This is a genomic window from Arthrobacter sp. Soil_C_60 (assembly GCF_057656375.1).
Genome location: NZ_JBDGKM010000013.1, coordinates 55,437 through 112,234 on the forward strand (window position 1 = coordinate 55,437; position 56,798 = coordinate 112,234).

Genomic DNA, 56,798 nt, shown 5'->3' on the forward strand with positions numbered 1-56,798 from the left:
CTGACCCGGCACCAGGATTTCGACGTCGTCCTCCTGGACCTCGGTCTCCCCGATGCCGACGGGATCGACGTGCTTCGCCAGCTGCGGCAGGTGAGCCTGGTCCCCGTCGTCGTCCTGACCGCCCGCGACGACGAACGCACGGTCGTGCGTGCACTTCGCAGTGGCGCGGACGATTACCTGGTCAAGCCGGCCCGGATGGCCGAACTGCTGGCAAGGATCGAGGCGATAGGCCGCCGGCTCGCCCGCACCTCCTCAGCACCGGCGCCGGCGGTATCCAAGTTCGGGGATATTGTGGTCGATCTCGGTTCGCGCAGCGTCACTGTCGACGGCACACCGGTCCAGCTGACCACCAAGGAGTTCGAGCTGCTGGCCATGCTGCTCGAGGAACCCGGCGCCGCCGTGAGCCGGCAGCAGCTGATGGACCGCATCTGGGGTGATGCCTTTGTCACCGTCTCTCGCAGCCTGGACGTCCACATGACTGCGTTGCGGTCAAAGCTCGGACGCAGCGGCGTCATCGAGACGATCCGCGGGTTCGGCTACCGGTGGACTGCCTGAGCAATGCGTAGCCGTCTCCTGCTGGTGCTGGCCGTCCTCGCGGCCCTGACCGTGGCGACGTTCGCCGTCCCGCTGGGCGCGTCCGTCGCCGAGGCCCGGACCCGCCAGTTCGTCCTCACCCGCGACGGCGATGTGCAGCGCTTCGCCTCCCTCGCCGAGAACTACGTCACCGGTGAAGGAGCGGGCGCGCTCTTTGACGAGATGGAGGCCTATCACGAGCTGTACGGGGAGGACCTCGCCGTGATTTCAACCCGCGGGGTGCCTGCCCGTTCGCTCGGCGTCGACCTCGATTCCTCGGAAGTATCGCAGGCGGTTTCCCGAGCGTTGCGCAACCAGTCGCCCACGGGTCAGGATGCGTTGAAGCCGTGGAGCCCGGACGAGGCGATCTTCGCCAAACCGGTGGGCACCGACGCCCAGGTCAATGGGGCGGTGCTGCTGGTTGCTTCCACCCGTGCAGCCAAGGCAGACATCGGCCGCGCCTGGCTATACATCCTTCTTGGCGTCGCCGCGGCACTGGCAGCGTTCGGCATCCTCGCCCACTCGGTCAGCAACTGGGTGCTGCGCCCGCTGGAGCGCCTGAGCGGACGCGTGCAACAGCTGACCGAGAGCCTTCCCTTCGCCCGCCGGCGCAGTGACGAACCAGAATCACCGGACCCGGTGTTGCCGCGCCGGGGTCCGCCTGAATTGCGTGAGCTCACCCGGTCTTTCGAGACGATGTCCGACGACGTTCACCGCTCGGCCGAATCGCAACGCCGGCTCGTCGCGGACACGGCCCACCAACTGCGCAACCCGTTGGCCGCCCTGCAACTCCGCCTGGACACCCTGGAACCCGCGGTCTCCGAGGCCGGCCGGCGCAGCTACGATCGGGCCGCGGCGGAATCCCACCGGCTGGCGGGAATTCTGGACGACCTGCTCAAACTCGCGGCCGCGGAGAGTCCCGGCAGCAGGACGGATGGGCCAACGGCCCGATGCTTCCCTTGGACTGTCGCGGCCGATCGGGTCGACTTCTGGCAGGGCAGCGCATCCGGACTCGGAATCAACCTTGAGCTCCAGACTGCCACAGAGGAACTGGAAGACGCCCCTGAGGAGGCCGAGGCCGCCGTCCCAGCGACCGTCCTGGGCCAGATACTCGACGTATTGATCGACAATGCCTGCAAGTACGCATCCGGCGCCAGCCGCATCCGGGTTGCCGTCGAACCTCGGCCCGCTGCCACCGGATACACCCTGATCGGGATTTCGGTGGCAGACAACGGGCCGGGCGTTCCGGCAGAAACACGAAGCAGGCTCACGGAACGCTTCTACCGCGGGACAGAACTGGCGGACAGGCAAGCCGCTGTGCAGGCCGGGCCGCGACCACCCGGGGACACCGGACGCAACAGCGCCGCCCGGGCGGGTACCGGTCTGGGACTGGCCATCGCCGCGGCGCTCACGCAATCCTTCGAGGGCGTCCTGGAGTTCTCCGAAACGCCGGGCGGCGGACTGACCGCCACCGCGGTTTTCCCCCGTTTCACTCCAGCGGAGAGCGGTCAGCGGGAGGTTCCCGATGAGGACTGAGACCATCGGCAGCTTGGCTAAGCCGGGACGCCGCGCCTTCCTCTCCGCCGCTGCGGCCGGAGCCTTCCTCGCCTTGACCGGATGCACAGCGGCCGAAGTCAGGAACTACCAGATCGGAGCCGCCGAGCCCGGCGGATTCTTCTCCGAATTTTCCGCTCTGCTGACCGCTGCCGTCGAGCGTTCCGGTGCCGGATTCCGGCTGCTGCCCCGGACCACGAGCGGGACTGTGCAGAACCTCGAGCTGCTGCGTAATGGCACCGTTCCCTTGGCCCTGGCGCTGGCGGACGCTGCCCGCGCGGACCCGGCTGGGCTGTACGCGGTCGGCCGCGTATACCAGAATTACCTCCAGTTCGCCGTCCCGGCCAACTCCAGCGTCCGGAACCTGAATGATCTCAAAGGACGGCGCATCAGCCTCGGCCCCGACGACAGCGGAACGCAGTTTGCCGGACGCCGCATCCTCTCGGCCGGCAATCTAACGCCGGACGACGTCGATATCCATCCACTCGCGCTGGCCGAAATTACCGATGCACTGGCCGACGGGACCGTCGACGCGGCGCTGTTTGCCGGTGGGTTTCCAGTGGGCGCCATCAGCGCCGGAACAGCTGCCGGTGGCTCTGAGATCCGCCTCCTCGAGCTCCGTGAAGAACTCACTGTGTTGCAGGACAGATACGGCGCCGTGTACAAGCCAGCCCGGATCCCGGCGGGAATCTACGGCTCCGATACCGAGGTGGACACCATCGGCGTCGCCAGCCTGCTGTTGGCCCGCCACGATCTGGCTAACGACGTCGTCGGCAGCCTCGTAGAGATCCTGGTTTCGCAGGCCGCCGAGCTTGTGCCCGCAGAAAGCGTCGGCGCACAATACCTCGATGCCCGGTCCCTGATCTATACCTCCGGGCTTCCGCTGCACCCCGGCGCTGCCGCAGCCTACCGCAGCCTGCACGGGTAGCCGGCGGCCCCTACCTCAAGCTGTAGAGATCGAGCGTTGTCTGTCCCGACCGGATTTCCTCGAAAATAACCACCTCGCTACGGACTCGTTGGTCGGCCCCATCAAGAACGGTCTCAATGTGGTTTTCCGGGATGACCACCAGGCCGTCCGCGTCGCCAACTATGAGGTCCCCGGTTCTGACGGAGACGCTACCAAGGTGAATCTCAACGCCTAAAGCACCTTTGAAGAGTTTCCGCGTTCCCCGGATGGAGTTGCTCCGTGAGAACACCGGAAAGCCAAGTTCGTGCATCTCGTCGACATCACGGACTCCTCCGTCGATCACCAAGCCCGTGATTCCGCGATGCCGCGCCGCGACCGCCAAGACTTCGCCCCAGTGCCCGAATTGCGCGCCACCCATATCGGCAACGATCACATGGCCCGCCGGTGCGGCATTGACCGCATGGTGAAGTGCAAGGTTGTCACCACCGGCACCTTGGACGGTAAAGGCAGGTGCCGCAATCTTGGCGCCTTGCCAGGCAGCGCGTATCTCGGGATCGACGGCGATGTCTGCTTCCTTGCGGCTCAAGTCTCCTGAACCGGCGTACGCTTTGAGCTCCTTTTGCGCCGCTTCATAGAGCGTTGCCGAAGAATGGCCGCGGGCGATCTTCGCCTGACCTGACTGCTTGGATGTGGCGATCACGCTCGGGCTCCGTTCGATGGGGTCCCTCGGTCCGGGTTTGCAGCCTCCGCAGTCTGCAGTGAGTGGTAGCCATGGGCAGCGCGAGCTTCAACGAGCGTCGCACCGCCTCTAGCTGCGGCCAGGATTCGGTCCTCGATGGAATTGATCTTTGCAGCCAGCTCGCCCACTTGCGCTGCACTTTCCGCCGGCACGGAGACGACGCCGTCCTCGTCCCCGCACACGATGTCGCCAGGGCGGATCATGACGCCGTCGATAACAACGGGCGTGCCGACTGCAGCGAGCCGCACTCGGTCTTTACCTGTCCGCATGAATCTTCCGGCGCTCCAGATGGGATAGCCGGTGATGGCTGCTTCAGCGGTATCGCGGCAGACGCCGCTGATGACGGTACCGGCCATGCCTCTTTCCGAAGCGATCCGCGTCATGATTCCGCCCCAGACCGTGCAATCCGTCCGGCCCTCGTTGTCGATGACGATGATGCTTCCCACAGGCACCTCATCCAGGAAATCACCGACAGTGCCTCCGCTGTCATCGACCGGCTCATAGGAGACCGTGTAGGCAGGCCCGCAGCCATATTGCCCTTCCCGAAGCGCACCGACTCCGTGGAGGGAGCCGGTGAGCTTAAGCCGGTCGAGTGCGTCAGAGATGGCGGCTGTCGGCAGCTTGCAGAGCAGTTCGGAAGCCTTCTGCAATTCTTCTGATTGGGTTGTCATGGAACTGGTTTCCTTACGCATGTTGTTTCAAGGGCGCCCGTGGAAGCTGCAACTACTTCTGCAGCGGGAATTACATGAGGCGAGTTCTCGGACGCCCTTGATAGGCACAGTATGGTGCCGGGTTGGGAGAAGCCGTGAGCTCTAGCCGTTCCCACCACTGGGAATTGCGTCCTCGCTCTGACGCAAGGCAGATCGTTGCCCTTCAGCTGAGCTTGTCTTGTCATCGATCTCGTTGCTTGAAAATGAACGCTTCATCAGTACAAGGGCGATCAGCGTCAATCCCGCGAACGCGGTGACGTACCAGAAAAAGGCATTCTCATGGCCGGCTGCCTTTAATCCGAGGGCCACCGATTCTGTAGTTCCACCAAGGACAGCGCCTACGATCGCATACGGCAAGCCGACGCCAATGGCCCGGACATGGGTCGGGAACATCTCGGCTTTGACGATGGCACCGCACGCCGTGTAGCCGCTGAGGATGGCCAGTGCACAGACCATAAGCGCGAAAGCCACCCATGGGTTGGTGGTGCGCCCCAGCAGCGTCAGGATTGGGATGGTTCCCAGGACTGCTCCCAGAGAGAACACGAGCAGGACCTTGCGACGCCCAATCCTGTCGGACAATGCGCCCATCAGAGGCTGCATCACCAAGAAAACCAGGAGCGCCCAGAAGTTGATGGCAGCGGCGTCGGCCTTGGAGATTCCGGAGGTGTTCACCATGTACTTCAGCAAGTAAGTAGTGAACGTATAGAAGGCGATCGTGCCGCCGGCCGTGAGCAGCATGATCGCTGCCACCTGGCGCGGGTAGTGGCGCAACAATGTCCTTAGTCCGGTTGGTTCCGCAGTCCATTGCTCCGACTTACGGGCGGTGAAATGTTCCGATTCATCCATGGAGCGGCGCAAGTAGAAGACGATCAGGCCGAACGCAGCTCCGAGGAAGAACGGGATCCTCCATCCCCAAGATTCTAGAGCTTCGGGACTCAGCGTTGACTGCAGGACAATCAAAGTGAGGAGGGCCAGGATCTGGCCGAGGATGATGGATGAGTACTGGAAGCTGGAGTAGAAGCCGCGACGGCCAGGCGTTGCGACCTCGGAGAGATAAGTGGCGCTCGAACCGTATTCCCCTCCCACCGACAAGCCCTGTAGCAACCGGGCGAATAACAGAAGGGCCGGAGCGGCTATGCCGATAACGTCGTAACCCGGAATCAGCCCCACCATAAGGGAACCGCAGCTCATAAGGGTCACTGATACGGTCAGCCCGGCACGGCGTCCTTTGGTGTCTGTGTAGAGGCCGAGGAGCCAGCTACCCAGTGGCCTCATAAGGAAGCCGACGGCGAAGACCGCCGCAGTAGCAAGCAGTTGCACAGTTGGATCGCTGCCGGGAAAAAATACGTCGGCAAAGTAGAGGCTGAATGATGCGTAAATAAACCAGTCGTACCACTCAACGAGGTTCCCAAGGGAGCCCTTGATGACGTTGGAGACAACACGGGATTTCGGTTTGGTAGCTATTTTGGACATGGTTCACCGATTTTCGTCTGTCGGCTTTCGCCGTAAGGATGCGGGCTCGATCAGCCCAGGACGAACGGGTTCCGGTTTGGTGCACCGGTGTTGATCCAGATTGTCTTCGTTTCGAGGTATTCCTCGACGGCTTCGCGCCCGTTTTCGCGGCCGATGCCCGAATCTTTGACGCCTCCGAAGGGCGCCATGAAGCTGACCGTGCGGTACGTGTTGACCCAGACCATGCCGCTGTGGATGGACTCACTCATGCGGAACGCCCGCTGGATGTCCTGAGTCCAGACGCCAGCTCCGAGGCCGTAGTTGGTGCTGTTGGCTAGCCGGATGGCTTCGGCTTCGTCTATGAAAGGCATCACTGCCAGAACGGGACCGAAGACTTCCTCCTGCGCAATGCGCATTGTCGGAGCGACATCCGTGAAAATCGTTGGCTCGACAAACCATCCATCGCTGGGCGCTGCTGCCGGACGTCCCCCGCCCAGGACCGTCTTCGCTCCCTCAGCGATAGCGACGTCGATGTGTTCAAGGACTTTCGCCAGTTGCGGGCGTGTGGTGACCGGTCCGACATCGGTTGAGGAGTCCTGAGGATCGCCCAGACGGGCATGACGCGCGGTTTCAACGATGCGCGCCACGAACTCGTCGTGGATGGACTCCTCCACCAAGAGGCGCGAACCTGCGATGCATGTTTGACCCGTCGCTGCGAAAATTCCGGAAATGACGCCGTTGGCAGCGGCGTCCAGATCCGCATCTGCAAAGACGACGTTCGGGGATTTACCGCCGAGCTCGAGCGTGAAGCCCTTGAGCCCGCGCGCTGCCTGGGCGCCGATGGCCCTGCCTGTTGAATCGGATCCGGTGAACCCGATCCGCCTGACCAAAGGATGGTCGACAAGAGGTGATCCAACGTTGGGGCCGAAGCCGGTTACAACGTTGACAACGCCGGGAGGAATTCCTGCTTCCTCAAGAACTCGGACGAATTCAAGGGTGGAGGCGGAGGTGAACTCGGACGGCTTGATAACGGCAGTGCAGCCCGTGGCGAGGGCTGGCGCCAGCTTCCACGCCAGCAACAGGAGCGGAGAATTCCAAGGGGTGATGATGCCGACGACGCCAACGGGTTCCTTCCTGGTGAAGGCGAAGTACCCTTTCTTGTCCAAGGGGAGAACGGCTCCCTCGATCTTGTCGGCCAGCCCACCATAGTAGCGAAACCACTCGGGGATGTAGTCGAGCTGGCCGCGCATTTCGGCGAGCAGCTTGCCGTTGTCGCGGACCTCGGTATCCGCCAGCTCGCTTGCCCGTTCCGCGAGGAGGTTGGCTGCGCGGACCAGCAGGGCACCTCGTTCCGTAGGGGTCATTTGTCCCCATGCCCCCTCGGTGAAGGCCTGGTGTGCCGCGCGCACGGCGAGATCAACGTCCGCTGCACTTCCTTGGGCGATCCGCGCCCAGGTTCGCCCCGTCCAGGGATCCTCCGTATCGAACCACTGTCCGTCGTCAGGCACATGGGGCTGCCCGTTGATATGCATCGGGTAGTCAGGGTAGATGTCGTCCATCGACGTAGTGGCAGGTGCCAGCTGAGGCCCTGTCACAGCGGATCCATGCCGAGATACGACCGGAACGAGTTCTTCACGGCGACTCCGTCTCGGGTGGGCAGGACACGCGGCGCCTCGCCCGGGGCGATCAGGACCTGTGCGAAGAGCGTCCCGGACTTGGAATTGATGTGTTTCGACAGATCCTCGACAGCATCTTCCTCCGTGATCCGCAGGACATTGCCAATACCGAATCCCGCCGCTATGGCGGTCAGGTCCGCACCGAGAGAGGAATGACTCTGCTGCATGCCCGTTTCCCCGAAGTGGCCATTGTCAAGCACGACGACGGTCAGGTTCGCCGGCGCTTTGACGGCGACGGTACCGAGGGCACCGATGCCCATGAGCTGCTCGCCGTCTCCGGTGACGACGACAACAGGTTTATTTGACTGGGCGAGGGCGAGACCCAGGCCGGTCGGCACGGCGCCGCCCATTGCTCCCCAGAGGTAAAAGACGCCCTGCCGCTGAGGTTCCGCTGCGTAGACATCGTACGTGGGAGATCCGAGACCGGTGACAATAAGCGCATCCGGCACCGCGGCCAGAAGTTTTGCGACGAATGAACGCCGATCGATCCGAGCGCCTGAGATGTGGTTCACTTGCTGTCCTTCTTCCAGTTCTTGCGGCCGATAAGGCGCTGTCCGATCAACACAGCAACGCGTTCGCCCGCCAGAAAGGCGGCGTCACATGCGGCACCGACTGTTTCATGTACGTCTTCCGGGGTGTCGACGCGAAGCACAGTGACTCCCATCAGCTTCAATGCATCCTCGGTCGCCCTGCCCATGGGCCCCTGCCAGGGATTGAATTCCGCATATTCGCCCCGCATTGTAACGAGCGTCAGGAGGGGGAAACGGCAAATGTCAGCCAGCGACAGCATGTTGATGCAATTTCCGACGCCGCTGCTTTGCATCAGTAGCGCAGCACGGTCGCCACCAAGCCAGGCCCCTGCGGCAACGGCAACGCCCTCTTCTTCGGTGGTGAGCACGATATCGACGATTTCTGGATCGGCGATGGCTTGTTCGATGGCGTGCATATGCCCTGCGTCGGGAACATACGCTACTTGCCTGACTCCGCTCTCGCGGAGAGCGTCCCAAATGTCTTGCTGCCACGTTGGTGAACCTGTGGTTTGCACGGGTTGGTCTCCTTTGTTGTGATTGCTCTCACCATTATTTGCAGTGATAGCGAAGGAGATCCAATAGTCTTTTTTGATAGCGGAATCAGTCGCTGTAATAAGGCCTAGCAGGACCTTAAGTGCCCGTTTCGGTTAGTTGGGAAGCAGTCTCGCTGATGGCCAGCGACCGGACTCGACCTGCTCGGTCACCAGCGCCGCCAAGCAGTCGAGGACGGCGCCCGTAGCCGGGGAGGAGCTGACGCTGTCACGCGCAGTCGCCAGTACGATCGATCGTTGAACTTCGGGCTCGCAGAGCGGTGCCGCTTCAAGCCGGCCCGCGGCAATGTCCTCCACAAGGCAGCACGCAGGCAGCACGGTCCACATTCCAGCTTCCCGGGCAAGGCGTTTTTGTGCTTCCATCGAATTGGTTTCCACGGCAGCTGCCAATGGGGTTGGCAAGGCTGACGTTGCTTCGTTCAATAGCGTGCGGATACCTTGGCCGGAGGCCGGCAGGACAAGCCTGTGGCCGAGCAGCGTGCGCACAGGCACGGCGCCTTCGCGGGCCAGGCCAGTTCCTGCTCCGGCAACCGCCCATAGTGATTCCGCTACGAGCGGGCGCATATTGAGGGATGTGCTTCCCGGCGGGTGATAAAGGAGTGCGACGTCCAATTCGCCGGTGTCGAGCAGTTGCTGCAAGTCACCCGAGTAGCCGACACGGAGTCGGAGCCTAATGTCCGGGAAGGACTCCTCGAGCCGCGCCACTAGCGGCACGGTCAAGAGTTCGGCGGTGCTGGACAGCAGACCGACGGTTACCAATCCGCTAACACTTCCGGGGCGTGCCCCGACTTCAGCTTTCGCTCGCTCCAACTCAAGGAGGACGCGCCGGGCGTAGGCGACCATGGTTTCCCCGGCGCTGGTAAGTTGCATGCCTTGAGGGGTGCGCTCAAACAGCGCCACGTCAAGTTCTTGTTCCAGGAGCCGGATCTGACGGGTCACTGCCGGCTGGACCAAGTGCAGGATTTCAGCAGCGCGTGTCACGCTGCGGGTTTCGGACACCGTCACCAGTGCCGTCAGCTGCTTCAGATCCATTAAGCCGTCCGGTTGAGCGAGTTCTCCACGATCGTGGTACTAGGATTCTATGCAGTCGGCGGCGCGACAGTTACGCGGGCTGCACCTCTTGGGCCGGCGTTTCGTCGGCCATCCGCGAGTCAAAGTGCTCGGCCAGCAGTTCGCCGGCATGCATGATGTGCTCTTCCATCGCGGTGCGTGCCGCCGCGGCGTCGTTGGCGCGGATGCTTTCGAGCAGGCGGGCGTGGTCCTCCACGGTGGCCTGGGGCCATCCGGGGATGTTGGAGTAGAACTGGCGAGGTACGTAGCGTGTGACCAGGCCGAGGACCCAGATGATCTTGCGGGAGTCCGCGAGCAGGTTGATTTCGCGGTGGAAGGCGTGGTTCTTTTCCTCCAGCAGCGCGACGTTGTTGCGGGCTGCCGCGGCGATCAGTTCGTGGTGCAGCGCTTCAAGTTCGGCTTTCTCCGCCGAGGTGGCCTTTTCCGCAGCCCGTGCGGCGAGTTCGCCCCCGATGAGGGCTTGGGTGCGGAAGAGGTCGCGGATGTCTTGGCCTGTCAGGGCGGCAACCAGGAATCCCTTGCGCGGGAGCAGTTCGAGGAAGCCTTCCACCCGCAGCGACTGCAGCGCTTCGCGCGCCGGGGTCGTCGAAATGTCCAGGGCTTCACCGATGGTTTCGGGCCGAACCTGGGTGCCCGGGCGCAGCTCGCCGGACATGATCAGCCCGCGGACATAGGCCGAGGCCTGGTCGCTCAGCTGTGGCGGCCGGGTGGCTCGCGTTTTGTGCTCGCTCATGATTCCGCCGTTTCTTCCGCTCCCATAAATACCTACGATACTGTCTCCAGCAGCTCCCCCGCCGCCGGCACTGGCGCGTCTCCCCTCATGGCCGGATGCCGAGTTCGGCCAGGATCTTTTCTGTGTGTTCGCCGATTTCCGGGATCCGGTCCATCCGCACGGCTGCTTCCCGGGAGTTCACCGGCGGCAGCATGCTGCGCAGCGGGCCTACCGGGGAGTCGACGTCGCGCCAGCGGTTGCGTTCGGCCAGTTGCGGGTGGGCGGAGAGTTCCTGCATGGTCCGCAGTTTGGCGTTGGCGATACCGGCTTCATCCAGCCGGGCTAGCACTTCGTCGGCAGGCAGCGCCGCGAGGACGGCGTTAATGGCTTCGTGCAGTTCGGGACGATTGCGCACCCGCGAGGAGTTCCCGTCGAACCGCGCGTCTTCGAACAGCTCCGGCCGGTGCAGGACGTCCGAGCAGAACACCTTCCACTCGCGTTCGTTCTGGATACCGAAGAACACCGTTCCGTCCGCCGCGGGAAACGGGCCGTAGGGCGCGATGGACGCGTGTTCGGCGCCGCTGCGGCGAGGCTGTTCCCCACCGTATTCCGCGTAGAAGTACGGCTGCGCCACCCATTCGGCGAGGGCTTCGAGCATGGACACTTCCAGCACGTCGCCGCGTCCCGTCGTCGCGCGTTGGAGCAGCGAGGTCAGGATTCCCGAGTACGTATACATGCCGGCGCAGATGTCTGCAATGGAGACACCGACCTTTGCGGGATTCTCCGGTGTGCCGGTGACGCTGAGCATGCCGGACTCGCATTGCACCAGCAGGTCGTAGGCCTTCTTGGTGGCGTACGAGCCGCCGCGGCCGTAGCCGGAGATGGAGGCGTGGATCAGCCGCGGGTTCAGGGCGAGGGCTTCGTCCGGCCCCAGACCGAGGCGTTCGACAGCTCCCGGTGCGAGGTTCTGCACCAGGACGTCCGCCTGTTCGACGAGCTTGCGCAGCACGGCGAGGCCGGACTCGGATTTCAGGTCCAGCACGATGGACTCTTTGCTGCGGTTGAGCCAGACGAAGTAGCTGGCCATGCCGTCGACCTTGTCGTCGTAGCCGCGGGCAAAATCGCCGGTATCGCGCTCGACCTTGATGACCCGGGCCCCGAGGTCCGCCAGTTGCCGGGTGGCGAAGGGCGCGGCAACGGCCTGTTCGAGGGAGACAACGGTAATTCCTTGCAGTGGCAAAGTCGCCATGATTAGTCCTGTCCTGTTGGTTCTGTTCCGGCGCGTTCCATAATGCGGCGGGCCCGGTCGATGACGGGCCGGTCAACCATCTGGCCGTCCACCTGCACCGCTCCCCCGTCCGAGGCGAGGATCTTGCGGGCCCAGGCGATCTCTTCCGACGACGGTGTGAAGGCCGCCGCCACCGAGGCCAGCTGGGCCGGGTGGATGCATAGCTTGCCGCCGAAGCCGAAGCCCCGGCCCAGTTTTGCCGATGCGGCAACAGCGGCGGTATCGCGGATGTCGGTGGACGGCGAGTCCAGCGGCGGGGCGATCCCGGCGGCGCGGGATGCCACGACAAGCTGGGAGCGGGCATGGTCCAGTACGCGGTCGCCGCCGTCGGCGTCAATGTCCAGGGCGAAGTCGATGGCGCCGAAGGCCAGACGCTTCACCCCGGGCACCCGGGCAAGTTCGACGGCGTTGACGAGCCCCAGTGCGGATTCCACCAGGGCGACCAACGGAACGTCGGCGGGCAGTCTCGCGGTCAGTTCCGCCACCTGCGCCGGGTCTTCGGCCTTGGGCAGCATGAGGCCCAGCAGCCCGTGGTCCGGTTGCGAGGACAGTTCGAGCAGCGCCCGGATGTCGTCGTCGTACTCTGCTGTGTCCTGGGCATTGACCCGGACCAGGGCACGTACGCCATCGCTGCCATCGGCGCCTGAAGCGGTGAGCGCTGCAACGGCTCCATCCCGGGCGTGCGCCTTGTCCGCCGCCGCCACGGCGTCTTCCAAGTCGATGATGACGACGTCGGCGCCGGAAGCCGCGGCCTTGGCGAAACGCTCGGGCCGGTCGCCCGGAACGAACAGCGCAGTCACCGCGCCGCGGACCGTGGCCGCCGCCGTGCCCGCCTGTCCCGTGCTGACCTGCCTTGCGCCTGACAGTGCCGCTTGAACAGGGGTCATCGTGCGCCCTCCACGTCGGGCAGCGAGGACTCGTCCGGGCGGGAGGATTCCACGCTCGGCAGGAAACCCTGCCGGTAGACCATGAACGTGCGCCGGTAACTGATCACGATGGCACCGTCCTGGTTGAATCCCTCCGTAGCTACGGTGACCAGCCCCAGGTTCGGGCGGGACTTGGATTCGCGGACAGCCAGGACCTTCGAGCGGGAGTAGATGGTGTCGCCTTCATAGACCGGGTTCGGCATCCGCACCTCATCCCAGCCCATATTCGCGAACACGTTCATGGACAGATCAATGGTGGACTGGCCGGTCACGAGCGCCAAGGTAAAAGTGGAGTTGACCAGGGGGCGGCCGAATTCGGTCCCGGCGGCGAAGTTGCTGTCGACGTGGGTCTTCGCAACATTCTGGGTCATCAACGTGAAGCTCTGGTTGTCCGACTCGGTGACGGTCTTGCCGAACGGGTGATAGTAAAGGTCACCGACCCTGAAGTCCTCAAAGAGCCTGCCGGTCCAGCCTTCCACAACCCGCATGCCCGCTGCCCCGGCCTGCATATCCATCTGGTTCATCATGTTCCCTCCATTGCGCGAAAGCTTTGCTGTTCGCCGACCAATATATTCTGTATTGACTCTAAGCTTCCCTTGTTTGGCTGGAAATTTCAAGGCTTACGTCGGTCTTCATGGTTGCCGTCAACCCCTTGTATCGCTTCAATATATTCTGTATCGTCGTGTATCAATAACAAACGCCCGCCAGACATCAAGGAGTCACCATGAGCTCGCAGATCGCCGAAACCCCAACCAATGCCGCCAGCAAGCAGCTGGATGAACTGCGGGCACGCACCCGCGAATTGTGCGCCCGCTTCCCCGACGAGTACTGGCGCGAGACCGACCGGGAGCGGCGCTATCCTCAGGAATTCGTCGACAGCCTAACCGAGGCCGGCCTTCTCTCCGCACTGATCCCCACCGAGTACGGCGGCTTGGGTCTCGGACTGACGCAGGCCAGTGTCATCATGGAGGAAATCAACCGCTCGGGCGGGCACTCCGCCGCCTGCCATGCGCAGATGTACACGATGGGCGCGCTGCTGCGCCACGGCAAGGACTCGCAGAAGGACGCCTACCTGCCGGAGATCGCCGCCGGGCGCCTGCGCCTGCAGGCCTTCTCCATCACCGAGGAGAAAGCCGGCTCGGACACCACCAGCATCGAAACCGCTGCCGTGCGTGACGGCGACGACTTCGTGATCACCGGACACAAGAACTGGACCAGCCGCATCCTCGACACGGACCTGGCCTTCGTGCTGGCCCGCACATCAGAGAAAGGCAAGGACAAGACCCACGGCCTGACCCTCTTCCTGGTCGACCTGCGCCAGGTCCGCGCCGAGCAGCCCGAGACCCTCGAGGTCATCCCCGTGCGCACCATGTTCAACTACGCCACCAACCAGGTCTTCTACAAGGGCATGCGCGTGCCCGCATCAGCGGTCCTCGGCGAGGTCGGCAACGGCTTCCGCTACGTCATCGACGGCTGGAATGCTGAGCGCATCCTGCTAGCCTCCGAAGCCATCGGCGACGGCTACTGGTTCACCCAGCGCTCCACCGACTACGCCAACACCCGCGAAGTCTTCGGCCGCAAGATCGGCTCAAACCAGGGCGTGCAGTTCCCCATCGTCGACGCCTACATGAAGATCCGCGCCGCAGACATGATGCGCTTCGAGGCAGCCCGCTTGTTCGACGCCGGCGAACCCTGCGGCGCGGAAGCCAACATGGCCAAGCACCTTGCCTCCGAAGCCAGCTGGGCCGCCGCCAACGCCGCCGTCGACACCCACGGCGGCTACGGCTTCGTCGACGAGTACGACGTCGAACGCAAGTTCCGCGAGACCCGCATGTTCCAGGTGGCCCCGGTCAACAACAATATGATCAAAGCCTTCGTGGGAACTAAGGTATTGGGACTGCCACGGTCCTACTAGGACGCCTGCTCAGTTCTGCTAAGTCGCCGACGTTGAGGGATGATCATGCCAACATTCATCTGCCCTGATGGCCTTGCCGTTGCCTATCGAACCAGCGGCCAGGGCGCACCTCTCCTGTTGTTGAGCGGCCAGGGGAACGGGATGGGCTGGTGGGATCCGATTGTCGCCGATTTCGAGTCCGACCATCTGGTCATCCGTTTCGACTACCTGGGAACCGGCGGCAGCGACGCGCCGGCGTCCGGCTATTCCCTTGGCAGGTTCGCCGACGATGCCGTGGCGCTGCTGGACCATCTGGGGATCGAATCAAGCGCCGTCTACGGCACCTCCATGGGTGGAAAGGTGGCGCAGCAACTGACGCTGCGCCACCCTGCCCGTGTGAAATCCCTCGTGATCGGCTGTTCCTCCACCGGAGGACCGAACATGCTCCGGATGTCCACAGAGATCGGCTCCCGCATCGCAGATCCGGCGACCAAGGAAGCAGTCCTGACCGACCTCATGTACTCACCCGCATGGACGGCCTCGCACCCCGGCCCCTATGCCACCCTGGGCGAAGCAAGCACGCCCCAGGCGCGACTGGGCCACCGGCGGGCAAGCAACGGTCACGACGCGTGGGACCAGCTGGGCGCCATCACGGTTCCCACCTTGGTCCTGCACGGCAGCGATGACCTGATGGTTCCACCGGGCAACGCCGATCTCCTGGCCGGACGGATCCCCAACGCCCAGGTACGCATCATTTCCGGCGGACGCCACGCGTACTTCGAAGAGTGCCGCGAGATCGCCAGCCCGATCGTCCTGGACTTCCTGGCAGGAGCATTGTCCGTGCCTTCGGGCGACTCGAAATAAGCACTATTGGACTGCCCTCAGGGCAGCGTCTAGCGTAAGTCTTATGTCAGGGGAACCCGCAGGAAAAGCAACAGCGAAGTCGAACAACAATCCGCTGCTTGTGCTGAGGAAAATCACGTCCATTCTCGATGCCTTCTCCCTGACGCGGCCGGTGCTCACGCTGGCCGATATCCGCGAGGCCACGGGCATGCCAACGTCCACCGTGCAGCGGTTGGTCACCAACCTGACGTCCCAGGGCTTCCTCGACCGCGAGGAAGATGCCTACCGGATCGGCCTCAAAATGGCGTACTGGGCGGCGCCGGCGACGCGCGGCAAGGCCGTGCTGGACGTCATCGGTCCGCTGCTGAAGGACCTGCGCGACACGACGGGCGAGACCGCCTGCTTCTTCCGCGCCGAGCAGCACTACCGCGTCTGCGTAGCATTGGCGGAAACCCGGCACGCCCTCCGGCGGGAAATGCACCTGGGCAAGATCCTGCCGCTGCACGCGGGTTCGGCCGGGCGCGTGCTGCTCGCTTGGGATCCGGAACTGCTGGCCGAACTGGTCAAGGACCCGCTGCCGCCGCTCACCGAATCCACGATCACCAGTTCCGAAGACCTCGAGACTGTCGTGAAGCAGACCCGGACCGACGGTTTCGCCATCACCACCGAAGAGCGCGAGTCCGGGGCATCCGGCTTGTCCGCCCCGGTCTTCGACTCCGCAGCCGGCCTGGTGGGCGCCGTGACGATCAGCGGCCCGACCATGCGGATGCCCCGGCAGGTCTGCGAGGACTGGGTCGAGACCCTCCTGCAGACTGCCGAACGCATGACGCGGCTCATCGGCGGGCGCTTCCCCGGTGAGCCAAAGGCCTAGCTCTGCAGCATTCCGGCGCCAGGTAGCTGGCCGCCGTCGGACACCGAATTAACGACGACGGCGATGTCCGCGCCTGCTTGGCGCATCGCGGCAGCGTCCGAGGCAACCAGCACGTCGGCGAAGTTCTCCCGGTAGTCACCCAGGTCTTCAGAGACGGAGCCAACGACGGCGAAGACCGGCAGGCTTCGGCCGGTCTTACGCACGCGGTGCAGGATGGCCGAAATGATCTTGCCTTCCGACGTCTGCGAATCGAGCCGCCCCTCGCCGACCACCACGGCGGTAGCCTGCTCCAGCTCCCGGTCGAACCCCACGGCACCAAGCACCGCGTCGGCGCCGGAGACCAGTTCCGCGCCGAAATGTGCCCACACGCCGCCGGCAAAACCACCGGCCGCACCGCTGCGCGGGACCCGGGTCGGGTCACGCGGGAACTCCTTTGTCTGCCGCGCCAACCGTTCCTCAAGCACTTTCACGGTGGCGGGGTCCGCGCCCTTCTGTGGCCCGAAGACCCGCGCCGCATCCACGAACGTGGTTGTGACATCGGAGAGCACGGTCAGCTGGGCGCCGCGAAGTCCGCCGGCTTCCTGAATCGCCCGGACCGCGCCGGCGCCGCCGTCGGTAGTTGCCGATCCGCCCGCTGCGACCAGGATCGTCTGCGCACCGAGGCGCGCAGCCTCGGCGATCATCATTCCGGTGCCATAGGTACTGGCAGACACGGGGTCGCGAGCACCGTCGTGCGCCAAAGTGATTCCGCTGGCCTGGGCCAGTTCGACGACGGCGCTGCCCCCATCCGCCGTGATCCCGATTTCCGCGCGGGCCGGGCTCCCCCAGGGGTTCTGCACCTCCACAGGCACGGGCCGGGCACCAAGCCCGCGGCAGAGCGCCTCGAAGGAACCCTCACCGCCGTCGGCCACCGGCAGCTGGACGGCATGGCCGCCGGCATCGGCAACACCTGCGGCCACTGCCGCGGCGACTTCGGCCGCGGTGTACGTTCCTTTGAAGCTGTCCGGCGCGATCAGGATGCTCATGCCCACGCCCCGGGATTGACTGCGTGCGGCGGGATCCGGCCCTCGGCCATGGCGACCGCGTTCAGGGCGCTCAGCCGAGCCATCTCGCTGCGCACCGGGACCGTGGCACTGCCGACATGCGGCAGCAGGACCGTGTTGGGCAGCTCGGCCAGGCCCGGGGCCAGCCGGGGCTCGTTCTCGAAGACGTCCAGGCCGGCGCCGGCAATCTGCCCGTTCCGCAAGGCTTCCACCAGCGCGGCTTCGTCCACAATCGGCCCGCGGGCCGTGTTGATCAGGATGGCGCCGGGCTTCATCCGTTCCAGCACGTCGGCATCCACCAGATGCCGGGTCTGCTCATTGAGCGGGACGTGGACGGAGAGGAAGTCGCTGCGCTCCACCAGCTCGGTCCACGGCACCTGCCGGACCTTGCCGGCGAATTCGCCCAGCTCCTCGTCGCTGACCGGCCTGTCCCCCGGCGGCCGCGGCGCGAAGATCACTTCCATGCCGAAGCCCAGTGCCCGGCGGGCGGTGGCACGGGCAATCCGGCCGAACCCGGCCAGACCCAGCACACGGCCGGACACATCGTGGCCCAGCATCAGCTCGGGCTCCCAGCCGTGGAACTTCCCCTCGCGCACCAACCGGTCCGCCTCCACTACCCGCCGGGCAGTCCCGAGGATCAGCAGCAGGGCGATATCCGCCGTCGCGTCCGTGAGCACGCCCGGCGTATTACCCACCATGATGCCGTTGGCCGTGGCGGCGTCCACGTCAATGTTGTTGTAGCCCACCGCATAGTTGGAGACACCGCGCAGCCGCGCCCGTGACAACAGCGGCGCGTCCACCTGGTCACGCAATTGCGTCAGCACGACGTCGTAATCGCCGGAGGCGCAGAGCTCGGCCAGCGTTTCATAGTCCGGCGGCTCGGGCAGGACGGTGACCTGCCCGGCTGCCTCAAGCAGCTCCAGTCCGGGCGAGGGAACGGCTGTGGTGACGAGGAACCGGGCACCCATTCAGAGCCCCCTGTCGCATACGGGTTCGCGGTCCGAGGCAATGACCCATTCGAAGGCTTCCGCCTTGGAGCGGGCGCCCTGGGCCGACTTGGAGCGGTTGGGCTCGCCCAGTTCCGCCAGCAGTTTTTCGGACAGGTCCACCAGTCCGGCGAAGGTGGCCGGTGTGAGCCCCTCGGGCCGGGTGGCGAAGAGGATGTCCTCGGTGGAGGTGTTGCCGCTGGCACCCGGGGCGAAGGGGCAGCCGCCCAGCCCGCCCAGGGCCCCGTCCACCAAGGTGGCGCCGGCCGCGATGGCCGCCAGCGTGTTGGCCACGCCGAGGCCCCAGGTGTCATGGCCGTGGTAAACGATGCGCCGTGCCGGGGACTCGTCGCGGACGCGGGAGATGAGGCTGGCCACCTGCGCCGGGACCGCCTGGCCCAGGGTGTCGCAAATAACGACGTCGCAGGTGCCTTCCGCCCGCGGGTCATTGGCGATGGCGAGCACCCGTTTCTCCGGCACGACCCCCTCGAACGGGCAGGTAAAGGAGGTGGCGATGCAGAGCTGGATCTGCCCGTTGACGGCGCGGGCATGTGCCACGGCCTCGGGCAGTGCGGCGAGGCTGGCGTCGGTGCTGCGGCCAATGTTGGCCTGGTTATGGGAGTCCGACGCCGAAAGGCAGTACTGGAAGTTCCGCGCTCCGGCCGCCGCGGCCTTGGCCACGTGTCCGGGCGTCGCCACCCAGATCCAGCACTTCTGAAGCTCCTCCGCCGTTAGCGCCTGCACCACTTCAAGCGTGTTGGCCATGGTCGGCACCAGATCTGCGCGCGCCATGGAGCCGAGCTCGATGGACGGTACGCCCAGCCGCAGCAGTTCGCGGACGGTCTCGACCTTGCGTTCGGTGGAGAGCATCTTGCCGGTCAGCTGCAGCCCGTCGCGCAGCGTGACGTCCCGCAGTTCCGCGCGGGGTTCCAAGGTGAAACTCATGCCTGCAGTGCCTCCTCGCGGCTCGAGGCCGCATTGATTTGTTCGGTGTCCATGCCCAGCAGTCCGCCGAGGACTTCGTCAGTATTCTCGCCCAGATCCGGACCAAGGTTGCGGATGGGCAGCGACTGCCCGCCGATCACCGGCACGATCCCCGGGAAGCCGACGTCGGAAAGCACTTCCTCGCCGGTGGATACGTCGAACTTCTGGATCATGTTCCGCGCCGCGTACTGGTCATCGGCGACGATGTCTTCCGCGGTGTAGATGGGGCCGGCCGGCACCCCGGCGGCGTCCAGCGCGGCGAGGGCGTCCGCGGCCGGGAGTCCGGCGGCCCATTCGCCGATCGCCGCGTCTAGTTCCTCGCGCCGTGCCCAGCGGAGGGCGTTGGACTGTAAGTCAGGGTCAGCCCCCAGGTCAGGGCGGCCGATGGTTTCCATGTACCGCAGGAAGATGCCGTCGCCGTTGCCGGCCACTACGATGCTGGCGCCGTCCGCGCAGACGTAGGCGTTGGACGGGGCGATGCCTTCCATTCGGCCGCCGGTGCGTTCGCGGCGCACGCCGTACGCCTCATAATCCGGCACGAGCGATTCCATCATCGAGAACATCGCCTCGTTCAACGCGACGTCGATAATCCGCTCCGGCAACGCAACAGCGGAACCCGAGTTCCGCCGTCGTGCTTCGCGCTGGAAAAGGCTCATCATGGAGCCGAAGGCGGCGTACAGGCCGGCGATCGAATCGCCGATCGAGACTCCCACGCGGACCGGGGCGCGGTCCGGATCCCCCACCAGGTTGCGGAAGCCGCTGTAGGCCTCGGCCACCGCGGCGAAGCCGGGGCGTTCGGACAGCGGGCCGGTCTGGCCGAAGGCGGAGACGCGCGTGATGATCAGCTCCGGGTTGGCCTCGTTGAGCACCTCGGGCCCCAGCCCCCACTTCTCCAGGGTGCCCGGCCGGAAGTTCTCCAGCAGGATGTCCGACTTCGCGGCCAGCTCCAGCACCGCCTGGCGGCCCGCGTCGGTGCGCAGATCCAGCACCACCGATTTCTTGTTGCGGTTGATGGTCCGGTACAGCATGGACGTGTCGCCCTTGTGCAGGCGCCAGTTCCGCAGCTCGTCGCCGGTGCCCGGGCGCTCCACTTTGATCACCTCGGCGCCGAAATCGGCCAGCAGCCGTCCGGCGGTGGGGGCGGCAATGTAATTGCCCAGTTCAAGAACGCGCACGCCGTCCAGCGGGGCGATGGGTGTCTGTGTCATAACTCTTTCCTCGATAGTGCAGTACGTCTGGCGGCCGGGATCCGGCCTAGAAGAGCAGGCTCATGGGCATGATCAGCAAAATTGCGACGACGGACGCCACCGACACGCCGACCGTCACCGACTTCAGAGCGCCCCGGACGCTCTGGCCGAGCAGCGACTGCAGCAGCCAGAAAGTGTTGCTGGTGACGTGCACCATGAATAGCGAGCCGGCGCCGGCGGCGAGGGCGATCAGGACGGGATCGATGCCGATGGCCGGGGCGATCGGGGCCAGCAGGCCCGCGGCGGTGATGGCCGAGAGGGTCACGGAGCCGACGGCGATGTGCAGGAGGGCGGCAATGCCCCAGACCACGAGCAGCGGAGCCACCGTGCTGGCGGAGAAGAAGCCGCCGAGGATGTCGCCCAGTCCCGCGGCGCCTACGGTTGCCGCGAGCGAACCGCCGACACCGGTGAGGATGAGGATCTGCCCGCTTTCCTTGAAGCCCGTGGCGATGGCGGTTTCCACCCGCTTCTGGCCCACCGTGTACCGACCCACGATGCCGGTGCCGATCAGGCCGATCAGCAGGGCGATGACGGGCTCGCCCAGCAGCTGCAGCCAGGCCATCTCGATCTTCAGGATTTCCAGGATCGCGCCGGCTCCGATGAGCAGCAGCGAGACCAGCAGCGGGGCGAACAGCACCAGCAGCGGAGCTTCGCGTTCCTTGTCCGCCTCGGCGACGGCAACCGAAGCGCCGGCCGGAACAGGTTCAACTGCGGAGCCGTCTCCGTTGGAGCGGCCCGAGGTGCCCGGAGCGCCCGACCCGTTGCCGGTGCTGCCGCTTCCGGCACCGGTAGCTGTACAAGCCGCGACCGTCTCGGTCCCCGCGACGGCGGTATCGTCGTCGTCCTCGTCGAGATAGATGTGGTCCTCATCCTTCTCTTCGTTCCAGAAGCCCCTGCGGAACAGGAACGTCATGATGGCGATCGAGATGATGATGGTGGGGACGATCAGGATCAGTCCGAAGATCATCATCTTGCCCAGCGGCACGCTCAGCAGGCCGGCAAGGGCCAGCGCCGCGACGCCCGGAACCATGAAGACAATGCCGCATTCGAGCGCGATGGCCATGGCCGTAGCCATCCGCGCCGTGCCCAGTTTGCCGATCCTCGGCGCCAGCTTGCGGGCCAGCGGAGCGGAAATCACCAGCAGCACGTCTAGGAAGATGGACTGCAGCGCCGTACCGAGGGCCAGACCCATCGTGTAGGGCAGCCGCTTGGGTCCGAAGACGTGCAACAGGTGCTCCACCAGGCGCCGGATTGCCCCGGTCTCGTTCAGGATCGAGCCCATCAGCACGCCGAAGGCAATCAGCAGGCCGACCTCGACCATGATTTCGCCGAAGCCGCCGGTGATCGTCTCTACTGTCTTGGTCACGCCGAGCCCGGCCGAGAGCCCCAGGTAAACGGAGCCGATGATCAGGGAAATGACGGGGTTGACCTTGAACCTGACAATCAGCACCACGGTGGCAAGCACAGCCACCGCAGTGTTGATCAAGATAGCCATATCGGACATGGGAAGAATCCATTCAGTCGAGCCTTCAGCACTGGAGGCTGCGTACGAGTTTAGCTGTGACGGGAAGCACAGCACTTATCCCATATTATGGGTTATGACTCACATTGCAAGACTTACGTCATAGAATTACGACGGCGCGCGGGGGCTGCGAATCGAATCCCACCTGCGTGCCGCCGTCGTTGTTCGTTATCAGGAGCCCCGGTTACCTGCCGCATCCCGGCGCGACCCAAGAAGGTGAAGCTACTGAACGAAATCTGTAACCAGCGGTACTAGCGCTGTGCCAGAACTTCCGGATCCTCGGCAGCCAGGGCGCTCACCGTCTCGTCATAGAGGGGTGCCGGGCCTTCGTTGTTTACCTGACCGGCAGACGGCGTCCGATGCGACTCAGCTCCGGCGATCCGCGGCGGGGCAACCGGAGCGGCAGGAACGGCGGGAGGGGCAGCCTGCATCATTTCTTCAGCCGACCAATCGCCGTCGTACTCGTGGGAGTAGTAGCCGTGCGCAGCGGCTTCGGCTTCGGCAATGGCCTCTTCCTCGGCCCGCTGCTGGGCGACTTCGGCGCGCTTCTGGTACATGTGAACGGTCAGGTGGGTGATGGCCAGCAGCACCACCGGCGGCATCGCGGCCACCAGCGCGGAGACGATCGGCGGAATGCCCGACGCCATCTTGTCCACGGTGAGGATCGCGTGCACGGAGTTGGCGGCGGTGGAGACGATCGCGCCAAAGAAGAGGAGCGACCAGGGGTAGATCATGGCGCGGCGGCCGTGGCCATTCAGCGCGACGATGGCCACCGTGGAGGCGACGATCATGCCATCCACGATGATCGGCCAGATCCAGGCCAGGCGCGGTTCGATGCCGGAGCGCTGCGCCAGATCGGTCAGGGCGGCGAAGGAGAGCACAAAGGCACCGATCGCGATCAAAACCGTGGCGCCGACGGCGGTCCTCAGGACGGCCTTGTGCGGCTCGTTGGGAATCTTGTTGGCCATGTCCGTGGCTGCCTTCTGCTTGAACCGTGCCGGCGGACCGACAGGGACACTGAGGGCCCCGGAAGATTCTACTGTGGCAACACTACGGTGCGGTGCATTTCAGCGAACGACGTCGGGTGCCCGGCTCTTTGTGAGCCAGGCACCCGCCGTCGTTGTTCGATGATTTGGGCTAGGAGAGCTTGGACGCCACCAGCGAGGTCAGGTCCACGAGGCGGTTGGAGTAGGCCCACTCGTTGTCGTACCAGGCGACAACCTTGACCTGGTTGCCGATGACCTTGGTCAGGCCGGAGTCGAAGATGGCCGAGGCCGGATCGGTGACGATGTCCGAGGAGACAATCGGTTCATCGGTGTAGGTCAGGATGCCGGCCCACTGCTCTTCGGCCGCGGCGGCCTGGTAGGCGGCGTTGACTTCCTCGGCGGTGACCTCGCGGCCAACGGTGACGGTCAGGTCAGTGGCGGAGCCGGTGGGAACGGGGACGCGGATGGCAAAACCGTCCAGCTTGCCCTTCAGCTCCGGCAGCACCAGGCCGATGGCCTTGGCGGCGCCGGTGGAGGTGGGCACCATGTTCAGCGCGGCGGCGCGGGCCCGGCGCAGGTCCTTGTGCGGTCCGTCCTGCAGGTTCTGGTCCGCGGTGTAGGCGTGGATGGTGGTCATCAGGCCGTGCTCGATGCCGAAGTTGTCGTTCAGCACCTTGGCCAGCGGGCCCAGGCAGTTGGTGGTGCAGGACGCGTTGGAAATGATGTTGTGCTCGGCGTCGTCGTACAATCCGTCATTGACGCCCATGACCACGGTGAGATCCTCGCCGGTGGCCGGGGCGGAGATCAGGACCTTGCGGGCGCCGGCAACCAGGTGCTTCTCGGCGTCCGCGGCGTTGGTGAAGAAGCCGGTAGATTCGATCACGATGTCCACGCCCAGTTCGCGCCAGGGCAGGTTGCCCGGATCGCGCTCGGCCAGCACCTTGACGGTCTTGCCGTCGACCACCAGGTTGCCGTTCTCCACCCGGACCTCGGCGGCGAGCCGGCCGGTAACCGAGTCGTACTTGAGTAGGTGTGCCAGTGTTTCAGGGCTGGTCAGGTCATTGACCGCTACGATCTCGAGGTCCGCGCCCAGCTTCCCCTGCTGCAGAGCGGCGCGGAAGAAATTACGGCCGATGCGTCCAAAACCGTTGATTCCAATTCGAGTGGTCATGGGAGGTCTCCTTCAAGCGCGCTGCGCCATTTATTTAGTGTCTAAATTTAAACTCCATTACTATTGTCTGAAACAACCGGCCCGACGTCAAGAGGAACTTTCGTGGACAAGACAGCCAGCACCCCGCAGGCCTTGCGGCGGACCAACCTCAAGGCGGTCCTGGAGGTCATGCGCGACGCCGGCGCGATGACGGGAACGGATCTGATCGAGGCCACCGGGCTGACCCGGGCCACCGTGATCGCGGTCTGCGACGACCTGATCCGCCGTGGTTGGGTGCGCGAGCTGGAGGGCGACCGGAGCTCCCGCACACAGAAGGGCCGCCCGGCACGACGCTTCGAGTTCAACGCTTCCGCAGGCTGCGTGCTGGGACTCGACGTCGGCATGGCCACGGTCACCGTCCTGGTTGCCGGGCTCACCGGGCAGATGCTCGGCCGGGCCGCGGAGCGCTTCCGCAAGACCGCCGATGACGCCGAACGGCGTGCCACCATTGCCCGCACCGCCGATCGCGCCTTGGCGGAGGCGGGCCTGCCGCACTCGGCCGTGCTCGCCGTCGGGATCGGGCTGTCCACTGCAGTGGACCGGCATGGCAACATCACCAAGGGCCTGCAGCTGAGTGAGCATTTCGACATCGGACTGCAGACGGAGCTGTGGCAAGGGCACGGCTGGCCGGTCCTGCTGGAGAACGATGCGAACCTGGCCGCCCTCGGCGAGCACTGGTGCGGCGTCGGCGCCGGAGTCGACGATCTTGCCGTGATGCTGGCCGGCGAACGCCTCGGCACTGGCCTGATCGAATCCGGCCGGCTGCTCCACGGCAGCAACGGCGGCGCCGGAGAAGTGGGCACGCTTGAACTGGTCGACGGTGTCGGCAGCCAGGACGGCATCGCCCGGCTCGCCAGGCACTGGGGCACCGCAGCGCTGGCCGAGGGCAAGCCCACGCTGATCCGGGACCTGGTGGGCCCGCACACCACACGTGTCTCCGCGAGGTTTGTGTTCGAGGCAGCGGCCAAAGATGACCCCGTCGCACAGGAGATCCTGGAACGCATCGGCCGCCGCATGGCCCGCGTCATCTCCCTGCTCGGCACCTTCCTCAACCCGGAGCTGGTAGTTATCGGAGGGGCCGTCTCCGCCTCGGCGACCGCCCTGTTGCCGACCATCAACACGGAACTTCCGCGGCTGACCGGAACCCCGCCGCGTGTCGCCGTCTCCGAGCTGGGCGACGCGATTGTCGCGACGGGCGCCGTCCGGCTCGCCCTGGCTTACGTGGAAGACAATGCGCTGGCGCTCACGCCCGCCGGCGCCGGGCAGGGCGCCGGCTTGTAAGACATTTGCCCGCGGCAACGGCTTTTTTCGTGCAGAACGTCTGCTGACAGACCTCAGCTCTGGCAGATCTGCAGGCGGTCGATTAGGTTCGAATTTGGCCATTGGTTTTTCCCAACCAATGGCCTCGCGCTGCCCGGCCCCAACCGGCGGCGCGATCATTCGCCTAACCTTTGGAGGACATGCAGTGACGCACTACCCCAAGCCCCATCCCGGTTCCCGGCCCAAGCGGTACCGCGCTCTCGCAGCCGCCGCAGCCATCGCCGTCGTACTCCCCTTTGGCTCGCTGGCCCCGGCGGCGGCCGACGCGAACTTCCCCTCGCCCGAGGGGCAGACCAACATTTCGAGCATCCTCACCTACGCGGACGTGGTGGCCGAGCTGCAGAAGCTCGAGCAGACCAGCCGCTACGACGTGAACGCCTTCACGCTGGAAGAAGCCGGCATGCAGGTCAGCACGTCGGAGCAGGGCCGCGACCTGTACGTGGCCACGGTGGGCAGCGGCGAGGAACATGTGTGGGTGCAGGGCCGGATCCACGGCAACGAACCCTACGGCACGGACTCGATCCTGACGCTGCTCAAGGACCTGGGCAGCAACGGTTCCGCGGACTACTCCCTGCTGCGCGAGAAGTTCACCTTCCACTTCATCCCGATGTACAACCCGGACGGGTCGGAGGCGAACATCCGCCACACGGTCCTTTGGGACCAGGAGTCGGACGCGCCGGAACTGGACGCGGACGGCAAACAGCAGCGGATCGACCTGAACCGGGACTGGACCGCGGACGGTTTCGTGGCGGACGAGTCGCTGGCGTTCTACGAGTACTGGGCCAAGGTCAAGCCGGACTTCGGGATCGACATCCACCACCAGGGCCTGAAAAAGGAGTGGGGAACCGGCGATGACGTCACGCTCTCGCTCGGCATTTCGCTGGCGCCCGGTGGGCCCACGCTGCCCGGGATCGAGAACGGCGCGTACGACGTACTGACCCGCCAGATGCACGTCTATGTCTACGACCAGCTGGCCAAGTACGGCTCCATCAATATGGACCGCTACCAGGTGGGCAACGGTCTGGAAATCGACATCAAGGGCGGGGTGGTTTCGGCCATGATGCTCGGCCTCAACTACCAGAACCTCAACCCGCAGGGCCACTCCAACCCGGTGGTGTTCTTCGAGACCTCCGGCAACACCTCGGACGGCAGCCTCGGCCAGAAGGCGCGCGGCAAGTCCGTCCGGCAGAACGTGCTGGCAATGAAGGAACTGCTGCTGGGCCTGGCCACCGGCGAAGTGCAGCAGGCCGACGCCGACCGCTGGGAAGACATCCCGCACCAGCCGGTCAGCGGCTACCAGACGGACTACGACGGAGTCGTCCCGGTTCGGTAGGTCCGCTCGCATCGCGTAACGACGGCGGACGGCCGGCTTGGGTGCCGGACGTCCGCCGTCCATTGTGCTCTGATGCGCCAGGCTCTACGGTGAATGAACCGCATTCCAAACCGCAGGAGCGGGCATGGGCAACATCCGCGAATGGAGGGGGCGGACGCCATTTCAGTTTCCGGCCGCCTTCACCCTCGCCTGTGCGGTCGTTTGCGTCCTCGCCTTCGGAGTGTGCTTGGCAGCCTTCGGAATTCGCCCTGTAGCCAATGTTGCCAGCGCGGCAGCCTTCGGCACCGGGGAAACGCAACCGGCATTCCCTGGGCAGGACCGCGGTTCGAGGGACCATGCCTTTGCGGCGGTAGACGCCTATTTGCAGGAACAGATCGACGCCATCGGAATTCCGGCAGTCTCTATCTCCATCATCAAAGACGGCCGGCAAGTACACCAGGCGGCGTTCGGCAGCGCCGATAATTCGGGGCGACCAATGACCGCGCAGACACCGGTACTTCTGGCATCGACCAGCAAATCCTTGACCGCCATCGCCGTGATGCAGCAGGTGGAGGCCGGCCGGTTGGAGCTGGACGAACCTGTGCGGACGTACCTGCCATGGTTCAGCATGAGCGACAGCCGCGCGGCGGCAATCACCGTCCGCCATCTGCTTCACCAGTCCAGCGGGCTGTCCACGGCTGACGGCTCGGCTTTCGGCGCCTCGGACACTCAGGATCCTGACGCGCTGGAACAGGGCGTGCGGGATCTGTCGGGCGCCAGCCTGGCTCACGCTCCGGGAGAAACGTTCACCTATTCCAATGCCAACTACAACATCCTCGGCCTCCTGGTGCAGACGGTTTCCGGCCAGCCGTTCGGGGACTACATGAGGGATCAGGTGTTCGCACCTCTGGACATGACCAGCAGCCACACCACTCGGGCAGCCGCGCGAGCGGACAGCTTGGCCGCGGGGTACTCGCTGTGGTTCGGCGCCTGGTGGCGGCAGACCGACGTGCCTGCAGCAACCACCGGAATGCCTTCGACCACCATGTACTCATCGGCTCAGGATCTCGGCCACGAGTTGATCGCTCTGACAGACGGCGGCGTGTACCTGGACCGCCGGATCCTCCGGCCGGAAAGCGTCGAGACGCTGCTAACGCCCCGTGTCCGTGTGGATGGGTCGAAGAGATACGCTATGGCGTGGTTTGCCCGACCGCTGCTGGAATCGACAGCGCCCGACGCATCGCCCCCGGAAGCCGGCGACCTGCCGTTGCTACTGGAGCATCAAGGTGAATGGGGCAACACGCACTCCTATTTAGCCATAATTCCCTCCTCCGATCTCGGCCTCGCCCTGCTCATCAACGGGAACGACACCTCCGCGCCGTCTCGACTCCAGGCGCTGGACAGCAACGTCCTGCGGATTCTCCACGGGCAACCTCCCGAACCCCTGACCGCCCAGGAGGACTGGCTGCAGCAGTACGGTTGGGCCGTCGCCCTGGCACTGCTGCTCGCTGAACTGGCGAGCCTTGCACTGGTACTCCACTTTCTGGCACAGAAACACACAGGCTCCACCCGCAACGCGGCCCCGCGCCGAGGGATGATTATCATCTGGACTGTCGGGGCAATGGCCCTCGATGCCTTCCTCATCTGGTTGGCTTTCGTTTACGCACCAGCCCGGTTCGAAACCTATCTCGCCGTCGTCATCCACCAGTTTCCCGACGTCGGCGCCACGCTCGTACCAGCGCTGACATTGGCCATAGTCTGCCCGCTCCCCAGGACCGTCTGGCTGCTCTCCCGGTTGCGGAAGCCTCGCCCCATCTATTGACCACGCAGCCCACCGGATTTACAGTTAAGGAACTTATTAATTAAGGAGTTGCTTACGTGCCTGCAGCGGACGAGCTGAGTGTTGTTTTCGCGGCGCTCGCCGACCCTACGAGGAGGGCCATCCTGTCGCGGCTGCGCCATGGGTCAACCACGGTGGGTGAACTCGCCGAGCCTTTCTCGATGAGCCGACCAGCTATTTCGCAGCACCTTCGCGTGCTGGAGAACGCAGGGCTTATCGAACGCACCACGAGCGCACAATGGCGCACTTGCACCCTGCGCCCTGAACCCCTCGACGACGCATCGGTCTGGATCGACCATCACCGCGGTCTCTGGAACGAGCGTTTCGATCTGCTGGACGAGCGGCTCCGCGAACTGAAGGAGAGGTCATCCGATGGTTGACCAGACCACAACCCAGGAAAAGCAGTTCACAATTACCCGTGTCTTCGACGCGCCCCGCGAGGTCATTTGGCGTGCGTGGACGAACCCGGATGAAGCCGCGCATTGGTGGCATCCGCGGGAAGTCAGAACGCCGAGTGAGTCCGTGCGCGTAGACCTTCGCGTCGGCGGCAGCTACGAGTACATCATGATCGCCCCTGACAACAGCGAGTACCCGACCGCCGGGGAGTACCTGGAAGTCGTTGAACCAGAGCGTCTGGTCTTCACCTGGGGCAGTCCTGGCGACGATCGGGAGCAAGCCCCGCTCATCACCGTCACTCTCACTGAGCTCGACGGCGATCGGACCGAGATGACGTTCCACTTGCGCGGCATCGAAGGCAAGCCCGGTGACGGCTTTGTCTACGATGGCTGGAACGAGGCGTTCGACGCTCTGGTCGAGCACCTCGACTGACCGGAGCCTGCCGGGCATCTCAGTTCAGTTGATTGATGGGCTCGCCCTTGGAGAAGGCGAGGATGTCGTCGAGCATCTGCGTATAGCCGAGCCGGTGCGCGCGCTGGGTCACGAACCCGATATGCGGACTCAGGATCAGGTTCGGCGTGGACCGAAGCGGGCTGTCGGCCGGGAGCGGTTCCACGTCGAACACGTCGAGCGCGGCCGCCGCGATCCGTCCCCCGCTGAGCGCGCGGACCAGCGCCGCCTCGTCCACCAGCGGGCCGCGGGAAGTGTTGACCAGCCTGCCCTCGGGGCCGAGCAGCTCCAGCTCGGCGGCGCCGACAATCCCGCGCACGGCGTCCGAGAGCCGCAGGTGGATACTGACGATGTCGCTTCGGCGGAACAGTTCCGACTTGGTAACCAGTTCGACGCCGTGTTCGGCCGCGCGCTCTTCGGTCAGGTGCGGGCTCCACGCGATGACCTTCATGCCGAAGACCTCGGCGTAGCGGGCCATCAGCGAGCCGAGTTTGCCCAGACCCAGCACGCCCAGGGTGGCCCCCGCCAGGTCGATCCCGAGTCCGGCTTGCCATTTGCCGTTGCGGATGTCGCGATCGTTTTGCGGGATGTCCCGAGCCACGGCCATGATCAGCGCCCAGGCCAGTTCGGCCGTCGCGTTGGTGGACTGACGGGTGCCGCACACGGCGATGCCGAGCCGCTTGGCCGCTTCCAGATCGATCGACGCGTTGGCCATGCCTGTGGTGGTGATCAGGCGCAGCCGCGGCAGCCGCTCCAGCAGTTCCGCCGTCATGGGCGTCCGCTCACGCATGACAACAACGACGTCGGCATCGCGCAACCTTTCGGCGAGCGCCTGATTCTCGAGGTGGTCAATGAACCGCTCCACACTCGCCTCCGGCGGGAGCTGATCCCAGGGGGCGCTGGCCAGAGCCACATCTTGATAGTCATCCAGAATCACGATCTTCACGCTGCCCAGCGTAGCGCCTGGACCTCCCGGAGGCGCGGCTGAGCAAATTAGACTGGGCGGGTCCGGCATTTCACCGCCTGCCCTGACAGCTGGGAGTCCACCATGCGTGCCTTTATTGCGACTACGCCTGCTGCCGCGGCCGTCGCGCTGCTGGGCCTTGCCTTGCTCACCGGTTGCGCCGCCGGGCAGGAAACGGATGGCACATCCGGCGCCCCGCCGTCGTCGTCTGTTGTTGCCAGCAGTCCGGCCCGCGCGTCAGGGGAAGCATCGCCGTCACCCAGCGCGTCGACTTCCACCGCTCCCCCGGCTCCCGCGGGCCAGGAACTCGCCCGCCTGAATCAGGAGCTGCAGCGTGCCGCCGCCGACAACGACGCCGGGCAGATTGCCGAGCTGCTGGACCGCGGGGCGGAGCTGGAACACCGCAACGCGGAAGGCCGCACGCCGCTGGTCACCGCTACCAAGGCGAACAACATCGACGCCGCCCGCGCGCTCATCGAGGCCGGCGCCGACGTGAACGCTAAGGACAAAATCGACGACTCTGCCTATCTGTACGCCGGCGCCGAGGGCTTCGACGAGATCCTGCAGCTGACGCTGGAGCACGGCGCGGACCTGTCCAGCACCAACCGCTTCGGCGGAACGGCACTCATTCCCGCCTGCGAACACGCGCACACCTCGACGGTCCGGATCCTCATAAACGCAGGCGTCGACGTCGACCATGTGAACACTCCCGGCTGGACATGCCTGCTCGAAGCCGTGGTTTTCGGCACCGGCAGCGAGGCGTACCAGAACATCGTCCGGCAGGTCATCGCCGCCGGCGCGGACCTCAACATTCCCGACGCCAACGGGGTGACGGCAGTGCAGCATGCACAGGCATTGGGCCAGACGGAGGTCGCTGCGCTGCTTCGGGAAGCGGGCGCGCGCTAACCACATCGGGCAGCTGCGTTCACAGGCTTTTTCCCGCAGAAAAACGCTCGACATGTGACCAAATGGTCACCTATTATTAATACGTGGACGCGGTGTTTAAAGCCCTCGCAGATCCAACTCGCAGAGCCCTGTTGGACGAACTCTTCCGCGAGGACGGGCAGACGCTCAGCGCCCTTGAAGCGCAGTTCGACATCACGCGCTTCGGTGTCATGAAGCACCTGAAACAGCTCGAAGAAGCGGGCCTGGTGGTCACGCGGCGCAGAGGCCGCGAAAAGCTCCATTTCCTGAATCCGGTGCCGATCCGCCTCATCCACGACCGGTGGGTGGGCAAGTATGCAGAACCGTGGGCCGCTGGCCTCAGCGAGCTTAAGACACGATTGGAAACTCCGATGGAAAAGATTTTCGAGATCTATATCCGCACCACGCCGGCACGGCTGTGGGAAGCGATCACGGACAGCGAGACCAGAAGCAAGTACATCTTCGGCAACCGGATCGAAACCGACTGGCAGGTTGGCTCGACCTACCGGATGACCAACCCGAAAGCCGACGGCCCGCTGAGCGAAGGCGAAATCCTGGAGATTGACCCGCCGCGCCGTCTCGTGCAGAGCATGCGCGCACTCTGGGGCGAGGATGTCGAAGCCGAAGGGACCTCCCGGATCACCTGGGAAATCGAGCAGGTGGCGGATTCCTGCCGGCTGACCGTCACGCACGACCAGCTGCGCGAGGGCGCCAACGACCAGCTTTACGGCGGCTGGCCCATGATCCTCTCCGGGCTGAAGACCTGGCTGGAAACCGGCGAAGTACTCACCACCCCGGGATCGCTTATGTACACCTGACCCGCCGAAGGCTCTGGCCCTTCAGTGCTGGATCCGCCCGTCAGCTGTCCATCCCGGCGGCAAGAAGTTCCTGCAGACCGTCCCGGAACTTGACCTTGCCGCCGTGGGCCGGATGGCGCACTTTGGGAACGGACAGACCGCTGGCGCTGACGCTGCGGAATCCCACGTTTCCTACAGCCACAACGGACTCCACCGCGAACAGCCGCGCCAGCTCCTGCCAGAACGGACGCCCGGCCACTGCTTCGGCGGCCGACGGCGTGCGGTTCGAAAACGGCCGGCCGGGCTGGTGGGAGTGCAGCGGGTAGGCGCTCCAGAGCAGCGGCAGGAAATCCAGGCCGGCGAGCACGTCCCACATCACCGTCGCCGTCGGTTCGGCCGCCACGGAGGCCGCCTCAGCCGGCAGGACGTACCCCCTGTCCGGCCCGAAGAGCTTGAAGTAGCCGTCGCAGCTCTGCAGAATGTCGCGGTTGGTGAACGGCACTCCTGTCATCCGCATGCCCCGGTAGCCGGGCGCCTCCCCCACCAGCAGGACCTTGGGCCGGCGTTCCAGCATCTCCTGCAGATACAGCTCCAGGTTGCGCCGCCGGACTGCGTTCTCGGGCCTGGAGTGGTCGAAGAAGTTGCAACTGCTCGCCCCGACTGGCAATCGGGCAAGCTTTTCGATGAAGACCTGGATTTCCTCTACGCCGCTGGCCAAATTCCTCAAGTCCTCCCGCCCGTTGCAACGCGCCCAGCCACCCACGCGAGCACGCCGTCGTTCGTTGTTCCGACTCCTCAACCATAGTGTCCGGCGGTGGTCATCTGGCCAGCCCGGCTCCAGTATGGGAGTCTGAAGCATGGTCGACGTCACCACCGGAATACTCATCGCCGCCCCGCGTAAGACGGTTGCCGAATACGCGGCTGATCCGGACAACGCCCCGGAGTGGTACCAGAACATAGCCTCGGCGCGTTGGGAAACGCCACGTCCGCTCTCGGTGGGAACCCGCATCTCTTTCGACGCCGCCTTCCTCGGCCGCCACCTCTCCTACACTTACGAGATCGTCGAGTTCCGCCCGCTCGAAAAACTGGTGATGCGCACAGCCCAGGGACCCTTCCCGATGCAGACCACCTACACCTGGACCGATGCGGACGGTGCCAGCACGCGGATGACGTTGCGCAACAACGGCGAACCGGCAGGCTTCTCCCGTCTGGCCGCACCTTTCATGGGGATGATGATGAGGAAGGCCAACCGCAAGGATCTGGCCCGGATCAAGTCGATTCTCGAAGCACGTCCCGCATCCGCCTGACCGCAAGGCATCATCGCCGTCATGCGCGCAACCCAGCGGTCCGTCATGCCTGCTGCGAGTCCCCTGCCACGCTGGCTGAGGTGATCTCGGCCAGATAGGCAACGGCCTTGTCAAACAATCCCGCCGGGTTAAGCGGCACGCCAGTTGGCGGCCGAGGCCGTGGCTCGGAAAAGGCCAGGCCCGATCGATCCCGCAGATCCAGGCTGACAAAAGGAGATGCCGCTATGCTCCTGCTATGGCGGGGAATAGCGGGCCGATCGACAACGAGGTTTATAACAGGCTGGGTGCTTCCTGGTGGGATGAAGAGAACCCGCTCAACCTTCTGCACGGCAGCCATACTCCCGCACGGATGGGCTACTTCCGTGAAGTCCTGCAGCGCGAACTAGGCGGTGAGGACGGCGGCTTGGCCACCGCCGGTTTTCCGCCGGATGATGCTGCCGTTGCCCAACCGATTGGCGCGGGGCTGAAGGCGCTCGATGTGGGCTGTGGCGCCGGCCTGCTGGCCGAGGAATTTGCCCGGCTGGGGTTCGACGTTGTCGGTGTGGATCCGTCCGCCGTCGCAGTCGAAGCGGCCAGGGCGCATGCGGAAAAGAGCGGGCTTCGGATTCGATACCAAGTGGGTGCCGGCGAACAACTGCCGGTAGGGGACCGGGCGTTCGACGTCGTTTACTGCTGCGATGTGCTCGAGCATGTTGCCGACCTGCCGCAAGTGCTGGCGGAGACCGCCCGGGTGATGAAGCCGGGCGGCCTGTACTTGTTCGACACGATCAACCGGACGGCTACAAGCAGGTTCCTGGCCATCAAGCTCGTGCAGGAGTGGCCGCTAACCCGGATCCTCGACTCGGAGCTCCACGTTTGGGAGAAGTTCATCAAACCAAACGAGCTGGCTTCCCTATTAATAGGGAACGGGCTGGAACCGGCCGGTTTGTCGGGTCTGGCCCCGCGCGCGAACCCGCTGGCCATGCTGTGCGGTTTCGTTCAGGCCCGGCGGGGAAGCATCACGTACGGCGAGCTCAGCCGCAGGCTGGATTTCGGGCAGGTGAGGCGGACATCCCTCTCGTATATGGGGTACGCAGTGAAGCGCCGGGGCAGGCGGCTTACGGCCGAGCCCAAGGCCGGCGAATGAGGCTGCAGGAACTGGCCGACCGGATCGAGTGGATTGCCGCTGTGGCCGCGGCAAGCGCGGAACGAGCCGTGGCCGGGGACCGGCCCGACCCTCGCGAGCGGACCATTATTGGCATCGCCGGTGAACCGGGCGCGGGCAAAAGCACGCTCGCAGAAAACCTGCTGGCCCTGCTCAACACAGGCACTGCCGATCCGGAACAGCAGCGGTTCGCGCACGTCCCCATGGACGGCTTCCACCTCGCGGACGCCGAGCTGGAACGGCTGGGGCTGCTGCATCGGAAGGGCGCGCCGGAGACCTTCGACGTGTATGGCTATGCCGAGCTACTCCGGCGGGTTCGGCGCGACCGGCGCAACACCGTCTATGCGCCGGGGTTCGAACGGACCCTCGAGCAACCACTGGCAGGCTTGGTTCCGGTCTTCCCAGCAGCACACACGGTACTAACCGAGGGCAACTACCTGCTCCTGGATGAACCAGGCTGGCGGCAAGTCCGTAACCAGTGCGCGGAGGTCTGGTACGTCGAGCAGGATGACCGGCTGCGCGTCAGGCAACTGGTTGAGCGGCACATCGCCTTCGGCAAATCGCCGGAAGCCGCCGATGCCTGGGTACGCGAGGTGGACGAGCCGAACGCCAGGCTGATCCGCGCCAGCCGCGAGCGGGCAGACCTGTTTTTCAAGCTGCAATAGGCCTGGCCGGTACCCGATCTGTCACTTATCCACAGCGGTTCCCAAACCGTCTCAGCCAGTGGGTAGGGTCGGAGCCATGAAACATCACCTGGATTGGCTCGTTCCGTTACTGCTTGTACCGATCAGCTATTTCGCAGGAATGCTGCTTCATTTCTGGATTGACTCAGCCAGAGGCGACGATTTACTGACGATCCTCTTCGAACTACTGACGTTGCTTGTTGCCGCGGTGGGTCCAATAGTTGCTAGCTGTTACCTGGTTCGCGCGCTGTACCGCCGGTTCCGTGCCTGGCGCCGGAGCAAGGGCCACTTCACCAAGGCCGAACGGCACCGCCGCGACGTCGAGAACGGCTACGCGTTCGGTTACCACAAAGCCCAGGTACTGGCGCGGGGTCTGGCCGCAGGGGCTGCTCCTCCTCATATCAACCTGTGGAATGTTCCGCTGTTCGCAGGCGAAGTCGCCTACTACCAGTGCAATGCCACGTATGCCCGGTACTACGGCCTGGATGGCTCGTACACGCATGTTTCCGGCTTCTACTGGGGCCGTCCGGCCTTCGTCCTCGGCGGCCTTGCCGCCCAGGGACTCCTCAACTCGTCACGCCGCAAGGCTGCCGCCGCGGCATCGATGGATTGCTAGCGCGAGCAGCAGTTCATTCCCGTCATCGTCACCTCGCACCGCTTCATTTGCTGCGTCAACGGACGGTGGGCTTCCTTTGACCATGGTGCTGTGAACGCCTGGTATCCCGAACCGGACAATTCCAGTCTGGTGCTCCATTACCAGGGCCTGCCGCCTGTCCTGTTTGCGGGCTCGGAAAGCCCGGTGTTATCCGTCCTGACGACGTATGTGCTCAGCGGTCAAAACGGCGTGGTGAATAATCCTGGTCTGCAGACCTTGCACCGGGGCGAATTGCGCGAATGGGACGCGGTGGCCAGCGGGCAGAGCTGACGCAGGGTGGTGAACCGGCAGCACCCGGCTGCCGATTTCCTGCCAGCCCCGTCATGCGAAGTCATGTGCCGTCATGCTGCTGACGCACAGAGTCACTGCGGTTCAGAAATATTTCCTGCCCTCGCACGCGCCGGTAGATTCCTCGGTACGTCCCCAAAGGACGGTAACTGCCACGAGGCGACGCAAGCTTCGTTGAACACTAGCCGGTGAGTGCAGTCCCCGAATGTTCGGGTGCCTCCGGCGAGCCGTTTAACGGGCCGGACGGAAGAACCCGAGAACATGACATTACGCCAAGCCCCCTGGGCACCCACGGCCCTTGCCGCCGTCGTTGTCCTGGCCCTTACCGGTTGCGGCGGCGCCGCGAGCGCCCAGCCCGATGAGGCCGACACCTTTGTTTTCGCCACCGGCAAGGACATCTCCTGCCTGGACCCCCACGTCAACGGCGACATGCCGCAGGCGTCGCTCGCGGCCAACTACCTTGATTCGCTGGTCTCACAGGACAAGGAAGGCAAGATCCAACCGTGGCTGGCCGAGTCCTGGGAGGTCTCCGCTGACGGGCTGACCTATACCTTCACGGTCCGCGACGACGTGTACTTCACCGACGGCACCAAGTTCACGGCCGAGGCGGTCAAGGCGAATCTGGACCACATGGTGGATCCGGACACGCAGTCCGGCACCGCGGGCGGCTACCTCAAGCCCTACGAGAGCACCGAGGTCATCAACGAGACCACGGCACGGGTCACCCTGAACCGGCCGTACGCGGCTTTCCTGGAAGTGCTGGCCCAACCGTTCCTCGGCATCGAGTCCCCCACTGCGCTCAAGCGGCCGCAGGCGGAGAACTGCATCTCGCCGGTGGGCACCGGCCCCTACAAGGTCGTGGACTACATTCCGCAGTCCAAGGTCTCCCTGGTGCGCAACGAGGACTACAACTCGGCCCCGCCGTTCGCCCAGCATGAGGGCCCGGCGCACATCAAAAACCTGGAATGGCTGATCGTGCCGGAAGATTCCACCCGGTACGGACTGCTGCGCGCAGGGCAGGTGGACGCGCTGGATCTGATGCCATCGGTGCACTTCGCCGAGGCGGAGGCGGACAAGAAGGTGCAGCTGGTGTTGCAGGACCGGCCGGGCAACCCGACCAACCTGATGCTCAACACCACGCGTGCCCCGTTCGACGACATCAAGGTGCGCAAGGCCTTCCTGCACAGCGTGTACGTGGAAGCCGGCATCAACAGTGTCTACTTCGGAACGGTGACCAAGGCGGGCGGACCGCTGGCCAGCACCACCGGTTTCTACTCGCCCGACTTCGAGGACGCATACCTCCCGGACCCCGCAGGCGCGGACCGGCTGCTGGACGAGGCCGGCTGGACCGGGCGGGACGAGCAGGGCTACCGGATCAAGGACGGCAAACGGCTGACCGTGGTCCTGCCCTACACCCCGGCTGCGTGGCCCACAGCGCACGCGGCCCTGGTCACGCAGATCCAGGCCAGCGCCAAGCAGCGCGGCTTCGACGTGCGGATTGAGAACCAGGACTTCGCGTCGTCGTCGGAGAAGTACAACAACTTCGAATACGACCTGCGCGCCGGCTACTGGAACACCAACACGGCGGACGTGCTGCGGATCGTTTTCTCCACTGAGTACATGAAGTCCGCGGGCTTCGTCCCCAACGGCTCCGGCTTCAGCAATAAGGAGTTCGACCGGATCGTCAACGAGGCCCTGGCCACCGATGATCCGGACATCCGCGCCGACCTGTACTTCCGGGCCCAGCAGATTGTCAGCGAGAATGCCCTCCAGCTTCCGCTCTACAACCAGACCAGCCAGCTGGCCTTGCGCCAGGACCGGTTCGCCAGCCTGACGCTGGAACCGAGCCTGTCCCTCCCCTATATCTACGACGTCACGGCGGTGAACGCATCATGAGCACGGCAACGCAAGCCCGCACTTCGCATACCCAAATTCCACGAACGACGGCGACCGCCGGCTCCACTGGGCAGGTGATCCTCAGGCGCGCGGCCGGCAGCCTGTTTGTCCTCTGGGCCGCGGTAACGCTGACGTTCTTTGTCCTGCGGCTGGTTCCCGGCGATCCGGTCACCACCATCCTGGGCGGGCACAGCGCCGCCCCGTCCGCCGCAACCGTGGCCGCGGTCGAGGCGCAGTACGGGCTGGACCAGCCGGTCCTCATCCAGTACGTCAATTACCTGGCGGGACTCGCCACCGGCAACTTCGGCACCTCGTACGTGTTCAAGGTTCCGGTACTGGACATCCTCGGCCCGCAGATCCTGCCCACCTTCCAGCTGGCCGGCCTGGCGCTGGTCTTCGCCTGGGCCATCGCGCTGGCGTTCACCCTGCTGACCGTGGGACGCGGCCGGGTGCTGGATGGCGTCGGCCGCGGCATCGAGGTCTTCTTCGCCGCGCTGCCGCCGTTCTGGGTAGGCATCATGCTGGCCGTGGTCTTCGCCGTCATCCTGGGCTGGTTCCCGGTGGCCGGCGACGACGGCTTCAAGTCCCTGGTGCTCCCGGCCCTGGCGCTGGGCATTCCGCTGGCTGGCTTCATCGCCCAGGTCACCCGCTCCTCCTTCGAGGACGCGTTGGCGCAGCCGTTTGTGCTCTCCGCACGGACCCGCGGCCTGTCCGATCTGGCCGTCCGCGTGGGCCACGCCCTGCGGCACGCCATCCTGCCGGGACTGACGCTCTCCGCCTGGGCGGTCGGCTCGCTGGTCAGCTCGGCCGTGGTCGCGGAGATCATCTTCGCCCGCCCCGGCCTGGGCCGCTCCCTGGTGGACGCCATCATCAACCGGGACCTGCCCATCACCCTGGCCGTGGTGTTCATCATCGCCACGGTCTACATCCTCGTGAACCTGGTGGTCGACGTGCTGTACCGCGTGATCGATCCCCGCACCAATGACAAGGGGGCCGGCGCATGAGCGTGGCACTTGAACCCACTACCACCCGGACGCCACTGCTCGGCGGCGACCAGCCCGGCAAGCCTGACAACGGACGCGGCCGGGCCCGCACCACCGCGGTGCTGCGCGGCCTCCGCGGCACCCCGATCGGCGTGTGGATCGCTGCCGCGGTCCTGGCCTTCCTGGTGCTGGCCGCCGTCGTTCCTTCGCTGTTGACGGTCAAGGATCCCTACATCATCGACCCGGCCGGCGCCTTCACCGCACCGAATGCGGAGCATCTCTTCGGTACCGACCAGAACGGGCGCGACGTCTTCTCCCGGGTCATCGCCGGCACCGGGCAGTCGCTGCTGCTGGGACTGGCCGCCACCGCCATCGGACTGGTGCTCGGCGGGCTACTCGGCATCACCGCCGGGGTCTTCGGCAAGTGGCTGGACTCGGCAATCTGCCGCTTCGTGGAGATCCTCTTCGCCTTCCCCGGTCTGCTGCTGGCGCTGATTGTCATCGCCGTTTCGGGCACCGGCGTGGTCACCGCCGCGATCGCCGTCGGCGTGGGCACGGCCCCAGGTTACGCCCGCATGCTCCGCACGCAGACGCTGCAGGTCATCGCCGCGCCCTATGTGGAGACCGCGCGCTCGCTCGGCCGCTCCCGCCGGCACATCCTGTGGCACACCATCGTTCCCAACGTCATCCGGCCGCTGTTCGTGCTGGCCACCCTGGGCGTGGGCCAGGCGATCGTCTGGGCATCCTCGCTGAGCTTCCTCGGCCTGGGCGCGCAGCCGCCGGCGGCCGAGTGGGGCGCGATGCTGGCGGACGGGCGCAACTACATCCAGATCGCTTGGTGGATCGCCGCCTTCCCCGGCATCTTCATCACCCTCGCCGCGCTGACCACCACCGTGGTGGGGCGTCACCTGCAGCAGCGGCTCGAAGCAGAGGTTTAGGACCATGACTGATTACCGCACAAACAACGACGGCGGGGGCGCGGCTTCCGCAGTAACCGCCGGTTCCGCAGGCGAAGCCAACTCGCTGCTCAACATCGAAGGCCTGAACGTCTCCTTCGCCACGCCGCGAGGCACGGTGGACGTAGTCAAGGACGTCTCGCTGGCGCTGGCACCGGGCAAGGCGCTGGCCCTGGTCGGCGAATCCGGCTCCGGCAAGACGGTCACCGCCCGGACATTGGTAGGCCTGAACGCGGCCAATGCCAAGGTCACCGCCGGACGGCTGGACGTGCTGGGCAGAAACGCCTTGAAGCTGTCCGAGCGGCAGTGGCGCGGGCTGCGCGGCAAGGACATCGGCTACGTGCTGCAGGACGCACTGGTCTCGCTGGATCCGCTACGCACTGTAGGCCAGGAGATCGACGAGGCGCTGCGTGCCCACGGTGTCCGGGGCAAGGCCGCACGGCTGGAGCGCGTGCACCAGGCACTGCGAGATGCAGGCATCCCTGATCCGGAAGTACGCGCCAAGCAGCGTTCCGGCGAGCTCTCCGGCGGTTTGCGCCAGCGGGCGCTGATCGCGCAGGCCACCGTGCTCAATCCGCAGCTGGTGATCGCCGACGAGCCGACCACCGCGCTGGACGCCACGGTCCAGGCGCAGATCCTGGAGCTGCTGGCGGGGCTGAAGGAACAGGGCCGCGGGCTGGTTTTCATCTCGCATGACCTGGCCGTAGTCTCCCACCTGGCGGACGAGATCGCAGTGATGCAGGGTGGGCGGATTGTCGAGTCCGGCCGCGCGTCCGAAGTGCTGTCCAATCCACGGCACGAATACACGCGGGCGCTGATCGACGCCATCCCCTCCGGCGCGGCCAAGGGCCGCAGGCTCTCCGCCGGCGCTCCCGTCGCCGTTGCCTCCCTTTCCGGAAGTCCGGGCAGGACCACGGAGTTCTCCGAAACGGCGCCGGCCATCGTGGCCCGCGACCTGGTCAAGTCCTATCCCAGCCCCGGCGGAACCCGCCGTACCGTGGTGGACGGGGTGTCCTTCACGCTGGAGCGCGGCAAAACCCTGGGCATCGTGGGCGAATCCGGCTCCGGCAAGTCCACCACCGCGCGCATTGCCCTGGGGCTGACCCAGCCGGACGCGGGCAGCGTGACCCTCGGCGGGTTCGCCTGGTCCGGCACCGGCGCGGACCAGGTCTCCGAGGAACAACGACACCGGCACCGCCCGGACATCCAGCTGGTCAACCAGGATCCGCTGAGCTCCTTCGACCCCCGCTTCAGCGTCGGCCGGGTAATCACCGACGCGCTGGAGGCGGGCTCCGTCGGCACGTCCGGCGACCGCACCGAGCGGGCGGTGACGCTGCTCGACCAGGTGGGGCTGCCGCCGTCGTTATTCAACCGGCGTCCGCTCACGCTTTCCGGCGGGCAGCGCCAGCGCGTAGCCATCGCCCGGGCGCTCGCGCTCCAGCCGCGGGTGTTGCTGCTGGACGAGCCGGTCTCCGCCCTGGACGTCTCCATCCAGGCGCAGGTGCTGGACCTGTTGGCGGACCTGCAGTCACAGCTGGGGCTGAGCTACCTGTTCATCAGCCATGACCTCGGCGTGATCCACCACGTCAGCGACGATGTCCTGGTCATGAAGGACGGCAAGGTGGTCGAAGCCGGCACCGCCGCGGACATTTTCACCGACCCGCAGACCGACTACACCCGGCAGCTGCTGGCCGCCGTGCCGGACCTGCCCGCCCGCGAACTCGCTACCAAGGAGGCATCATGAGCAAAGAGATCCACTTCAACGGTTTCGAGATGAACACCGTCAGCCATATCAACCACGGGCTGTGGGTGCATCCAGACAACCGCCGGCACGAGTACACGGACATCGAGTACTGGACCGAAACCGCGCAGCTGCTGGAACGCGGCCTGTTCGACGCCATCTTCCTGGCCGACGTGGTCGGGACCTACGACGTGTACCGCGGCAGCCGCGGCCCCGCCGTCGAGCGTGGACTGCAGGTGCCTAACAACGATCCGTACTTGCTGGTTCCGGCGATGGCGGCCGTGACCCGGAATCTCGGTTTCGCGGTCACGTTCTCCACCACCTACGAGCCGCCGTTCGGCAACGCGCGGCGGCTGAGCACGCTGGACCATCTGACCAAGGGACGGGTGGCGTGGAATGTGGTCACCGGGTACCTGCCGGATGCCGCGCGCAACTTCGGCCTGCCCGCGCACATCAAGCACGATGACCGGTACGACATCGCGGAGGAATACCTCGATGTCTCCTACAAGCTGTGGGAGGGTTCGTGGGATGACGGCGCAGTGGTCCGCGACCGGGAGCGGCGGGTCTACACCGAGACCGACGGCGTGCACGAGATCGGCCATGCCGGCCGGTTCTTCACCGTGGACGGGCCGCACCTGTCCGAACCCTCGCTGCAGCGCACGCCGGTGATCTACCAGGCCGGATCCTCCGAGCGCGGCAAGGACTTCGCTGCCCGGCACGCCGAAGCCGTCTTCGTCAGCTCGCGGACCGTGCAGCGGGTGGCCGCGGACGTGCGGGACCTGCGCGAGCGGGCCGAGGCCGCCGGACGCGGACGCAACGCGGTCAAGGCGCTGGCCTCGCTGAACATCGTGCTTGGCGAGACCGAGGCCGAAGTGGCGCGCAAGGTCGAAGAGGTAGTGCGGCTGCGCGACGTCGAGGGCCATCTGGTGCACTTCGGCGGCTCCTCCGGAATCGACGTTGCCTCGCTGGAGACGGACGAGTACCTGCAGTATGTGGGCCGCGACCATGCCCAGTCCATGGAGGCCGAGTTCGCCACCGGCGCGGACCGCAAGCGCGCGCACGAACTGATCGACACGCTCTCCGACCCGCGCAACGACGAATTCTTCATCGCCGGCACGCCGGAGCAGGTGGCGGACCGGATCGAGGAGATCGTGGACGCCACGGACGTGGACGGCTTCAACATTGTCCAGTTCCTCTCCCCCGGAACGTTCACCGACGTCGTCGAACTCCTGGTTCCGGAACTGCAGAAGCGCGGCCGTTACCGCACGGCGTACTCGGCGTCCGAGCGCACGCTGCGTGAACGGCTGTTCCCGGGCAACGGCCCGCTGCTGCCCGCCACCCATCCCGGCGCCGCCTACCGGGGCGCGTTCCGCCGTGAGGAGATCACTGTATGAGCACCATCCAGATGACTGCACCGCTCCGCTCTTCGGGAGCAGCGCCGTCTTCCGCCGCTCCCGTCGACTCTGTACCGGCAGGTGCGGCCCCGACGTACGCCGAGCTGGCGGCCAAGTACCGGCCGGTCTTCGAGTCCATCGCGGCCGGGGCCGCCGGGCGGGAAACGGACCGGGTACTGCTGCACGAGCAGATCGGCGAATTGGCGGCGGCCGGTTTCGGCGCGGTCCGGGTGCCGCGGGAGTTCGGCGGCGACGGGGCCACCGCGGTGCAGTTCTTCCGGCTGCTGGTCGAGCTGGCCGCCGCGGAGTCCAACCTCGCCCAGGCCCTGCGCTCGCACATCGCCTTTGTGGAGAGCCGGCTCTACGCGAACGACGCCGGGTGGTTGCGTCGGGTGGGTGAAGGCCAGATCCTGGGCAACGCCTGGACCGAAACCGGCCCGGTAGCTGTGGGCGGCGTGGGCACCACCATCGAGCCCGACGGTGAGAACTTCCGCGTCAACGGCACCAAGTACTACACCACGGGGAGCCTCTATGCGGACTGGATCCAGACCGGTGCCCGGACCGCGGACGGCCGGGACATCATCGCCCTGGTCCGTGCGGATGCGCCGGGCGTCACGATCCACGACGACTGGGACGGTTTCGGGCAGCGCCTGACCGCCTCCGGAACCACCGTTTTCGACAATGTAGCCGTCCCCGCCTCCGATGTCCTGGTGGAAACAGAGCAGGCGCCGTACGCCACCGGCGTCTACCAGCTCATCCACGTCGCCACGCTGGCCGGCATCACCCAGCGCGTGGTTCGCGACGTTTCCGAAGCGGTCCGCGAGCGCACCCGCGTGTTCAGCCATGGCAATGGCGTCCGGCCCAGCGAGGACATCCAGATCCAGCAGATCGTCGGCGAGATTTCGGCGCAGGCGTTCGCGGCAGAGGCGGCCACCCTTCGCGTGGCCGAGCTCCTGCAGGACGCCTTCGACCTCCGACCCGCGAGCGGTGCCGCGCCGGCAGCAGCTGACGCCTCGGGATTCGAGGAAGCCGTTTTGCAAGTGGAGTTCGGTTCGTCCCAGGCCCAGATCGTGGTGACCGACCTCGCGCAGCGCGCGTCGTCGTCGTTGTTTGATGCCTTGGGCGCATCAGCCACGAAGTCCGAACTGCAGCTGGACCGCCACTGGCGCAACGCCCGGGTCATCTCCTCCCACAATCCGGTGGTCTACAAGTCCCGCGTGGTGGGCGACTGGAAGATCAACGGCTCCGTCCCCGAGTTCGTCTGGCGTTCCGGAACCGCCTGACGAGTCCGAGAATCAGAACAAGTTGGCGGGGGTGTACGCCGGGCTATAGAACCCGGTAGGCACCCCCGCCGTCGTTGTTTCCAGTGGTTCCCGGATTACCCAGGCAAGCACTATCCGGCCGCTCCTGCGCGGCTACTTGGCAAAAAACCTGCGAACCAATTTGGGAACCGCCATTGCAGGCACTTACTAAGCATGCTTAGTATGAATTTACACCGTAAGGCAGGTGGGCGGAGAAAGCTCGCCAACTCCAGGGCGGCATCGAGGCCGAGGACACCATCCAGCTGCCGCCGCGGGATACCAAGGCGAGCGATAAGAAACTCGAGAAGGAAAGGGAGGACATCAACGACGGACGTGAGCTCAGAGAACGGCACGGCAGGAGTCCTGATCGGGACTGACGGCAACTAGTTCGCATCAAGCATTGGAGTACAAACTATGACAACGCAGAACTGGCAGGAACCGGCGGCGCCCGGCACAGAGAATCTAGCGATTCAGAACAGCCAAACGGCCACCGGCTACGCATCAACCGGCAGCTCATCCACAACGACGGCGGCCAAAGACGAAGCGAAGAACGTCGCCAAAGAGGGGGCCAGTGCCGGCAAACAGGTTGCAGGCACCGCGGTTGAAGAGACCAAGGCCGTGGCCCAGGAGGCCGGCACGCATGCCAAGAACCTCGTAAACGAACTGGCTTCGAATTTGAAAGACCAGGCCGGAACGCAGCAGCAGAGGGTCGCCGAGGGACTGCGGTCGCTGAGCGATGAACTGCGCTCGATGTCCCAGGCCTCGGAAAGTTCCGGCACCGCGGCGAACCTGGTTGGCCAGGCAGCCCAAAGGACAAGCGATGTGGCCGGCTGGTTTGAAGCACGCGACCCGGGTTCGCTGCTGCAGGAAGTCAAGGGTTTTGCCCGCAACCGGCCGGGCGCCTTCCTGGCGATCGCCGCTGGGGTAGGCCTGTTGGCAGGCCGGCTGACCCGTGGCATTACCGGGGCGCAATCGGATTCAGCGTCCGGCCTGCACACCGGGGCTCCAACCCGAAGTCCGCGAAGCACGCCTGCTCCACCGGCAGCTGAACCTGCACGCGCTCCCGCAGACGGCGGCTTCGGCACGCCGGCACCGGTGACCGGAGATCCCTTCAGCGATCCTTGGGACAACGAGCCCACCCTTCGTCCCGGAACCCCGCCCCTCAGCACCGACCCTGAACGGAGGCATGCGCTCTAATGACACAATCGAACTCCGCCGGCTCACACACCTACGAGATTCCGCCCACGGAAGCCGAGATCAGGGCACAGAACTCGTCTCTGGGTGACATTCTGAGCGAAGTCAGCCGGGACGTTTCAACCCTCATGCGCCAGGAAGTCGAACTGGCCAAAGCGGAACTCAAGGAATCAGGAACCAAGGCAGGCAAGGGCGCAGGCATGTTTGCCGGCGCGGGCGTGGCAGGGCACTTTGTCCTGGTTTTCCTCTCCCTCGCACTGATGTACGCCCTTGGCACCTTGATCGGCCTTGCATGGTCGGCAGTGATCGTCGCGGTGATCTGGGCGATTGTTGCGGCCGTTCTCGCCGCCAAGGGCAAGAAGGAAATGAAGACGGTTCGCGGCATGCCGCAGACCGCGGAAACCATCAAGGAAATTCCCCCGACGTTTAAACCAGGTGAGGAGACCCCATGAGCCAGTCACCGGAAGAAATCCGCGAAGAAATTGAACGGACCCGTGCCGAACTCGGCACCGACGTCGACGCGCTGGCGGAGAAGGTCAGCCCCTCCGGGATGGCGCACCGGCAAGGACAGAAAGTCCGGGACAAGATGAACCATGTGAAGACCAGCATCATGGGCGCGGCCGACAACACCACCGAGTCGGCAAAATCCGGGATGCACCAGGCCGGAGAATCCGTTTCCCATACTGCCCAGCACGCCGGCGAAACGGTCCAGAACGCTCCGCATCAGGTCGCCGAGAAGACCCGCGGCAACCCCATGGCGGCCGGCCTCATTGCCTTTGGTGCCGGCATGCTGATTTCCTCGCTGATACCCGCAAGCCAGAAGGAACACGAAGCGGCTACTGCCTTGAAGGAGAAGGCAGGACCACTGAGAACCGAGCTCACCGATGCCGCCAAGCAGGTAGCGCAGGATCTAAAGGGTCCGGCCCAGGAAGCAATGGAGTCCGCCAAAAGCTCGGCTCAGGATGCTGCCGCCAGGATGAAGGACGAGAGCGCGGGCGCCGCCGCCGACATTAAGGAGCGAGCCCAGAACGCCAAGTCGAACGTCCAGGACAGCCACTCGGGCTCGCCAGCAGGTGCAGGTTCTACGCTCCCTACCGGCCTTTAAGACAACGTTAGTGCGGGCGGCAGGGACATTCCCGGCCGCCCGCTCTAGCCTGCCGCCATCAGTGGCTGGAACTAACGTAGCCGCGTTCCTTGTCCACCAGGTTGGCCAGCGGCTCCCCGGCGGTCCAGCGGGTCAGGTTCTGCAGGAACTGGTCCGCCAGGGCCTCGCGCCAGCCGATCACGTCCCCGCACATGTGCGCCGAAATGTGGACGTTTTCCAACTGCCAGAACGGATGCCCGGCCGGAAGCGGCTCTTCCTCGAACACGTCCAGCGAAGCGGCCGCAATCTTCCCCTCGCGCAACGCCTCGACCAGTGCCGCCTCATCCACCAGCGCGCCGCGGCCGACGTTGACCAGATGCGCGCTGGGCTTCATCGCCGCCAGGACTTCGGCGTTCATCATGTGGCGGGTCTGTTCGGTCAGCGGCGCGATCAGCACTACATGGTCCGCCCATCCGACATGTTCCGCCAGGTCCTCGCTCGGCACTACCATGCCGAAGTCGCCGTCGTTATCCCTTGCGGTCCTTCCCACGCCGCGGACCTCAAGGCCGACGGCGCGCAGTAGCCGGGCGGTGGCGCGGCCGATCCCGCCGGTGCCCACTACCAGTGCGTGCGAACCGCCGGTCGGGGTGAGCTCGCGGTGCTGCCACACGGATTCCTGCTGCAGGCGCTTACTCAGGTGCAGCTGCTTGTCGTGGGCGAGGATGGAGGCCAGCGCGAACTCGGCGATGGGCTGGTCGAACGTGCCGTGAGCGTTGGTAACCAGCACCTCGGAGGCCCGCAGCTCGTCGAACATCATGGCGTCCACGCCGGCCGCCGCCACGTGCACCCACTTCAGCGCGTCCGCATTCGGCCAGGCCTCGCCCAGCGCGGAGGAGAAGAAGTCCCAGAGGAACAGCACGTCCGCCCCGCGGGCGGCTTCCGGAAGGCCAGCCGCATCGGTAATAACGACGTCGGCACGCGCCTTGATCTCGTCAAGATTGTAGGGGCGGGGCTGGCCCTCCGCAGCGAGAATGACAACGCGGGGACGGGAGCTGGAATCACGGTAAGTCACGTCTCCACGCTACGCGATAAGAGGATTGTTGACAATAAACAGGTGTGACCTGCACCATAGGTGGCATGACCTCTCTTAGCCCCGCGCTCAAGCAAGCAACGCCCATCGTCGTCGACCACGCCCTCGGCTCGTGGATCCATGCCACCGACGGCAAGGACTATCTGGATTTCACTACCGGCATCGGCGTGACCAGCACCGGCCACTGCCACCCAAAGGTTGTGGAAGCCGCGCGCGAACAGGTCGGCAAGATCATCCACGCCCAGTACACCACCGTGATGCACAAGCCGCTGCTGGCGCTGACCGAGAAGCTCGGCGAAGTCCTCCCCGCGGGGCTGGACTCCGTGTTCTATGCAAACTCCGGCTCCGAAGCCGTCGAGGCCGCCATCCGGCTGGCCCGTATGGCCACCGGCCGGCCCAACATCGTGGTCTTCCAGGGCGGCTTCCATGGCCGGACTGTCGCCGCCGCCTCGCTGACCACGGCCGGAACCAAGTTCTCCGCCGGCTTCGCGCCGCTGATGGCCGGCGTCCACATGTCCGCCTTCCCCTATGCCTACCGCTACGGCTGGGACGAAGCCACCGCCGTCGCCTTCGCGCTGCAGGAACTGGACTACCTGCTGCAGACCCGCACCGCCCCCAATGACACCGCCGCGTTCCTGATCGAACCGGCGCTGGGCGACGGCGGCTACCTGCCCACTCCCCCGGCCTTCATGGAGGGCCTGCGCGAGCGCGCCGACCGGCACGGCATCCAGCTGATCTTCGACGAGGTGCAGGCCGGCGTGGGCCGGATGGGCAAGTTCTGGGGCCACCAGTACTCCACCGCCACCCCGGACATCCTCATCACAGCCAAGGGCATCGCCTCGGGCTTCCCGATCTCCGCCATCGCGGCTTCCACCGAGACCATGTCCAAGGCCTGGCCCGGCTCGCAGGGCGGCACCTACGGCGGCAATGCAGTTTCCGCCGCGGCCGGTGTGGCCACGCTCGAAGTGGTCGAAGAGGAAGGCCTGGTGGAGAACTCCCGCATCCGCGGCGAGCAACTGCAGGCCGGCCTGAAGGAGATCCAGAACCGCTTCCCGGTGATCGGCAATGTCCGCGGCCTGGGCCTGATGCAGGGCATCGAGTTCACCGCCGAGGACGGCACCCCGGATGCCAAGACCGCCGCCGCGGTCCAGCAAGCCACCACCGCGCAGGGCCTGCTGTCCCTGACCTGCGGCCCGGCCGGCAACGTGGTCCGGCTGATCCCCGCCCTGGTAGTCACCGCCGACGAAATCAGCACCGGACTGGAGCGCTTCGAGGCCGCCGTGGGCGCCGTCGTCGGTGCCGTTCCCGCCGGAGCAGGAACCGGAGCCTGATCCCCCGATGACCGAAGCAGTTCTTCCCGCAACCGGGCAGGCGGACGCGCGCCTGCCCGGCATTCCGGCGCCGGACCGGCAGCCGGCGGTGCTGGCGCGCCTTGCCGCGGCCGGTGTGGCCGCGGACAGTTCGCCGCGCCGGCTCGCCGAGTACTCCTATGACGCGTCCAACTACCGCGTACCTCCGCTGGCCGTGGTGTTCCCGCGCAGTGCGGACGACGTCGCCGCCGCGGTGGCCGCGTGCCGCGAAACCGGTACGCCGCTGATCGGGCGCGGCGGGGGAACCTCGATGGCCGGCAACGCCATCGGCCCCGGCGTGGTGCTGGACTTCTCGCGCCACATGAACCGGATCCACAACATCGACGTGGCCGCGGGCACCGTCGACGTCGATCCCGGCATGGTGCTCGCCGTCCTCTCCCGCGAAGTGGAGAAGGCCACGGGCGGCAAATTCACGTTTGCCCCGGACCCGTCGTCGAAAACCCGCGCCACCGTGGGCGGGGCGCTGGGCAACGATGCCTGCGGAAACCACTCCGTACGCTACGGGCGGACCTCTGACCACGTGGTGGAGCTCGACGTCGTTACCTCCGACGGTGCCCGGCTCACCGCCACTGCCACCGGGCTGCGCGCCACGGACCCCTCGGACAAGGCGTCGGCGGCCCGAGCAGCCGCACTGACCGGGTCGCTGCAGGAGCTCGCGCACAGCCATCTGGCCGACTTCCGCATGGAGCTGGGCCGGATCCAGCGCCAGGTCTCCGGCTACCACCTGGCCAACCTGCTGCCCGAAAACGGCTTCAGCGTGGCTCGGGCACTGGTCGGTTCCGAGGGTACCTGCGCCATCGTGACCCGTGCACGGATGAAGCTGGTGCCCAAGCCGGCGAGCGCACTGCTGGTCTGCCTCGGGTATGCCGACGTGGTCGAGGCAGCCCGCGACCTGGAAACGATTCTTGGGTTTTCCCCGGCGGCGGTGGAAGGCATTGACGAAGCCATCGTCGACACTATGCGATTCCGCCGCGGCGAAGACGCCGTCCTCGGGCTGCCCGACGGCAAGGCCTGGCTGTATGTGGACCTGGACGGCGAAGATCCGGACGAGGTCGCCGCGGAAGCGGACCGGCTGCTGGCCCGGCTCAAGGAGAACGGCCGCCTGGTCGACGGCCGGGCAGTGCCCGACACCACGGCCCGCGCTTCGCTCTGGCGTGTCCGCGAGGACGGCGCCGGTCTCTCCTCCCGGCTCTCCACCGGCGGCGAATCCTGGCCCGGGTGGGAAGATTCCGCCGTCGCGCCTTTGAAGCTGGCCGACTACCTGGCGGACTTCCGCGATCTGCTGGCCGAGTTCGGCCTGCAGGGCGTGATGTATGGGCACTTCGGTGCCGGCTGCATGCACATCCGCATCACCTACGACTTGCGCACGGAGGAAGGCCGCGAGGTATTCCGCCGCTTCTCGCGCAGGGCTGCGGAACTGGTGGTCCTGCATGGCGGCTCGCTCTCCGGCGAACATGGCGACGGCCGCGCGCGTTCGCAGCTGCTCCCGGTGATGTACTCGCCGCGTATGCTCGACGCGTTCAGCGCGTACCGCCGCATCTGGGATCCGGCCGGCATCCTCAACCCGGGATCGCTGACGGACCCGGATCCGATCGATGCGCACCTCGCGCTTGAGGGCGTCCCGCAGCGGCAGTGGCGCACCAGCTTCGACCTGCGCCCGATCGGCAGCGGCGGCGGCTCAACGGCCGAAACCGACAGCCCGTCCGACGCCGGCGGCAGCGGCACGGATCCTTGGGTGCACGCGGTCCAGGGCTGCATCGGTGTGGGCAAGTGCCGCACCGATTCCGGTGGCGTCATGTGCCCGAGCTACCGCGCCACCCGGGACGAGAAGGACTCCACCCGCGGCCGCGCCCGCGTCCTGCAGGACATGGTCCGCGGCGCCCGCACCGTCGAGGAAGGCTGGAAGTCCGAAGAGGTCCGTGAAGTGCTGGACCTGTGCCTGTCCTGCAAGGCCTGCTCCAGCGACTGCCCCGTCGGCGTGGACATGGCCACCTACAAGTCAGAGTTTTTTGACCACTACTACAAGGGGCGGCTGCGCCCGCTCTCGCACTTCTCGCTCGGCTGGCTGCCGCGCTGGCTCAAAATCACCGGCCGCATTGCACCGCTGGTCAACGCAGTGCTGGCCACTCCGCTGGGCAAACTGGCCGCGGCGCTGGGCGGGCTCACCACCCGCCGCGCCCTGCCGAAGTTCGCCGGCTCGCTCGACTGGCAGCGCGAAGTTGCCGCCGCAGGCGTCCTTCCTCCGTGGAATTACGACGGCGGGGCGCGGCGCCGCTCGTCCGTCACCGCGGCTTCAGCAGGTTCGGCGGGTTCGGCGACGGCTGAGCGTCAGGTTGTGGAGGCCGAGTCCGGCGTCGTGCTCTTCGTCGACACCTTTACCCGCGGCTTCCGTCCCGATGTGGCCGGCGCCGCAGCACGGGTGCTGACCGGCGCCGGGGAACGCACCGAGTGCTCGGCGGACGCGTGCTGCGGGCTGACCTGGATTTCCACCGGACAGCTCGATACCGCCAAGAAGCTGCTGGGCAAGGCCGCCGAAGCGCTCGACGACGGCACGGATCGCCCGATCGTCGTCGTCGAACCCAGCTGCGCCGCGGCCCTGCACAAGGATCTGCCGGAGCTAGTGCACACCGAGCAGGCCCGCCGGGTGGCGGCCCGGGTGCGCAGTTTCGCCGCGCACGTCAACGAGCTCGCCGAAGCCGGTTCGCTGCCTGCACCCGCCCGGGACCTGCCGGCGGAAGTGGTGCTGCAGACGCACTGCCACGAATACTCCGTCTTCGGCGCCGGGACCCAGCGCCGGGCGCTGGCCGCCGTCGGCTTTACCGGGGTGACCGATGCCTCCGGCTGCTGCGGGGTGGCCGGAAACTTCGGCTTCGAAAAGGAGCACTACGACGTGAGCATGCAGGTCGCCGAGCATTCGCTGGCCCCGGCACTGCGAAACACCGACGCCGCCACCGTGGTGCTTACCGACGGCTTCTCCTGCGCCATGCAGGTCAACCAGCTCGACAAGTCCAGACCCGGGCGCCATCTGGCGCAGCTCCTGGACCCCGGCAAGCCGTCCACCGGCCCCAAGACCGATCCCACTACCGACCTCGACTCTGCACCAATCAACAAAAAGGAGCTCCCATGACCACTGAGACCACTTCCCCCGGCCGCACCTCCCAGCAGGCGCGCGACGCCGTTTCCCGCGTCAGCACGGGCGTATTTATCGACGGCGAATGGACTGAATCCGCCTCCGGCGCCCGCTTCAACGTCATCAATCCCGCCACCGAAGAAGTCATCGCCACCGTCGCCGACGGCGGCCCGGAAGATGCCCAGCGGGCCATCGAGACCGCCGGCCGCGTGCAGAAGCAGTGGGCGAAGACCGCGCCCCGCGAGCGCAGCGAAATCCTGCGACGCGCCTACGACCTGATCATGGCCCGGCAGGACGAACTGGCCCTGATCATGACCACCGAAATGGGCAAACCCCTCGCCGAGGCCAAGGGCGAGGTTGCCTACGCAGCAGAGTTCTTCCGCTGGTTTTCCGAAGAGGCCGTCCGGATCGGCGGCGATGTCACCACCACCGGCGACGGCAAGAACCGCATCCTGGTTTCCAAGGAACCGGTGGGCCCCTGCGTGCTGGTTACCCCGTGGAACTTCCCGCTGGCCATGGGCACCCGCAAGATCGGCCCCGCCATCGCCGCCGGCTGCACCATGGTGTTCAAGCCGGCCAACCTGACCCCGCTGTCCTCGCTGGCACTGGTGGACATCCTGGTCGAGGCCGGGCTGCCCAAGGGCGTGGTCAACGTTGTCTGCACCACCAAGGCTTCCTCGGTGGTCTCCCCCTGGATGGCCAGCGGCATCGCCCGCAAGGTCTCCTTCACCGGTTCCACCGAGGTGGGTGTGAAGCTGCTGCAGCAGGCCTCCGAGCACGTCATGCGTTCCTCCATGGAGCTCGGCGGCAACGCACCGTTCATCGTCTTCGAGGACGCGGACCTGGACCGCGCAGTCGAGGGCGCTGTCGCTGCGAAGATGCGCAACATGGGCGAGGCCTGCACCGCGGCCAACCGGATGTTCGTCCAGCGTTCCGTCGCCGACGAGTTCGCACGCCGGCTCGCCGCCCGTCTTGGCGCACTCGCGGTGGGTGACGGCGCAGAGTCTGGCACCGACGTCGGGCCCCTTGTAGAAGAGAAGGCTCTGGTCAAGGTCCAGGAACTGGTGGACGATGCCGTGGCCAAGGGCGCCACGGTGGTCTGCGGCGGCTCCCGGCCCGAGCGTCCGGGCTACTTCTACACGCCCACCGTGCTCTCCGACGTCAGCCCGGCCTCGGACCTGATGAGCCAGGAGATTTTCGGCCCGGTGGCGCCCGTGGTGCCCTTCGACACCGAGGAAGAGGTCACGCAGATGGCCAACGACACTCCTTGGGGCTTGGTGGGCTACGTCTTCACGCAGGACGTGGACCGCGGCTTCCGGATGGGCGACGCGCTGGAGGTCGGGATGGTCGGGCTGAACACCGGCATTGTCTCCAATCCGGCGGCTCCATTCGGCGGCGTGAAGGCCTCCGGGCTGGGGCGCGAGGGCGGCCGCGTGGGCATCGAGGAGTTCCTCGAATACAAGTACATGGCAGTACCAAAGAGCTGATTTTTCCGCAGTTCCGCTTCGCGGAGTAGCCAGCCGGGGCCAATGGGTCCAAACCCCTTGTACCCGGCCGCTACTCCTTGTATATTGTTGACAATCTACGAATTACTGTGACGTGGACCACCCGCGCTTGCAAGGAGCCTCAGTTGAACGTAAACGGCACGGCCCGCATGCTCTTCACCGCCGAAGAGTATGCGGCACGCCTCGCAGCAGTCCGGCTGCGCATGGCTGAGCAGGGCCTGAGCGCCCTGCTCGTGACTGACCCGGCGAACATCTACTACCTGACGGGCTACAACGCCTGGTCCTTCTACACCCCGCAGTTGGTCTTCGTGCCGGCCGAGGGCGACATGATCCTCTTCAGCCGGCAGATGGACGCCAGCGGAGCCTTCCGCACCTCGTGGCTGCCGCCCGAGTGCATCGTCGGCTACCCGGAGAGCTACGTGCACCGCCCGCACATCCACCCCTTCGATTGGGTAGCCTTCGCCTTGCGCGAGCGCCACCTGATTGCCCCGGCCACCAAGGGCTGCGTGGGGCTTGAAATGGACTCCCACTTCTTCGCGCCGAAGGCCTACCGCGCGCTCGTCAACGCCATACCCGAGTGGACGCTGGTGGACTCCTTTGAACTGGTCAACTGGGTTCGGTCGATCAAGTCCCCCGCGGAAATCCAGCTGATGCACAAGGCGGCAGTGATCACCAACAGCGCCATGGCCGCCGCCGAACAGGCCATCAGGCCCGGTGCCCGCAAGTGCGACATCGCCGCGGCCATTACCGAAGCGCAGATCCGCGGAACCGAGGAATTCGGCGGCGACTACACGGCGATCGTCCCGCTGCTGCCCACCGGCGAGTCGGCAGACACCCCGCACCTGACCTGGAGCGAGGACCGGCTGAAGGACGATGAGCCCGTCGTCGTCGAACTTGCCGGGGCCTACCAGCGCTATCACGTGCCACTGAACCGCACCTTCTCGCTGGGCGAGCCCTCCGCCGAACTCAGCCGCCTCGCCGATGCCACCGGCGAGGGCCTGAATGCCATGCTCGACGTCATCCGCGCCGGCGTTCCCGTGCGCGAGGTCGCCGCCGTCTGGAACCGCACCATCTTCGAGTACGGCTACGAGAAGGACTCGCGGCTGGGCTACTCGATCGGCGTCGGCTTCCCGCCGGACTGGGGAGAGCGGACCATCAGCATCCGCAGCGAAGAAGAATCCGTCCTCGCCGAAAACATGACCTTTCACCTGATCTGCGGCATGTGGATGGACAACTACGGCTACGGCCTCTCCGAATCCATCCGCGTGACCGCTACCGGGGTGGAGACGTTCACCACCTACAAGCGCGGCCTGCTTCCCATCAACAGCTAGGAAACTCTCTTATGTCAATCCGGGATCTCCCCCTCGCCGAACGGGCCGGCCACCTCGTCGGATCGGTCATCGATTCGAGCACCTCGCTGCTGGCCAAGCAGACACACGACATTGTGCGGTTCGCCATGGGCGCACCCGCGGAAGAAGCCGTACCGGTAGAGCTGTTCAACAGTGTTCCCGCGGCCGTCTACGACGCGTCTTCCTACACCTACGGCGCCACCGAGGGCGAACCGCACCTGCTCGATGCGCTGACCGATTATCTAGCAACGACGGCGGACCCCACCGCACGCGAGCGCATCACCATTACCTCGGGCGGCATGCAGGGCCTGGACCTGGCCTGCAAGATCTTCGTGGACCCGGGCGACCTGGTGGTGGTGGAAAGCCCCACCTACACCAACGGTTCCGCCACGGCCATGAGCTACGGCGCCGAGCTGCTCGAAGTACCGGTCGACGACGACGGCATGATCATCGACGAGCTGGAAGCCCTGGTGGCCGCCTCGGGGCGCACGCCGAAGGCCATCTACACCATTCCGAACTTCCAGAACCCCTCCGGCACCACGCTGTCGCTGCCCCGCCGCAAACGGCTACTGGAACTCGCTCACAGCTGGAACTCGGTCATCATCGACGATGACCCGTACGGACTGCTGCGCTTCGAGGGCGAAGAGCTGCCCACGTTCAACCAGCTCAGCCCGAACGACCCGCTGATCTTCTCCGTGCGCACTTTCTCGAAGATCCTGGCTCCCGGCCTGCGTGTGGGCTGGGTGGAAACGGATCCCGAGCTCCAGCGCCTGGTCATCAACGCCAAGCAGGCCATGGATACCTGCACCAACGTTCCGGCCCAGCACCTGGTTGCCGAGTTCATCCTGCGCGGCGGTCTCGACGACCACCTGACCTGGCTCCGCCGTGAGTACCACAGCCGCAAGGAGGCCATGCTCGCCAGCATCGACCGCCACCTGGGTGACCGGGTGCGGACTACCAACCCCGACGGCGGCTTCTTCCTCTGGGTCACGCTGCAGGGCGAGGACGCGAAGATCAATTCGCAACGGCTGTTCGACATGGCCCTAGCGGAAGGCGTGGCCTTCATTCCGGGCCCGGCCCTATCCCCCACCGGACGGTTCACGGACGCTTTCCGGCTCTGCTTCGCTTCCTGCACGCCGGAGCGGATCGAGGTTGGCATCGAACGCCTGACCAACGCCATGGACAAGGCGAGATCAGAGCTGCCCGTCGGCACCGCTGCCTCCTCCGGAGCGCGGTAGATGGCGGCCACTCTCGGAGTCAATACGGACGCCCAGACGCCCAGCCGGGACGAACAGGAAGTCCTCGACCATATCCGGCTCGATGAGATCGTTGCCTTGACGGAAAAACTGGTTAATGCCGCCGGTGAAAACCCGGGCGGCACCGAACTCGCCACGGTGAGCGTGCTCGAAGCCGAGGCCACGCGCCTCGGCTTCGAGGTGGATATTCAGCC

General features: G+C 65.7%; 54 protein-coding genes and 1 pseudogene (2 of these 55 cut by a window edge). 34 read left to right on the plus strand and 21 right to left on the minus strand.

The features are described 5' to 3' along the window. The 3 genes in view from AC3A4M_RS20300 to AC3A4M_RS20310 are tightly spaced (at most 3 nt apart) and all read left to right on the plus strand, a layout consistent with a single transcriptional unit that may run on beyond the window. Nucleotides 1-555 carry the 3' portion of a response regulator transcription factor gene (locus AC3A4M_RS20300; RefSeq protein WP_498738104.1) on the plus strand. The gene continues 108 nt to the left of window position 1, outside the view, so only the last 555 of its 663 coding nucleotides appear in the window; the start codon falls outside the window, past its left edge; its stop codon occupies nt 553-555. Between the two features lie 3 nt (nt 556-558). Next, nucleotides 559-2,109, plus strand: a complete 1,551-nt coding sequence (locus AC3A4M_RS20305) for a sensor histidine kinase (RefSeq protein ID WP_498738106.1) — start codon at nt 559-561, stop codon at nt 2,107-2,109. Further along, on the plus strand, nt 2,099-3,055 hold the full coding sequence (locus tag AC3A4M_RS20310) for a TAXI family TRAP transporter solute-binding subunit (protein ID WP_498738108.1): 957 nt from the start codon (nt 2,099-2,101) through the stop codon (nt 3,053-3,055). The genes AC3A4M_RS20305 and AC3A4M_RS20310 overlap by 11 nt, the downstream gene beginning before the upstream one ends. Nucleotides 3,056-3,065: 10 nt before the next feature. Here the strand turns inward: AC3A4M_RS20310 and AC3A4M_RS20315 are convergent, their stop codons facing one another. The 11 genes from AC3A4M_RS20315 to AC3A4M_RS20365 all read right to left on the minus strand — a co-directional run bounded on the left by AC3A4M_RS20315 (nt 3,066) and on the right by AC3A4M_RS20365 (nt 13,216). After that, complete coding sequence (locus tag AC3A4M_RS20315) at nt 3,066-3,734, minus strand: RraA family protein (protein WP_498738109.1); 669 nt, start codon at nt 3,732-3,734, stop codon at nt 3,066-3,068. After that, the gene (locus AC3A4M_RS20320; protein ID WP_498738111.1) at nt 3,731-4,444 is read right to left on the minus strand and encodes an RraA family protein; all 714 of its coding nucleotides are present in this window, start codon (nt 4,442-4,444) and stop codon (nt 3,731-3,733) included. Before AC3A4M_RS20320 ends, AC3A4M_RS20315 begins: the two co-directional genes overlap by 4 nt. A gap of 141 nt (nt 4,445-4,585) precedes the next feature. Continuing rightward, nucleotides 4,586-5,956, minus strand: a complete 1,371-nt coding sequence (locus tag AC3A4M_RS20325; protein WP_498738113.1) for an MFS transporter — start codon at nt 5,954-5,956, stop codon at nt 4,586-4,588. A 50-nt stretch (nt 5,957-6,006) separates the two neighbouring features. Next, complete coding sequence (locus AC3A4M_RS20330) at nt 6,007-7,530, minus strand: aldehyde dehydrogenase (RefSeq protein ID WP_498738114.1); 1,524 nt, start codon at nt 7,528-7,530, stop codon at nt 6,007-6,009. After that, a complete protein-coding gene (locus AC3A4M_RS20335) occupies nt 7,527-8,123 on the minus strand; it encodes a thiamine pyrophosphate-dependent enzyme (protein WP_498738116.1) in 597 nt (198 codons plus the stop codon). Before AC3A4M_RS20335 ends, AC3A4M_RS20330 begins: the two co-directional genes overlap by 4 nt. Then, entirely contained in the window at nt 8,120-8,656 is a 537-nt protein-coding gene (locus AC3A4M_RS20340; protein WP_498738118.1) for a thiamine pyrophosphate-binding protein, read from the minus strand. Before AC3A4M_RS20340 ends, AC3A4M_RS20335 begins: the two co-directional genes overlap by 4 nt. 132 nt (nt 8,657-8,788) lie before the next feature. Continuing rightward, nucleotides 8,789-9,724 carry a LysR family transcriptional regulator gene (locus tag AC3A4M_RS20345; protein WP_498738120.1) on the minus strand — a complete coding sequence of 312 codons (936 nt, stop codon included), beginning with the start codon at nt 9,722-9,724 and terminating at the stop codon, nt 8,789-8,791. Between the two features lie 70 nt (nt 9,725-9,794). Beyond that, nucleotides 9,795-10,496, minus strand: a complete 702-nt coding sequence (locus tag AC3A4M_RS20350; RefSeq protein ID WP_498738121.1) for a GntR family transcriptional regulator — start codon at nt 10,494-10,496, stop codon at nt 9,795-9,797. An 85-nt stretch (nt 10,497-10,581) separates the two neighbouring features. Next, complete coding sequence (locus tag AC3A4M_RS20355) at nt 10,582-11,724, minus strand: CaiB/BaiF CoA transferase family protein (RefSeq protein ID WP_498738123.1); 1,143 nt, start codon at nt 11,722-11,724, stop codon at nt 10,582-10,584. 2 nt (nt 11,725-11,726) lie between these two features. Next, nucleotides 11,727-12,650, minus strand: a complete 924-nt coding sequence (locus tag AC3A4M_RS20360) for an HpcH/HpaI aldolase/citrate lyase family protein (RefSeq protein ID WP_498738125.1) — start codon at nt 12,648-12,650, stop codon at nt 11,727-11,729. Next, complete coding sequence (locus AC3A4M_RS20365; protein ID WP_498738126.1) at nt 12,647-13,216, minus strand: MaoC family dehydratase; 570 nt, start codon at nt 13,214-13,216, stop codon at nt 12,647-12,649. The genes AC3A4M_RS20360 and AC3A4M_RS20365 overlap by 4 nt, the downstream gene beginning before the upstream one ends. Nucleotides 13,217-13,413: 197 nt before the next feature. Between AC3A4M_RS20365 and AC3A4M_RS20370 the strand changes: the two genes are divergently transcribed. The 3 genes from AC3A4M_RS20370 to AC3A4M_RS20380 are packed head-to-tail and all read left to right on the plus strand — an operon-like array spanning nt 13,414 to nt 16,297. Beyond that, entirely contained in the window at nt 13,414-14,604 is a 1,191-nt protein-coding gene (locus tag AC3A4M_RS20370) for an acyl-CoA dehydrogenase family protein (protein WP_498738128.1), read from the plus strand. A gap of 45 nt (nt 14,605-14,649) precedes the next feature. Then, nucleotides 14,650-15,447 (plus strand): alpha/beta fold hydrolase, encoded by a 798-nt coding sequence (locus AC3A4M_RS20375; protein ID WP_498738129.1) that lies wholly within the window; start codon nt 14,650-14,652, stop codon nt 15,445-15,447. 43 nt (nt 15,448-15,490) lie between these two features. Then, complete coding sequence (locus AC3A4M_RS20380) at nt 15,491-16,297, plus strand: IclR family transcriptional regulator (RefSeq protein WP_498738131.1); 807 nt, start codon at nt 15,491-15,493, stop codon at nt 16,295-16,297. Here AC3A4M_RS20380 and AC3A4M_RS20385 read toward each other — a convergent pair. The 7 genes from AC3A4M_RS20385 to gap all read right to left on the minus strand — a co-directional run bounded on the left by AC3A4M_RS20385 (nt 16,294) and on the right by gap (nt 24,236). Beyond that, nucleotides 16,294-17,322, minus strand: a complete 1,029-nt coding sequence (locus AC3A4M_RS20385) for a glycerate kinase family protein (protein WP_498738133.1) — start codon at nt 17,320-17,322, stop codon at nt 16,294-16,296. The genes AC3A4M_RS20380 and AC3A4M_RS20385 overlap by 4 nt on opposite strands. Further along, nucleotides 17,319-18,308: a 2-hydroxyacid dehydrogenase gene (locus AC3A4M_RS20390; RefSeq protein ID WP_498738135.1), complete on the minus strand. Its 990-nt coding sequence runs from the start codon at nt 18,306-18,308 to the stop codon at nt 17,319-17,321. Before AC3A4M_RS20390 ends, AC3A4M_RS20385 begins: the two co-directional genes overlap by 4 nt. Further along, nucleotides 18,309-19,271: a hydroxymethylglutaryl-CoA lyase-like TIM-barrel protein gene (locus tag AC3A4M_RS20395; protein ID WP_498738136.1), complete on the minus strand. Its 963-nt coding sequence runs from the start codon at nt 19,269-19,271 to the stop codon at nt 18,309-18,311. Continuing rightward, complete coding sequence (locus tag AC3A4M_RS20400; protein ID WP_498738138.1) at nt 19,268-20,518, minus strand: CaiB/BaiF CoA transferase family protein; 1,251 nt, start codon at nt 20,516-20,518, stop codon at nt 19,268-19,270. The genes AC3A4M_RS20395 and AC3A4M_RS20400 overlap by 4 nt, the downstream gene beginning before the upstream one ends. Nucleotides 20,519-20,564: 46 nt before the next feature. Next, complete coding sequence (locus AC3A4M_RS20405) at nt 20,565-22,061, minus strand: GntP family permease (RefSeq protein WP_498738140.1); 1,497 nt, start codon at nt 22,059-22,061, stop codon at nt 20,565-20,567. Nucleotides 22,062-22,330: 269 nt separating this feature from the next. Beyond that, nucleotides 22,331-23,047, minus strand: a complete 717-nt coding sequence (locus AC3A4M_RS20410) for a DUF2637 domain-containing protein (protein WP_498738142.1) — start codon at nt 23,045-23,047, stop codon at nt 22,331-22,333. Nucleotides 23,048-23,216: 169 nt separating this feature from the next. Continuing rightward, nucleotides 23,217-24,236 carry a type I glyceraldehyde-3-phosphate dehydrogenase gene (gene gap / locus AC3A4M_RS20415; protein WP_498738144.1) on the minus strand — a complete coding sequence of 340 codons (1,020 nt, stop codon included), beginning with the start codon at nt 24,234-24,236 and terminating at the stop codon, nt 23,217-23,219. A gap of 102 nt (nt 24,237-24,338) precedes the next feature. Here gap and AC3A4M_RS20420 point away from each other — a divergent pair, with 102 nt between their 5' ends. The 5 genes from AC3A4M_RS20420 (at nt 24,339) to AC3A4M_RS20440 (ending at nt 29,575) form a co-directional block, all read left to right on the plus strand. Then, nucleotides 24,339-25,556 carry an ROK family transcriptional regulator gene (locus AC3A4M_RS20420; RefSeq protein WP_498738146.1) on the plus strand — a complete coding sequence of 406 codons (1,218 nt, stop codon included), beginning with the start codon at nt 24,339-24,341 and terminating at the stop codon, nt 25,554-25,556. A 184-nt stretch (nt 25,557-25,740) separates the two neighbouring features. Continuing rightward, nucleotides 25,741-26,928 (plus strand): M14 family zinc carboxypeptidase, encoded by a 1,188-nt coding sequence (locus AC3A4M_RS20425; protein ID WP_498738148.1) that lies wholly within the window; start codon nt 25,741-25,743, stop codon nt 26,926-26,928. 220 nt (nt 26,929-27,148) lie between these two features. After that, entirely contained in the window at nt 27,149-28,729 is a 1,581-nt protein-coding gene (locus tag AC3A4M_RS20430) for a serine hydrolase domain-containing protein (RefSeq protein WP_498738196.1), read from the plus strand. A 56-nt stretch (nt 28,730-28,785) separates the two neighbouring features. Beyond that, nucleotides 28,786-29,127, plus strand: coding sequence for an ArsR/SmtB family transcription factor (locus AC3A4M_RS20435; RefSeq protein WP_498738150.1), 342 nt, complete (start codon nt 28,786-28,788; stop codon nt 29,125-29,127). Next, on the plus strand, nt 29,120-29,575 hold the full coding sequence (locus tag AC3A4M_RS20440) for an SRPBCC family protein (RefSeq protein ID WP_498733028.1): 456 nt from the start codon (nt 29,120-29,122) through the stop codon (nt 29,573-29,575). The genes AC3A4M_RS20435 and AC3A4M_RS20440 overlap by 8 nt, the downstream gene beginning before the upstream one ends. Nucleotides 29,576-29,594: 19 nt before the next feature. Here AC3A4M_RS20440 and AC3A4M_RS20445 read toward each other — a convergent pair whose 3' ends face one another. Beyond that, on the minus strand, nt 29,595-30,539 hold the full coding sequence (locus AC3A4M_RS20445; protein WP_498738152.1) for a D-2-hydroxyacid dehydrogenase family protein: 945 nt from the start codon (nt 30,537-30,539) through the stop codon (nt 29,595-29,597). 102 nt (nt 30,540-30,641) lie between these two features. On the opposite strand from AC3A4M_RS20445, the gene AC3A4M_RS20450 reads away from it, so the two are divergent. After that, nucleotides 30,642-31,463, plus strand: a complete 822-nt coding sequence (locus AC3A4M_RS20450) for an ankyrin repeat domain-containing protein (RefSeq protein ID WP_498738154.1) — start codon at nt 30,642-30,644, stop codon at nt 31,461-31,463. A gap of 83 nt (nt 31,464-31,546) precedes the next feature. Next, nucleotides 31,547-32,299, plus strand: coding sequence for an ArsR/SmtB family transcription factor (locus AC3A4M_RS20455; RefSeq protein WP_498733034.1), 753 nt, complete (start codon nt 31,547-31,549; stop codon nt 32,297-32,299). 40 nt (nt 32,300-32,339) lie between these two features. Here AC3A4M_RS20455 and AC3A4M_RS20460 read toward each other — a convergent pair whose 3' ends face one another. Beyond that, complete coding sequence (locus AC3A4M_RS20460) at nt 32,340-32,996, minus strand: uracil-DNA glycosylase (protein ID WP_498738156.1); 657 nt, start codon at nt 32,994-32,996, stop codon at nt 32,340-32,342. A 139-nt stretch (nt 32,997-33,135) separates the two neighbouring features. Between AC3A4M_RS20460 and AC3A4M_RS20465 the strand changes: the two genes are divergently transcribed. From AC3A4M_RS20465 to AC3A4M_RS20535, 15 genes and pseudogenes are all read left to right on the plus strand, one after another. Beyond that, nucleotides 33,136-33,585, plus strand: a complete 450-nt coding sequence (locus AC3A4M_RS20465) for an SRPBCC family protein (RefSeq protein WP_498738158.1) — start codon at nt 33,136-33,138, stop codon at nt 33,583-33,585. Between the two features lie 235 nt (nt 33,586-33,820). After that, the gene (ubiG, locus tag AC3A4M_RS20470; protein ID WP_498738160.1) at nt 33,821-34,711 is read left to right on the plus strand and encodes a bifunctional 2-polyprenyl-6-hydroxyphenol methylase/3-demethylubiquinol 3-O-methyltransferase UbiG; all 891 of its coding nucleotides are present in this window, start codon (nt 33,821-33,823) and stop codon (nt 34,709-34,711) included. After that, nucleotides 34,708-35,394: a nucleoside/nucleotide kinase family protein gene (locus tag AC3A4M_RS20475; protein WP_498738162.1), complete on the plus strand. Its 687-nt coding sequence runs from the start codon at nt 34,708-34,710 to the stop codon at nt 35,392-35,394. Before ubiG ends, AC3A4M_RS20475 begins: the two co-directional genes overlap by 4 nt. Before the next feature lie 76 nt (nt 35,395-35,470). Further along, nucleotides 35,471-36,028 carry a hypothetical protein gene (locus tag AC3A4M_RS20480; RefSeq protein WP_498738164.1) on the plus strand — a complete coding sequence of 186 codons (558 nt, stop codon included), beginning with the start codon at nt 35,471-35,473 and terminating at the stop codon, nt 36,026-36,028. A 90-nt stretch (nt 36,029-36,118) separates the two neighbouring features. Beyond that, complete coding sequence (locus AC3A4M_RS20485) at nt 36,119-36,337, plus strand: hypothetical protein (protein WP_498738166.1); 219 nt, start codon at nt 36,119-36,121, stop codon at nt 36,335-36,337. A gap of 279 nt (nt 36,338-36,616) precedes the next feature. Beyond that, entirely contained in the window at nt 36,617-38,251 is a 1,635-nt protein-coding gene (locus AC3A4M_RS20490) for an ABC transporter substrate-binding protein (protein WP_498738167.1), read from the plus strand. Next, on the plus strand, nt 38,248-39,255 hold the full coding sequence (locus AC3A4M_RS20495) for an ABC transporter permease (protein ID WP_498738169.1): 1,008 nt from the start codon (nt 38,248-38,250) through the stop codon (nt 39,253-39,255). Before AC3A4M_RS20490 ends, AC3A4M_RS20495 begins: the two co-directional genes overlap by 4 nt. After that, nucleotides 39,252-40,172: an ABC transporter permease gene (locus AC3A4M_RS20500; protein ID WP_498738171.1), complete on the plus strand. Its 921-nt coding sequence runs from the start codon at nt 39,252-39,254 to the stop codon at nt 40,170-40,172. Before AC3A4M_RS20495 ends, AC3A4M_RS20500 begins: the two co-directional genes overlap by 4 nt. A 4-nt stretch (nt 40,173-40,176) precedes the next feature. Next, nucleotides 40,177-41,934, plus strand: a complete 1,758-nt coding sequence (locus tag AC3A4M_RS20505) for a dipeptide ABC transporter ATP-binding protein (RefSeq protein WP_498738174.1) — start codon at nt 40,177-40,179, stop codon at nt 41,932-41,934. Beyond that, a complete protein-coding gene (locus AC3A4M_RS20510; RefSeq protein WP_498738176.1) occupies nt 41,931-43,325 on the plus strand; it encodes an LLM class flavin-dependent oxidoreductase in 1,395 nt (464 codons plus the stop codon). Before AC3A4M_RS20505 ends, AC3A4M_RS20510 begins: the two co-directional genes overlap by 4 nt. Next, complete coding sequence (locus AC3A4M_RS20515; protein ID WP_498738178.1) at nt 43,322-44,608, plus strand: acyl-CoA dehydrogenase family protein; 1,287 nt, start codon at nt 43,322-43,324, stop codon at nt 44,606-44,608. The genes AC3A4M_RS20510 and AC3A4M_RS20515 overlap by 4 nt, the downstream gene beginning before the upstream one ends. 230 nt (nt 44,609-44,838) lie before the next feature. Beyond that, a pseudogene (locus AC3A4M_RS20520) lies at nt 44,839-45,003 on the plus strand (YihY/virulence factor BrkB family protein); the annotation flags it as partial. A 37-nt stretch (nt 45,004-45,040) separates the two neighbouring features. After that, nucleotides 45,041-45,823 (plus strand): hypothetical protein, encoded by a 783-nt coding sequence (locus tag AC3A4M_RS20525; protein WP_498738179.1) that lies wholly within the window; start codon nt 45,041-45,043, stop codon nt 45,821-45,823. Continuing rightward, a complete protein-coding gene (locus AC3A4M_RS20530) occupies nt 45,823-46,272 on the plus strand; it encodes a phage holin family protein (protein ID WP_498738181.1) in 450 nt (149 codons plus the stop codon). Before AC3A4M_RS20525 ends, AC3A4M_RS20530 begins: the two co-directional genes overlap by 1 nt. Continuing rightward, a complete protein-coding gene (locus tag AC3A4M_RS20535) occupies nt 46,269-46,925 on the plus strand; it encodes a DUF3618 domain-containing protein (protein ID WP_498738183.1) in 657 nt (218 codons plus the stop codon). Before AC3A4M_RS20530 ends, AC3A4M_RS20535 begins: the two co-directional genes overlap by 4 nt. Nucleotides 46,926-46,983: 58 nt before the next feature. Here AC3A4M_RS20535 and AC3A4M_RS20540 read toward each other — a convergent pair whose 3' ends face one another. Next, nucleotides 46,984-47,976 (minus strand): D-2-hydroxyacid dehydrogenase, encoded by a 993-nt coding sequence (locus tag AC3A4M_RS20540; protein ID WP_498738184.1) that lies wholly within the window; start codon nt 47,974-47,976, stop codon nt 46,984-46,986. Nucleotides 47,977-48,041: 65 nt separating this feature from the next. Between AC3A4M_RS20540 and AC3A4M_RS20545 the strand changes: the two genes are divergently transcribed. From AC3A4M_RS20545 to AC3A4M_RS20570, 6 genes are all read left to right on the plus strand, one after another. Further along, nucleotides 48,042-49,325, plus strand: a complete 1,284-nt coding sequence (locus AC3A4M_RS20545; protein WP_498634171.1) for an aspartate aminotransferase family protein — start codon at nt 48,042-48,044, stop codon at nt 49,323-49,325. Between the two features lie 7 nt (nt 49,326-49,332). After that, nucleotides 49,333-52,491: an FAD-binding and (Fe-S)-binding domain-containing protein gene (locus tag AC3A4M_RS20550; RefSeq protein WP_498738186.1), complete on the plus strand. Its 3,159-nt coding sequence runs from the start codon at nt 49,333-49,335 to the stop codon at nt 52,489-52,491. Further along, nucleotides 52,488-53,981: an NAD-dependent succinate-semialdehyde dehydrogenase gene (locus tag AC3A4M_RS20555; protein WP_498738188.1), complete on the plus strand. Its 1,494-nt coding sequence runs from the start codon at nt 52,488-52,490 to the stop codon at nt 53,979-53,981. Before AC3A4M_RS20550 ends, AC3A4M_RS20555 begins: the two co-directional genes overlap by 4 nt. A gap of 167 nt (nt 53,982-54,148) precedes the next feature. Further along, nucleotides 54,149-55,330 (plus strand): M24 family metallopeptidase, encoded by a 1,182-nt coding sequence (locus AC3A4M_RS20560; RefSeq protein ID WP_498738198.1) that lies wholly within the window; start codon nt 54,149-54,151, stop codon nt 55,328-55,330. An 11-nt stretch (nt 55,331-55,341) separates the two neighbouring features. Then, nucleotides 55,342-56,586, plus strand: coding sequence for an aminotransferase-like domain-containing protein (locus AC3A4M_RS20565; RefSeq protein ID WP_498738190.1), 1,245 nt, complete (start codon nt 55,342-55,344; stop codon nt 56,584-56,586). Then, nucleotides 56,587-56,798, plus strand: the start of a protein-coding gene (locus tag AC3A4M_RS20570) for a M20 family metallopeptidase (protein WP_498738191.1). Its footprint extends 1,078 nt past the window's final position; 212 of the gene's 1,290 nt are visible here — the first part of the coding sequence; it begins with the start codon at nt 56,587-56,589; the stop codon falls past the right edge of the window. It abuts the gene before it with no gap.

Excerpts from the sequence above, each read along its gene's own strand:
- AC3A4M_RS20305 (WP_498738106.1), top strand. The coding sequence starts at position 559 with ATGCGTAGCCGTCTCCTGCTGGTGCTGGCCGTCCTCGCGGCCCTGACC.
- AC3A4M_RS20310 (WP_498738108.1), top strand. The coding sequence starts at position 2,099 with ATGAGGACTGAGACCATCGGCAGCTTGGCTAAGCCGGGACGCCGCGCC.
- AC3A4M_RS20320 (WP_498738111.1), bottom strand. The coding sequence starts at position 4,444 with ATGACAACCCAATCAGAAGAATTGCAGAAGGCTTCCGAACTGCTCTGC.
- AC3A4M_RS20325 (WP_498738113.1), bottom strand. The coding sequence starts at position 5,956 with ATGTCCAAAATAGCTACCAAACCGAAATCCCGTGTTGTCTCCAACGTC.
- AC3A4M_RS20345 (WP_498738120.1), bottom strand. The coding sequence starts at position 9,724 with ATGGATCTGAAGCAGCTGACGGCACTGGTGACGGTGTCCGAAACCCGC.
- AC3A4M_RS20350 (WP_498738121.1), bottom strand. The coding sequence starts at position 10,496 with ATGAGCGAGCACAAAACGCGAGCCACCCGGCCGCCACAGCTGAGCGAC.
- AC3A4M_RS20355 (WP_498738123.1), bottom strand. The coding sequence starts at position 11,724 with ATGGCGACTTTGCCACTGCAAGGAATTACCGTTGTCTCCCTCGAACAG.
- AC3A4M_RS20360 (WP_498738125.1), bottom strand. The coding sequence starts at position 12,650 with ATGACCCCTGTTCAAGCGGCACTGTCAGGCGCAAGGCAGGTCAGCACG.
- AC3A4M_RS20365 (WP_498738126.1), bottom strand. The coding sequence starts at position 13,216 with ATGATGAACCAGATGGATATGCAGGCCGGGGCAGCGGGCATGCGGGTT.
- AC3A4M_RS20370 (WP_498738128.1), top strand. The coding sequence starts at position 13,414 with ATGAGCTCGCAGATCGCCGAAACCCCAACCAATGCCGCCAGCAAGCAG.
- AC3A4M_RS20375 (WP_498738129.1), top strand. The coding sequence starts at position 14,650 with ATGCCAACATTCATCTGCCCTGATGGCCTTGCCGTTGCCTATCGAACC.
- AC3A4M_RS20380 (WP_498738131.1), top strand. The coding sequence starts at position 15,491 with ATGTCAGGGGAACCCGCAGGAAAAGCAACAGCGAAGTCGAACAACAAT.
- AC3A4M_RS20385 (WP_498738133.1), bottom strand. The coding sequence starts at position 17,322 with ATGAGCATCCTGATCGCGCCGGACAGCTTCAAAGGAACGTACACCGCG.
- AC3A4M_RS20390 (WP_498738135.1), bottom strand. The coding sequence starts at position 18,308 with ATGGGTGCCCGGTTCCTCGTCACCACAGCCGTTCCCTCGCCCGGACTG.
- AC3A4M_RS20395 (WP_498738136.1), bottom strand. The coding sequence starts at position 19,271 with ATGAGTTTCACCTTGGAACCCCGCGCGGAACTGCGGGACGTCACGCTG.
- AC3A4M_RS20400 (WP_498738138.1), bottom strand. The coding sequence starts at position 20,518 with ATGACACAGACACCCATCGCCCCGCTGGACGGCGTGCGCGTTCTTGAA.
- AC3A4M_RS20405 (WP_498738140.1), bottom strand. The coding sequence starts at position 22,061 with ATGTCCGATATGGCTATCTTGATCAACACTGCGGTGGCTGTGCTTGCC.
- AC3A4M_RS20410 (WP_498738142.1), bottom strand. The coding sequence starts at position 23,047 with ATGGCCAACAAGATTCCCAACGAGCCGCACAAGGCCGTCCTGAGGACC.
- gap (WP_498738144.1), bottom strand. The coding sequence starts at position 24,236 with ATGACCACTCGAATTGGAATCAACGGTTTTGGACGCATCGGCCGTAAT.
- AC3A4M_RS20440 (WP_498733028.1), top strand. The coding sequence starts at position 29,120 with ATGGTTGACCAGACCACAACCCAGGAAAAGCAGTTCACAATTACCCGT.
- AC3A4M_RS20450 (WP_498738154.1), top strand. The coding sequence starts at position 30,642 with ATGCGTGCCTTTATTGCGACTACGCCTGCTGCCGCGGCCGTCGCGCTG.
- AC3A4M_RS20465 (WP_498738158.1), top strand. The coding sequence starts at position 33,136 with ATGGTCGACGTCACCACCGGAATACTCATCGCCGCCCCGCGTAAGACG.
- ubiG (WP_498738160.1), top strand. The coding sequence starts at position 33,821 with ATGGCGGGGAATAGCGGGCCGATCGACAACGAGGTTTATAACAGGCTG.
- AC3A4M_RS20475 (WP_498738162.1), top strand. The coding sequence starts at position 34,708 with ATGAGGCTGCAGGAACTGGCCGACCGGATCGAGTGGATTGCCGCTGTG.
- AC3A4M_RS20480 (WP_498738164.1), top strand. The coding sequence starts at position 35,471 with ATGAAACATCACCTGGATTGGCTCGTTCCGTTACTGCTTGTACCGATC.
- AC3A4M_RS20490 (WP_498738167.1), top strand. The coding sequence starts at position 36,617 with ATGACATTACGCCAAGCCCCCTGGGCACCCACGGCCCTTGCCGCCGTC.
- AC3A4M_RS20495 (WP_498738169.1), top strand. The coding sequence starts at position 38,248 with ATGAGCACGGCAACGCAAGCCCGCACTTCGCATACCCAAATTCCACGA.
- AC3A4M_RS20500 (WP_498738171.1), top strand. The coding sequence starts at position 39,252 with ATGAGCGTGGCACTTGAACCCACTACCACCCGGACGCCACTGCTCGGC.
- AC3A4M_RS20505 (WP_498738174.1), top strand. The coding sequence starts at position 40,177 with ATGACTGATTACCGCACAAACAACGACGGCGGGGGCGCGGCTTCCGCA.
- AC3A4M_RS20510 (WP_498738176.1), top strand. The coding sequence starts at position 41,931 with ATGAGCAAAGAGATCCACTTCAACGGTTTCGAGATGAACACCGTCAGC.
- AC3A4M_RS20515 (WP_498738178.1), top strand. The coding sequence starts at position 43,322 with ATGAGCACCATCCAGATGACTGCACCGCTCCGCTCTTCGGGAGCAGCG.
- AC3A4M_RS20525 (WP_498738179.1), top strand. The coding sequence starts at position 45,041 with ATGACAACGCAGAACTGGCAGGAACCGGCGGCGCCCGGCACAGAGAAT.
- AC3A4M_RS20530 (WP_498738181.1), top strand. The coding sequence starts at position 45,823 with ATGACACAATCGAACTCCGCCGGCTCACACACCTACGAGATTCCGCCC.
- AC3A4M_RS20535 (WP_498738183.1), top strand. The coding sequence starts at position 46,269 with ATGAGCCAGTCACCGGAAGAAATCCGCGAAGAAATTGAACGGACCCGT.
- AC3A4M_RS20545 (WP_498634171.1), top strand. The coding sequence starts at position 48,042 with ATGACCTCTCTTAGCCCCGCGCTCAAGCAAGCAACGCCCATCGTCGTC.
- AC3A4M_RS20550 (WP_498738186.1), top strand. The coding sequence starts at position 49,333 with ATGACCGAAGCAGTTCTTCCCGCAACCGGGCAGGCGGACGCGCGCCTG.
- AC3A4M_RS20555 (WP_498738188.1), top strand. The coding sequence starts at position 52,488 with ATGACCACTGAGACCACTTCCCCCGGCCGCACCTCCCAGCAGGCGCGC.
- AC3A4M_RS20560 (WP_498738198.1), top strand. The coding sequence starts at position 54,149 with ATGCTCTTCACCGCCGAAGAGTATGCGGCACGCCTCGCAGCAGTCCGG.
- AC3A4M_RS20565 (WP_498738190.1), top strand. The coding sequence starts at position 55,342 with ATGTCAATCCGGGATCTCCCCCTCGCCGAACGGGCCGGCCACCTCGTC.